The sequence below is a fragment of the Mucilaginibacter sp. P2_D11 genome, from assembly GCF_056404435.1.
The window spans coordinates 402335-446702 of the sequence record NZ_JBFUEA010000002.1 but is presented as its reverse complement, the minus strand read 5'-3'; the positions used below and the strand labels follow the sequence as shown (position 1 = coordinate 446702).

The 44368-nt window shown below is 44.7% G+C and carries 34 protein-coding genes, 2 tRNA genes and 1 pseudogene; 20 read left to right on the top strand and 17 right to left on the bottom strand.

Translation table 11 applies throughout. The annotated features are described in order from the left end of the window. The first annotated feature begins 493 nt into the window (after positions 1-493). The 3 genes from AC1DXC_RS04890 (at position 494) to AC1DXC_RS04880 (ending at position 5376) form a co-directional block, all read left to right on the top strand. Positions 494-853, top strand: coding sequence for a plasmid mobilization protein (locus AC1DXC_RS04890; protein ID WP_477458012.1), 360 nt, complete (start codon positions 494-496; stop codon positions 851-853). Beyond that, entirely contained in the window at positions 828-2027 is a 1200-nt protein-coding gene (locus tag AC1DXC_RS04885) for a relaxase/mobilization nuclease domain-containing protein (protein ID WP_477458011.1), read from the top strand. The genes AC1DXC_RS04890 and AC1DXC_RS04885 overlap by 26 nt, the downstream gene beginning before the upstream one ends. Before the next feature lie 739 nt (positions 2028-2766). Next, positions 2767-5376 (top strand): T9SS type B sorting domain-containing protein, encoded by a 2610-nt coding sequence (locus AC1DXC_RS04880; RefSeq protein WP_477458010.1) that lies wholly within the window; start codon positions 2767-2769, stop codon positions 5374-5376. Between the two features lie 95 nt (positions 5377-5471). Here AC1DXC_RS04880 and AC1DXC_RS04875 read toward each other — a convergent pair. The 6 genes and pseudogenes from AC1DXC_RS04875 to AC1DXC_RS04850 form a co-directional block, all read right to left on the bottom strand. Further along, a pseudogene (locus AC1DXC_RS04875) lies at positions 5472-5696 on the bottom strand (hypothetical protein); the annotation flags it as partial. Positions 5697-5701: 5 nt separating this feature from the next. Next, positions 5702-6067, bottom strand: coding sequence for a hypothetical protein (locus AC1DXC_RS04870; RefSeq protein ID WP_477458009.1), 366 nt, complete (start codon positions 6065-6067; stop codon positions 5702-5704). A 165-nt stretch (positions 6068-6232) separates the two neighbouring features. Then, positions 6233-6616 carry a hypothetical protein gene (locus tag AC1DXC_RS04865; RefSeq protein WP_477458008.1) on the bottom strand — a complete coding sequence of 128 codons (384 nt, stop codon included), beginning with the start codon at positions 6614-6616 and terminating at the stop codon, positions 6233-6235. Then, complete coding sequence (locus tag AC1DXC_RS04860; RefSeq protein ID WP_477458007.1) at positions 6613-11784, bottom strand: DUF6443 domain-containing protein; 5172 nt, start codon at positions 11782-11784, stop codon at positions 6613-6615. Before AC1DXC_RS04860 ends, AC1DXC_RS04865 begins: the two co-directional genes overlap by 4 nt. A gap of 26 nt (positions 11785-11810) precedes the next feature. After that, positions 11811-12272, bottom strand: a complete 462-nt coding sequence (locus AC1DXC_RS04855) for a hypothetical protein (protein WP_477458006.1) — start codon at positions 12270-12272, stop codon at positions 11811-11813. Further along, positions 12272-16174 (bottom strand): RHS repeat domain-containing protein, encoded by a 3903-nt coding sequence (locus AC1DXC_RS04850; RefSeq protein ID WP_477458005.1) that lies wholly within the window; start codon positions 16172-16174, stop codon positions 12272-12274. The genes AC1DXC_RS04855 and AC1DXC_RS04850 overlap by 1 nt, the downstream gene beginning before the upstream one ends. A gap of 482 nt (positions 16175-16656) precedes the next feature. Here AC1DXC_RS04850 and AC1DXC_RS04845 point away from each other — a divergent pair, with 482 nt between their 5' ends. Beyond that, on the top strand, positions 16657-16851 hold the full coding sequence (locus tag AC1DXC_RS04845; RefSeq protein WP_477458004.1) for a hypothetical protein: 195 nt from the start codon (positions 16657-16659) through the stop codon (positions 16849-16851). An 865-nt stretch (positions 16852-17716) separates the two neighbouring features. Here the strand turns inward: AC1DXC_RS04845 and AC1DXC_RS04840 are convergent. Beyond that, positions 17717-18088, bottom strand: a complete 372-nt coding sequence (locus AC1DXC_RS04840) for a helix-turn-helix domain-containing protein (protein WP_477458003.1) — start codon at positions 18086-18088, stop codon at positions 17717-17719. Positions 18089-18227: 139 nt separating this feature from the next. On the opposite strand from AC1DXC_RS04840, the gene AC1DXC_RS04835 reads away from it, so the two are divergent. The 3 genes from AC1DXC_RS04835 to AC1DXC_RS04825 all read left to right on the top strand — a co-directional run bounded on the left by AC1DXC_RS04835 (position 18228) and on the right by AC1DXC_RS04825 (position 21881). Continuing rightward, positions 18228-19697, top strand: coding sequence for a HEPN domain-containing protein (locus AC1DXC_RS04835; protein ID WP_477458002.1), 1470 nt, complete (start codon positions 18228-18230; stop codon positions 19695-19697). A 436-nt stretch (positions 19698-20133) separates the two neighbouring features. Continuing rightward, positions 20134-20316 (top strand): hypothetical protein, encoded by a 183-nt coding sequence (locus tag AC1DXC_RS04830; protein WP_477458001.1) that lies wholly within the window; start codon positions 20134-20136, stop codon positions 20314-20316. Positions 20317-20324: 8 nt separating this feature from the next. Next, positions 20325-21881, top strand: a complete 1557-nt coding sequence (locus tag AC1DXC_RS04825; RefSeq protein WP_477458017.1) for a recombinase family protein — start codon at positions 20325-20327, stop codon at positions 21879-21881. Here the strand turns inward: AC1DXC_RS04825 and AC1DXC_RS04820 are convergent. Next, a tRNA-Met gene (locus AC1DXC_RS04820) sits at positions 21841-21913 on the bottom strand. The two genes, AC1DXC_RS04825 and AC1DXC_RS04820, sit on opposite strands and share 41 nt — an antisense overlap. 137 nt (positions 21914-22050) lie before the next feature. Continuing rightward, positions 22051-22123, bottom strand: a tRNA-Met gene (locus tag AC1DXC_RS04815). A gap of 144 nt (positions 22124-22267) precedes the next feature. Between AC1DXC_RS04815 and era the strand changes: the two genes are divergently transcribed. Together era and der are read left to right on the top strand one after the other, a co-directional pair. Next, entirely contained in the window at positions 22268-23143 is an 876-nt protein-coding gene (gene era / locus AC1DXC_RS04810; protein WP_477458000.1) for a GTPase Era, read from the top strand. Between the two features lie 129 nt (positions 23144-23272). Continuing rightward, positions 23273-24574, top strand: a complete 1302-nt coding sequence (der, locus tag AC1DXC_RS04805; protein ID WP_477457999.1) for a ribosome biogenesis GTPase Der — start codon at positions 23273-23275, stop codon at positions 24572-24574. Between the two features lie 167 nt (positions 24575-24741). On the opposite strand, the gene AC1DXC_RS04800 is transcribed toward der, so the two are convergent. The 4 genes from AC1DXC_RS04800 to AC1DXC_RS04785 form a co-directional block, all read right to left on the bottom strand. Further along, complete coding sequence (locus tag AC1DXC_RS04800) at positions 24742-25677, bottom strand: LysR substrate-binding domain-containing protein (protein WP_477457998.1); 936 nt, start codon at positions 25675-25677, stop codon at positions 24742-24744. 252 nt (positions 25678-25929) lie between these two features. Then, positions 25930-27765: a glutamine--fructose-6-phosphate transaminase (isomerizing) gene (gene glmS, locus AC1DXC_RS04795; protein WP_477457997.1), complete on the bottom strand. Its 1836-nt coding sequence runs from the start codon at positions 27763-27765 to the stop codon at positions 25930-25932. Positions 27766-27870: 105 nt separating this feature from the next. Further along, positions 27871-29211, bottom strand: a complete 1341-nt coding sequence (locus AC1DXC_RS04790) for a DUF4270 family protein (RefSeq protein ID WP_477457996.1) — start codon at positions 29209-29211, stop codon at positions 27871-27873. Between the two features lie 66 nt (positions 29212-29277). Beyond that, positions 29278-30102 carry a glycogen/starch synthase gene (locus tag AC1DXC_RS04785; RefSeq protein ID WP_477457995.1) on the bottom strand — a complete coding sequence of 275 codons (825 nt, stop codon included), beginning with the start codon at positions 30100-30102 and terminating at the stop codon, positions 29278-29280. Positions 30103-30256: 154 nt separating this feature from the next. On the opposite strand from AC1DXC_RS04785, the gene panC reads away from it, so the two are divergent. From panC to AC1DXC_RS04770, 3 genes are all read left to right on the top strand, one after another. Continuing rightward, positions 30257-31087, top strand: a complete 831-nt coding sequence (panC, locus tag AC1DXC_RS04780) for a pantoate--beta-alanine ligase (RefSeq protein WP_477457994.1) — start codon at positions 30257-30259, stop codon at positions 31085-31087. Positions 31088-31279: 192 nt separating this feature from the next. Continuing rightward, the gene (gene panD, locus AC1DXC_RS04775; protein ID WP_477457993.1) at positions 31280-31630 is read left to right on the top strand and encodes an aspartate 1-decarboxylase; all 351 of its coding nucleotides are present in this window, start codon (positions 31280-31282) and stop codon (positions 31628-31630) included. A 30-nt stretch (positions 31631-31660) separates the two neighbouring features. Then, a complete protein-coding gene (locus AC1DXC_RS04770; RefSeq protein WP_477457992.1) occupies positions 31661-32623 on the top strand; it encodes a TonB family protein in 963 nt (320 codons plus the stop codon). A gap of 9 nt (positions 32624-32632) precedes the next feature. Here AC1DXC_RS04770 and AC1DXC_RS04765 read toward each other — a convergent pair whose 3' ends face one another. After that, a complete protein-coding gene (locus AC1DXC_RS04765) occupies positions 32633-33157 on the bottom strand; it encodes a hypothetical protein (protein WP_477457991.1) in 525 nt (174 codons plus the stop codon). A gap of 91 nt (positions 33158-33248) precedes the next feature. On the opposite strand from AC1DXC_RS04765, the gene AC1DXC_RS04760 reads away from it, so the two are divergent. The 4 genes from AC1DXC_RS04760 (at position 33249) to AC1DXC_RS04745 (ending at position 38462) form a co-directional block, all read left to right on the top strand. Further along, positions 33249-33818, top strand: a complete 570-nt coding sequence (locus tag AC1DXC_RS04760) for a Crp/Fnr family transcriptional regulator (protein ID WP_477457990.1) — start codon at positions 33249-33251, stop codon at positions 33816-33818. Positions 33819-33889: 71 nt separating this feature from the next. Then, positions 33890-34609, top strand: a complete 720-nt coding sequence (locus tag AC1DXC_RS04755) for a sterol desaturase family protein (RefSeq protein ID WP_477457989.1) — start codon at positions 33890-33892, stop codon at positions 34607-34609. A gap of 248 nt (positions 34610-34857) precedes the next feature. After that, positions 34858-37674, top strand: a complete 2817-nt coding sequence (gene carB, locus AC1DXC_RS04750; protein ID WP_477457988.1) for a carbamoyl-phosphate synthase large subunit — start codon at positions 34858-34860, stop codon at positions 37672-37674. 89 nt (positions 37675-37763) lie between these two features. Continuing rightward, complete coding sequence (locus AC1DXC_RS04745) at positions 37764-38462, top strand: hypothetical protein (protein ID WP_477457987.1); 699 nt, start codon at positions 37764-37766, stop codon at positions 38460-38462. Positions 38463-38599: 137 nt separating this feature from the next. Here the strand turns inward: AC1DXC_RS04745 and AC1DXC_RS04740 are convergent, their stop codons facing one another. After that, positions 38600-39028 carry a DUF4920 domain-containing protein gene (locus tag AC1DXC_RS04740; RefSeq protein WP_477457986.1) on the bottom strand — a complete coding sequence of 143 codons (429 nt, stop codon included), beginning with the start codon at positions 39026-39028 and terminating at the stop codon, positions 38600-38602. A 129-nt stretch (positions 39029-39157) separates the two neighbouring features. Between AC1DXC_RS04740 and AC1DXC_RS04735 the strand changes: the two genes are divergently transcribed. The 4 genes from AC1DXC_RS04735 to AC1DXC_RS04720 all read left to right on the top strand — a co-directional run bounded on the left by AC1DXC_RS04735 (position 39158) and on the right by AC1DXC_RS04720 (position 42960). Then, entirely contained in the window at positions 39158-39754 is a 597-nt protein-coding gene (locus AC1DXC_RS04735; RefSeq protein WP_477457985.1) for a ribonuclease HII, read from the top strand. Between the two features lie 62 nt (positions 39755-39816). After that, positions 39817-41013, top strand: coding sequence for a glycosyltransferase family 4 protein (locus AC1DXC_RS04730; protein WP_477457984.1), 1197 nt, complete (start codon positions 39817-39819; stop codon positions 41011-41013). Between the two features lie 52 nt (positions 41014-41065). Further along, entirely contained in the window at positions 41066-42145 is a 1080-nt protein-coding gene (gene gcvT / locus AC1DXC_RS04725) for a glycine cleavage system aminomethyltransferase GcvT (protein ID WP_477457983.1), read from the top strand. Between the two features lie 98 nt (positions 42146-42243). Beyond that, the gene (locus tag AC1DXC_RS04720; RefSeq protein ID WP_477457982.1) at positions 42244-42960 is read left to right on the top strand and encodes a 2-phosphosulfolactate phosphatase; all 717 of its coding nucleotides are present in this window, start codon (positions 42244-42246) and stop codon (positions 42958-42960) included. Here AC1DXC_RS04720 and AC1DXC_RS04715 read toward each other — a convergent pair. Further along, positions 42957-43916: a DUF4349 domain-containing protein gene (locus AC1DXC_RS04715; RefSeq protein ID WP_477457981.1), complete on the bottom strand. Its 960-nt coding sequence runs from the start codon at positions 43914-43916 to the stop codon at positions 42957-42959. The two genes, AC1DXC_RS04720 and AC1DXC_RS04715, sit on opposite strands and share 4 nt — an antisense overlap. 120 nt (positions 43917-44036) lie before the next feature. Continuing rightward, the gene (locus AC1DXC_RS04710) at positions 44037-44363 is read right to left on the bottom strand and encodes a nucleotide pyrophosphohydrolase (protein ID WP_477458016.1); all 327 of its coding nucleotides are present in this window, start codon (positions 44361-44363) and stop codon (positions 44037-44039) included. Between the last annotated feature and the right edge of the window lie 5 nt (positions 44364-44368).

Sequence of the window (44368 nt, the reverse complement as noted above, 5' to 3'; positions counted from 1 at the left end):
ATGCTAAACACCTTAAATCTTGCTGTTTTAGATACCATTGCGGTAATGTATTGAATTTTCTTTACATCAGTTGTGAATAGCCGTCAGCATTTTCATCAACTCCATTTGTTCAATGCTCAGCGCTAAATAACACGGGGGCTAACGATCAAATGCATTTGCGCATAGACATGCTGATGCCCGTCGATAACAAAGTTATTTGACGGCTGACACCGTGTACCCGCAGATGCGTACCCGGATTTTGCAACATCCGATGGCCGCATAAATACGATAGAGCTGGATATATAAATCTTTTGAGTTCCGGGTGTTTTAATAGCTCTGATAATGTGAAGCAAGCCATGTTTTCGCATTGCGAAAACGGCTTGCCGGGATACCCGGACCCGATATACTTCACTTCGTTCAGCACATCATTTTAATGTATTTTTGATTTTTTTAGGTTGCCACCCTTGGGGGTACCAACTTGCGTTCGCCCTATTTCTCAACTTTGGTTCTGAATATGGGCAGGCCGAAAGCAGAGAGAGAAAAACTGAGGAATGTTAACTTCACTATCCGCTTAACAGCTAACGAGGTAGGGCAGCTTGATGACGCGGCCTTGCTGTGCGGCAAAGCAACCGGTGAACTTATCAGGCATAAGCTGTTTAAGGGTAAATTCCCGGAAGCAAGGATTGCCCGGCTGGAGTTGAACACTTACCTTGAGTTGAAAAAAATCGGAGTCAACCTCAACCAGCTTACTAAGCTTGCCCATACCGGCAGGATAGATATGAATTTTATCAAAATACTGATGCAGCTGTTAAGGCAGCAGGAAGTTATCATCGCTCAAATACTTTTCCGTGATAGCCAGCCAGGTAATAGGTAGGGATTTTATGGGTGCGCTCGAATATAACTGCAACAAGATCGACCATCCCGATATTAGGCTGCGGGCCGAGATCCTGGATAGTAACTTCGCATCGTTTGACTATGATATGATTCAGGCCGAGGTGGATGCCTTGCGGCTGCTCCGCCCAAACCTAAGCAGGTATGTTTACCATACCAGCCTTAATTTTTCTAAAACAGAAATTGATTCGTTGTCAAACGATAAGCTGTTAGCCATCGCCCACGATTATCTGGACTGCCTTGGCTATAACAATAACCAGTATATTATCTTTCGCCATTATGATGCCGACCATCCGCACCTGCACCTTTTGGTTAACCGGGTAAGTTTCGATGGCGATGTCGTCACCGACAGCAATAATTATAAACGAAGCGAAGTTGTCGTACGGCAGCTTGAGGTTAAATATGGCCTGATACCTTTAGCGCAAAGTATATACAAGGCTACAAAGAGAGGTAACGATATATCAGTAGAGCGGAATAGCCATGTATCTCAGAAGGCGCTTAAAAAGAATGAAATAGAAAAGGCTTTACGTACCGGAAAGCCTTCGGATAAAATGGTTTTACAAGAGAAGCTCAAAAATATCGTCAGACGAGGCGATATCACCTTACAGGAATTGATCACCAGAGGCGAAGAGCAAGGAATCTATTTCCTGTTCAACCAGGCTTCCACAGGGTATATAAGCGGCATTACCTATTTCCATAATGAGTTTAAGGCAAAAGGGCAGGCACTTGGCAACCGGTTCAAATGGGCGGAGTTGATCAAACAGATAAACTATGAGCAAGACAGAGACCGCCAGGCGATTAGCGAGGCAAACGAGCGGACAACAGCAAAATACGGGCAGCTCACAAGCCAACAGCAATCCACAGGGCAAAGCGGACGAGGAGCTTCTGAGTTTTTTACAGGCAATAGGGAAGATACTGGAATCGACGGAAGGCAACAGGCTAATGTTGGAGAAAATGGAAATAAAGCTCAACCAGATGGAGAAAGGTTACTCGGAACAGCTGTGGATGATAATCACGTTTATTCTTATCCCGATGATTATGGCCATGATGGGGTTAGTGGCAGTATTGATATTCAAATAAGCAATGATGTTGACGACGAGGCCATCTATGGTCGAAACAGGCGCAGAAAGAAGATGGCGAGGACAAACAGGCGGTAGTGGCTGAAGCTTAAATGAAAATATGGGTTGAAGGCTGTGACAAATCTTAGCAAATAATCTCCATCAAATAAACATTCTTGTTTGGAGATCTATCAGGGGCCTTACGTCAAATCTTTAATGTAAGATATTGTAAACCAAAGTAGTAGGGTGATTTCACAAATCCCTCTGGCTTCCATCTTCAAACTAAACAGAGTATTCGAGGTCAGACGGACCATCTATTTTAGTTATGCTTTAGATGCTTGTGATTCTGTTTCAATGATAAATAAAGTCGCCGAATAAAATTAGACAAAAAATAATTTAGAGTGCATTAAAATTTATCTCAAACCCTTAACCAACAGCATTGGGGAGATAAATTAATTAGGGCAAAGGTAAGAACTCCGACCTGTGGAGGGGCCACGCTTCATCACTTGAAGCCGGAAGGCTAAATTGCGCAACCAAACACCAATAATCAAGCGCTATATTATGCTCAAAAATCGCTCAATTTCCCCATTGCGACCTGGATCCACTTTTTTGTTTTTCTTGGCGTTGGTGGGGCTTTAGATTATCTTATTGACAGCCGTTTTCAAGGAATAAATATTTCGTCATTTAACTATCCCCGAATAATGTAGGCGTTGATAAAAATAACTGGGCAGTTACTGTAGCAATGTGCTAATTGTTCATATAATTGAATTTTAGTACCTTTCGCTAATGTTAAACAAGCGAACCTAAACTTTTGGCCTTTGTTTATTTAAAATACACTATGCTTTATCGTTTTTTTTTAGTGATATTATTATCTGTTGCATTGCCGTCTTACGCGCAGGTTAATTTTCATCTCACAGATCAGTATCTTACTAACAAAAATATAATTAAAGTTCTACATACTGCTGACCAGTCATTGTGGGTCTTAGGTGAAAACAACTTTGTCGCAAGAATCAATCCAGATAAAACTATAGATGATTTTAGCGCCGTTGCATCCTCTATATCTACTAATAATTTCATAGGCATTGCCTCCATAAACAAAGATCTTCTATTGATAGCTACTGCTAATGACTATGTAGTTAAACTAGATCATGGCATCGGAAGCCATTTAACGGTTAGTTCCGGAATTGGAGAAAAAGATATTACATCAATCACAGTCAATCAACTTGGATTCAAAAAAAACGTTGTTGCATTTGAGCCAACTGTGGAAATTCCCGGCAATTATGTTGTGACGACAGGAAAGACTATTTATTACTCGACTGATGCAATTGTGTTCAAACCCGTCAATCGGCAATATGAAGGGCTTCAATTTGATGAGGCCGCACCCACCATAAGGAATAGTACCTCGAAAGAACTGTATTTCGATTACTATGTACCGTTTAATAACGGAGGGCGTTGTTACGGGTTTTCGAACTTCATCGGCCACATGTATGATTGTGCTGATCTTGGTCTTAGAGAACAGGAATACGATATTAATGCAAAGGACAACAATGATATAAGAACTGCATTAAGCACGGTGCGGACAATAAACAACTATGGATGCGGCGCGTTTGTATTTTGGGCTGCGGATAAAGGCCTTGCCTATGCAAACACAGATGCTTGCAACGTCGAACCTGCTCACCACTTTTTGGCAGATCAACAGGTAAATAAATTAGCGGAATTAAACTTTTTAACTGGTTTCCCACAGTTTATGCTTACATATATTCTCGCAGGGACATCGAATGGCTTATACGTTTCTGCGGAAAACGCGTATGATAAAACGATTACAACGTTTAACCCGCTCCCTAACTTGGCCGGATTACACATCAACGATATTTTCTGTTACAATACAGGGACGGTTCCTGGAAAGCAGGGCGGCTCACCTGATTTTTGTGAGAAGAAGATATATTTAGCGACAACCATTGGTGTGTACGAGCTGAAATATTCATTACCCCCAACGGCGCTGCAGCCCCTTTCCAACAATATTTTCTTCGACAATGCAGTAAGTGACAACTCATCGGACAAGATAATTTTGTGTCCGGGAAGTTCAGTAAAACTTCATACGCTGGCCGGAGCAGGGATAAATGTACAATGGCAGAAAGACGGCGTTGATATTTCGGGGGCTGCGCAAAATGAGTATAACGCAACTGCCCCCGGCAAATACCGGGTTTTGTTTTACTCGGCGTGCGAAAATATTTCATTTTACTCGAAGGAACTGGATGTTTCATTTAGTAACAGTCCAATTGTTCAGTTTGATTATCCTGATAAAATTGTACTGTGCGAAAACGAAAGCATAATGCTTTCCACGCAATCCGTGGCCGGTTACGCATATAAATGGACGGAGAACGGCGTAGAAATACCGGGTCAACACAGTAATGAGCTGACTGTTTCAACGACGGGCGACTATGCGGTATTGGTGAGTAATTGTGCAGGAACATACAAGCCTTCGAAAATCGTGCACGTCGAAATCACCCAATTGGAGGAACCTGTGGTTAGTTCTGCGCAATCAAATTTTTGTAGGGGAGACATTGCCCTGTTATCTGTCAATACGGCGGCCGGTTATTCGGTTAAATGGTTTTTCAATGGGACGCCAATACCGGGTGAGACAAAAAACACGCTCGCTACCGGTATATCAGGGCGGTATGCCGTTGAAGTCTCAAATCAAAACTGCACTAAGAAGTCAAAAGAACTCACGATTACGTTCACGGAACCCTTATCGGTAAAAATTCAGTCCAGTAAAGGTGCGACTATTTGTTATGGCGAAACGGTAACACTAAGCACCCTACCAGCCGCGTCATCTTATCAATGGTCGAATGGTGCAACCACGCCGACTATCGAGGTGAGCCGTACAGGGCACTATGAGGTCATCGTAACGAATTTATCTGGTTGCCCTTCGGCTCCGAACGCTATCGATGTGGTGGTGCAACCGGCAATATCGTTAACAACGATTCCCGACACAGTATTGTGCACCTTAAATCAGGAAGTCAGGAGAATTATAGCAGAGGATGGTTTTGCTTATTATACATGGAATGGCGTAAGATCTAAATTAAATTATATCGATGTAAACCAGGCCGGCACATATAGTTTAACAGTTGAAGATATTTCCGGCTGCACAAAGACAATAACTTTTTTAATAAAGGGTGTATGTAACGAACTAATTATACCAAACACATTTACCCCGAATGGGGATGGCATCAATGACCTATGGACAATCGGAGGGTTAGAAAAAGAAACGAATATTTCCTTAACTATCTTCAACCGATATGGTAGCCGCATCAGCGAATCCGGGATACCATCTTGGGACGGCACTTCAAAAGGGCGCCCAATGCCGGCTGGGGTATATTATTATATACTAAAATATAGTAAAAACCGTCCAAAAAACTTATCCGGTTGGCTTACAATCATCCGTTAGTATCAAAATTCATATACGATCACTGAAACGTCAAAGAAGTTAATTGAGGGCGTTCCGGCAGTAGCTCGGCGGTTAATTGCCTAATTCGTCGAACCTTAAAAAGTGAGTAAGCGATAAGGGGTATGGCTTTTTGTGGTGGCTGGTAGTTCCACAACGACCTGAAGAATTCGGAAAAAAAGCGCCAAAAGGTAGTCTTTCCAAATATTCATCATCCTTTTGAAGTTCATTGCGGCAGCAGCCAGCATCACATTGATCTTATCGCCTTTAATTCCTTTGTAAAAGTTACGGCTTAGGCGGTAATCTGCTTTCAAATAACCTATTTAATTTAAAGCTCGATGACGGCTCTTTTCGTGAAGCCTTCCTTTAACTTCGCTTTTCGATAATTCGTTAGCTTGCTGCTGAAGATTTTTGGAGTATGGACAGCGGTTCCCAGCACTTCTTTCCTTCCGCGGGTAGTCCCCGCCGCCGAAGGCTTTTTTGAGTTTATGGCCGGTGAGCCTTTGCTGGTGTTCCAGCTCGGCATCCAGCGGTTGCCCCTCGCAATCATTCCGGCGATGGTCACGCCACTCGATACTTTACTGCCGAACTCATACTTTTTATGCTCGTTCCTTTTACTGATGCATACCACCTTCGATTCATGAAAGCTATAAACCTTGTTTTTGTCCTGCCATTTTTGACGGAGTAATCCCATTCAAATAATTTAAAGCCTCATTATCTGTGGTGTAAAAGTTATCAATCATCACCCCTGAAAGATGACCATAGTTTACATGCTAAGAACTATTACTAGGCGTCGAATGCGCTTGCGGGTGAAAATGTTAGCCTCCGCCACATACTCACACCGATTGAGGACAAGTAGTTATTTATAACGATGTAAATACTCTCTAATCAGCGATGTAATAGCAAACAAGTCTTCCTGATTTTTTTCCTCATATTGAGCCCAATAATCAAGAAGGTCTGAAACGATTTCTTTGTCCTTATCTAGCAATCCCGCTATATTATTCCAAAGAGCTCGGTCCGCATCTAGGCCATTATTTAAACATTCGTCATAGGAGGCTAAAATCAGTGATAACACGGCATATCGCTCTTCTTCTGATAAATGACGCTGGTCCATAAAATTTATAAAATCCGACACCCTTGTATAATCAGCAAACTCTATCGCCCAATCTTGTTCACGACCGGTAAAATTAAACCCTAATGGCTTACTTAAGCCTAACATGGTTTCGATATTAATACTTTTCATGGTTTAACTTCTGGAAACGCTGTCTTAACACCAGACCCGCTCGGCACGATTCTAATGTGGGTAGGTGTAGAAAAAGTTCCTTCAGGATTAATTACTCTAGCAGGAAATCCTTCGGGCATTGGTATAGAAGCGGCTCCGGTTTTCAACCGGTTTAAATAAACATTTATAAACTCAGCTGCCGCCTGGTTGTCCAAAAACTGTCCTTGTGGCATTCCTGAGCCAAAAGCACGATTAGTTAAAAAATCAGTCATTTCTTCACCATGCGTTGTAAATGTGTGACCAAATGCCTTTTTTGTCAATGGAATTTCTACAATTTTTCCGACCTCAGATAAATCCGCTGCATATCCTCCTTGGGCAAGCGCTCGGAAGTTTTTGACGCTTTGAGAAGCAAATCCAACGCCCTTGCTTACAAGAATGCTTTCTGCGGAGAAATACAAAAGAGAGCCAATAACTTCTCCTTTTTGCCCAGCATTTCCAGTAGCAAGTTTATCCATTCCCGCGCCGAATGCTTTTTCCAAACCCCTAACAGCCCCAAGCGTATTGGTTCCCAACCGGGCATCCAAAGTCATTAGGGATGCGGTACTAACAGCGGCATTCGGATTGAAGGTTCGTGCGACTAAACCGAGCCCGAGGTTTCCGGTATTCTTCCAGGTCTGGGCTTTCCACGCATCATGTTTTACAAATTGAACCGTATGTCCAAAACCAGAGGCTATGCCCCTTCCAGTGCCCTTTAAAAATTCCCAGCATTTAGGGCAATTTCCATCAGGGTCTGTTAAATTTACAGGATTATTCCAAACATATGCATAAGGAGATTTGTCTATTTGCTCATTCTCATCAGCTAAATCATCTACACTTGCCCATCTACCAATTACAGGGTCATAAAATCTTGCACCATAATCGTACTCGTTGATGCCATTTTGGTATTCTTTGCCGTTAAACAAATATTTATTTGCGGCATTCATTTGCACCTGTATGCTTAAACCAAACGGGTAGTAATAATTTTGACCTCTTATTACAGCGTTACCGCTTTGGGTATCGAAGGTTACACGATTATTATCTAAATGGTCCTGCAAAGTATATTCGTAATTAAAATTTGTGCTATTGATAGCTCGTCCTTCTTCTGTTATTACAAAATCTAGCGTATTGTTATAATACTGGATGCCGTTAATATAATCGACAATCTCTCCTCCACTCGTCCTCCTTAGTTTTCTACCTTTCGCATCATAAGTATAAACTGCGTTTGTAGTGCCCGATATAGCTTGTGGTAGGTTTAAAATATTAGGGGTTATCGTTACATTTTTGTTTACGCCATTATTAGTAGTGTTTTCCTGATACTTCGTTCCATTTACATCAAATAAAAAACTTCCGGTAACGAGCCCGGTAGTAGAAACCAAGCGGTTGCTTTTACCAGAGTTAGCGTAAATATATTGCATAGAGACCCCAGCCCTTGTTAAATCTGTAATGTTCCCGTTTTTGTCATAGCGCATGTCTGTTTCGCTGTAGCCAGCCGAAGATACTCCGTTCCTCAATCTACTCAAATCATCATATTGGTAGATAACCCATTTAGATGCTCCATTATTAATCACATCCTCTGCTTCAGCTATATTGCCGTTAAAAAGTGCTGCGGCTCCCTTTGTAGGCAGGTTATAGCGCAACTGTTCATCAAACAGTTGCGAATTTGTTCGCGTCAACCAGCCCCTTTCGTTATAAGTAAAGTTTATATTTTGCAAATACGCGCTGCCATTTGTTGAATGAAGGCGTTTGGTCATTAGATTGCCTAATGCATTATACTCATAACTGCTTAGTATTACCGGAACGCCTGTTTGTCCGGGTTTATCTATTCTTTGCGTATTACCCAGTTTTCTACCCATATGATCATAGGTATACGTATTGCTAATAACGAGCGCGGAAGTGCCAATGGTATAAATGTAATGTGTTTTTAAAGATGTCTTCAACTGATTCGAAAAATCGTAGGTGAAATCAGACCGATCAAAATTCCCGGTATGAAAAACTCCCCCATAGTAATGTTGGCTAATCGATGTTGAAATTTTACCTTTCGGCTCATAATAATTTACATCCCATAACATGTTCGCCACGGTGGACAGGGTTGCAGGTGCATTGAGGACTGATGTCCTCGTGGCCGTCACAACTCCATGAGTTAAATTGCTAGAGCCGCTCACCATATACCCTGAAGGAAGGCCATAAAAGTTATAATTGTCGTAATAATTAATTGCCAACACATTAGTTAGCGTAGTTGGCCATGCATTGAGCGTATAACCACTTCCACTATTTTGTTTGGCTTCCCACAAGTTTGCATTCGCATTTATCTCTGCCTTTAAGGACGCTCTGAGGTCCGTTCCTGAAGCACCGCTGATTTGCCCAATACCCGTCATTACCGTACGACCGGAACGATCATACTTGGTAAAAGTGTATTCCTGCACAGGCTTGTTCCGCTGAACGCCATCCTGATTACCCACCAGCTGATCGATCTTATTGTATAAAATGTACTCCCAGGCTTTCCCAGGCAATTTTTTCCCAATCATCCTTTGCCGGGCATCGTATTGGTATTGGTAGCCAAGTTCATCAAGCGTTGTCTGAGGGATTGCCACCTGGTCGTCGGGTTGAATTTTCGGTGTCAGCACATAGCTAAGGTTGCCAAAATCATCGTAAATATAATAGGTGGATAAGACTTCCTGGGTACTTGTAACTGTATTGTAATTAAACTGCCTGCTCAGGATTAAACGTCCGTTTTTGTCTGTATACTCCTCAATCGTGCCATTTTTCCCGCTCACCCATTGCTCGTTCTTTTTGACAGAAACATATAACTGTCCGGCGGGATACAATGCGGTCCAGTTTGACGGACGCGCAAGAGTACGGTTGCCGTTGACATCCATACTTACATTGTAGAGGGCGACATCAAAATTAGTACCGGAGCTGGCAGTTGCCAAATTGCTTGTGTAATCAGATTTTATCGTATGCCCGGAATTTGGAATGGTACCGGAATATAGTTGCCAGGGATCACCTGCGGCACCTTCCTCCAATGTCCGGTTCAAGGAGGAGTTTTCGATTTTGACCGGGATAACCGGAGAATTGTTACTTGTAATTCCAGGTAAATTCCACATCCCTCCAGACGGGTTTGTGTAGAATGTTTTTTGCTGCGAGATTGCATCGTACTTAAACGATCCATCACTCAAACAAGATGGCGCAACATAGGGCAAATACTTAATAGATTCTTTTCCGGTTTCATCGTAAGCGGTTATAACAACGAGGTCCAGACCACCAGGGGTTCCCTGCTTTTGCACTGACTGGACAGTACGGCCCAATCCATCGTAGTAGATGGTGGCGATGTTTACGTTATCTTTATTCGTACCGAGGTTTTTAAGGCTCTGATAATTGTTAACTTCCGTACGAGGTGTCCAGCTGCTGACAAAGTTCATATCCTGTGGGTTCAATGCGTTGTTAAAACTCAACTGCGTTGTGATATTCCCTGTAGCATTTCCGAACCCTTCTACCACAAAATAATAAACCCCTGCCTGTAGTGTTCTTTTTAGGGAGCCGGCGGTACCTGTGCATAGCACGCCGTTGTCATCATTCTCCGCTATAAGCGCCCCAGTAGCATCCAATAAGTGTACGTATGTATCGAATGGAGAACCACAGGTTGACAACGAAATCTCTGAAGTGTTCTCTACAGTGAATTTGTACCAGATATCATCAGCAGGCTGGCCGCCGCTTTGCCCCGTATTTATGTTTGCATAATTATTTCCAAAGTAATTGCCCGATACATTGCTTTTAACGCTTGAATAACTCGGTTGACAGATATTAAGCGTCCCTACATTTATAGCGTTAGCCATGCCTGCACCTGCCGGCGCCGCGCCCGGCCTGGATATCAGGCTAAATATGGTGCTTCCTGTTCCTGCACCATTCGTAGCAGTGACGGTATAATTTGCTGATCCTCGTATTTCGGTAGCTGTCCCGCTGATGGTGCCGGTCGCCCCGTCAAAAACCAACCCAAGGGGCAAAGAAGGCGTTATCGAATAGCCGGTAACAGCGATTTGCCTAATCAGGTTATTGTTATAGTCCGCTACATACACATTGCCATTATATACTGCAACACCGCATGGATAATAAAAACTCGATGTCGAAAACGCGCCATTAGAGCTTCCTGAAGTTCCCGTACCCGAAAGGGTAATAACATTTCCATCAGGCGAAATACGCCTGATTTTATTGCTATGCTCGTCACCAACGTAAACATTGAAAGCGTTATCTACGGCCATGCCGGCAGGGTGGTCGAAAGTTGCTGCCGCCATATAGCCATTTGCGGAACCTGCGGAGCCAGACCCCGCCAGGGTAGAAACATACCCCGACGCATCGATCATTCTAATAGCATTATTGTTACCATCGGCTACATAAACCCTTCCGTAAATATCCGTAGCGACGCTCAAGGGTAAATTGAAGCGGGCGGTTGTTCCGTTACCATTAACGAAGCCCGCTGTTCCGTTGCCCGCCCATGTAGTCACTACACCTGCTGTAGTTATTTTCCTAACCGTGTGGTTACCCGCTTCGGCAACATATAAGTTTCCGGATCCGTCTATCGCAATCCCAAACGGATTATTGAACCGCGCCGCCGTCCCCGTGGCATTGACATATCCCGCTGTCGTGCTGCCTGCAAATGTGCTTACTACTCCTGCGGTGGTAATTTTTCGAATCATATTATTGAAGCCGTCTGCTACGAAAATATTTCCTGCAGCATCAACAGCCACACTGTTAGGCAACCCAAAACTAGCCGATGTACCTGTCCCATTTGTTGAGCCTTGTACACCGGATCCGGCTATTGTTGTAATAATGCCAGACGGGGTAATTTTCCGGATCCGGTAATTCAACCTGTCGGCTACATATATATTACCGGATTGATCGGTAACCAGGCCTATGGGGTGGTTAAAATCACTCGTGGTTCCATTGCCGGAGAAAGTGGATGTCTGCCCGAAATTGATTGCTGGCACCGCCGAACCTGTATTAGTTGGGACTATAGGAGAGAGGGGAACACCGACGGTTGCTGATTTCGAACCGCCCGGATAGTTAATATTGGGCTGGGCATTTGCATTTAATCCGATTACAAGCATCCCGAAGCTTGCCAGCAGCAGGATTAATTTATAGGCAGGTTTAGTCATATAATTATAAGGGATAGGTCTTGTATTTATTGAAAATTAGCATGCCCCAAGGCTTTCGCCTCAGCATTTGTTAAAGCCCTGTGAGGCACTTTTTCAAATTCTACGGTATTTTTATTCGTGATCTCTTTTATTTTTTTGGCCCTTATAGTATCTGCAAAACTCTTGATTACGGTGTCAAGCCGGGCACTTTCACTTTGGTTAAGAACTTTCCTAACCGCGATTTCACGCTCATTCAATAACTGCAAAAGGCGTTTTTGCCGGTCATACGCTTTAAGGGATTTATTTTTAAAAAGGGTGTCCAGCGAGTACCGGTTAACTTCCATGGCTGCACGAAGTTGCGCAGCTTTCCGATTACTAATGCGCATCGAAATGGCAAGCGCCTTATCGGGCTGGTTATTCAAGCTGTCTTTCAAGCTCTGCGCCGAAACTGTCACGGGCCCAATAGTAATCAGTACGATTAAGGCTATCCAGAATTGATATTTTTTCATTAGTTAACAGTTGGTAAAGCAGTGTAAGTATAGTTGTCCCCGGTTAGCCAAAAGGTTAGAGTTGAGGTATCTGTGATATGCCCGGTTCCGGTCCGCGGGTCAGTGTAAGTGCTCGCCGATGTAATGACCTGGTTCCCTAGAAAGTATTTATTAACACCAGCTAAAACATGATACGCACCATAACCTGTTGTGGAGCCTCCTCCACCGTACCCGTAAGTATAACTATTATTTGATGACACTATAGGGTCAATATTGCTTGTGATAATGTAGGGCTGCGTACACTGATCGTCGGAATAAAAGGCTATATAAATTTCCGCTGCAGTTTGTTCATAATAATTATCTGCGTCAGTATAGGAACTATTATAGGTCTGATTTAGTACTTCGATACGGGCGTATACAGTCGCTGTAGGGCCATTATTTATGCTGAAGCAATTGGTTTGTTGCCCTTTATAGTTGTAACAAAATGCTTTGATAATATTGCCGTTCAGGTCTTTAATGAACGACAATCTGTTGAAATTATCGTATTCATAAGTAATGGTCCTGCCGCTTTGGTCGGTAACACTGGTTAGGCCAACCATTGGTTTGTAAGTAAAAGTCGTCACCATTGCTTCGGCTGGGTGCAGCCGGATGTCATCAAACCAGATACTTCCGCCTCCTGTCGCATTACCGTTGTTGTCGATCCTTAAACTTAGAAGGACCACATCAGCGGGAACCAGAAACTCCTTTTCAACAAACACCCAACTATTAGTCACGGTTGTACTTACCGCATCAACGTAGGAAAAATAACCGGTTTCCCCGGCACGTTTCATGAATAGGAACAGTTCTGCCCCGGATTTATTACTATAAATCCATCCCGAATATTTATAGGTTCTCGGTGCGGTTAAACTTATCGTCAGCCATTTTTTGCTGTGCCTGTACACTTCACAAACACAGGTGTTTGGATTATCGATCCTCGCCGACGCTCTGCCGCTGTGGCTAAATGACTTATCATACACGACATCGAACCAGGTATCTGGCTCTTCGAAGCCATCGTAAAATATTTCATTCACTTTGGCATTATTCGATTTCACCGTCAGGTACTGGTTATTATATCCGTATAAATAAGAGTCACTTTTTACGTTTATCCAATTGGAAGCATTGCCTGGATCTACAATATTATTAACAGATTCTTCCATTAAGTTCCCGCTCAGATTATCGACCTTGATGAAATTCCGTTTTACCTCCATACGGCTGTCTATAACGGGCGTTTCATAACTGGAGTTGTACTGCATCCCGTATTTTATGTAGTCCGTTACTGGGTGGTCTATGGATAAACTGTAGGCGTATTTCGGCTGCACAAATAAATTGTTGTCATTTGGCCTAAAAGTCAACAGGTCCGCTTTCAAAACATTGAACACGCCGTTTATTTTTTTAGAGTACACCGTTTCGATTGGTTTCGAAACAATATTATTAAGTGCCATATACGTGAGCGGCGTTTGCGGAATACCCAGGAAACCAGGCAAGAACACATGGGGTGTTAAATCGTCAACATATGTGTACTCAATCTTTTCTTCCTCGTTTTTGCTGTTTGTAGTAGTCACCAGTTTCGGAAGAAACAGCCTCGGCTCATAAGTATAAGCGGTTATTTTTTCAATCGGATTCAGTCCATTAAGATCATAATCCGTTTCAGTGCTTTTAACTAGTAACAAATTACGCCGCATAAAGCTATAAGATGCAATATTGTAATAATGGATTATTATAGGGTTGGAGTATTTAAATGCTACAATCGCCGCCTTAGTTCCCCGGACGCTATCCAGTTTTGGGCTCAATTCATATTCATTAAAATTTTTTTTTACCAATGCGCCCGTATTATTATAGACTAAGCTGTATTTTACCTGACCGCGGGCGTATGAAAAAGAGGTCTTGGGGCTATAAGGCGGAGCGTTGGGGTTTGATAGAGACGTAGGCTTGTAGTCGCTGCCCATCGTAAAGCTTTTATCGAAGTCAGGATAATCGATGTTATTTGTGAAATAGGTAACATTTTTCGAGTTATCCATATTGATTTGCGTAACCATATCATAACCAACTGAATTGCCACTAAGATCGAAAAGTGAAGTAAATGAGATGTCGGTGAGATTAATAAAAGGGTGGTTAACCGACTGGCTAGGGAAGAACAGATTAACCATTATTTGACCGACAGCCAAATACACGTCCGTATTTAATTTAAAATTTGTAATAGGGATTACGATTGGTGGCAAGCCCCCCGACCCTGGCGCACCGCTTCCGGGCACCTGTGGATAGTTTTCATGCAAGGGCGGAACCACGTTATCCACAATTGTATTCGGATACGACTGTTGAGGAACCTGTGGTAAATAGCTTGAAGGAATATTTGGCAAACCTTGAAACGAACTGGTTTCCGCAACCATCGAAGAATAAATGGGTAAACCAGCTAAATTCCTGCCGGTAGATTTGCCATTCGCATCAACATAGGAATAAGATACCGATTTTGAAGGGAGAGTGCTGGTCCCGTCGAACGAAGACACCTTCTTTATCCTTAATCCACCGCCATTATTGCTAATTACCGATGTGCCAGACATATAAGCATATTGGTTAAGTTCGTACTCAAAGGTACTGTAACCTCCGCCAGGGTTAATTGTTTTGGTAAGGATATTCGCCTGGCATCTTACCGGATCCGGCACTTTTATAGCAGCATCGCGACTCGGGTCATACGGCTCTAGTCCGACGGGTATCTTTATATTTGCCAGAGTTTGATACACGATTAATGACCCCGGTATACTTCTGTCATACGGATTGCTGTTATAGAACCCCCAGTGATCAAACTGGACTGACTTTCGCGATGGTAGATTTTGAAGCGTATTGTATTCAAAACTATAATAATCAATTGACTGCATATTTTTGTTATCCCAAAGCAGTATCTTGTCAAGCTTGAGCCTCTTTTCTTCAATGTCGGATGATGTAGGGGTGCTCAGGAAATAAGAATATACGAACTCGAACTTTGCAATAGGATCACTTAAATTATTACGGATGTTAAAATATTTCAGTCTTTTCCCGCCGACAAGATCCATCCTCCCCTCATAAAAAAAACTTGCTTGTCCACTTTTCGTAACAATAGTGGAAATATACTTGGGTGCGACAATAGTGACATATGTATTTTCCGCACCTTGCCGGGCCGTCGAACCATCAAGCTCAAGGGGGGAGCTATAACTGGACTGAATGTATCGCGCCACCGAGCGGTTTTTATAATATACGTAGGAGTAATTTTCTCCGCCTTCATAGTTGACAGTAACGGTTTCTGTTTTATCCGCCGATACCATTTTATCGAGATGCCAGGTGGAAGGGAAATTTAATACCCGAGAATTATTGTCAAAAGTTTCACTTTTTGATAATGTATTGTCAATCGAGGCCGATGAACTTCCGAAATAGTAGTAGTTGCCATCGGGGTCCGCAAGTACGAATGAAGGCGCCTGTTGCCCAGACCAGGGGTGGTTTATAACCCTCACCCCGTTCTCATTCATTAATACAGCCCCCTTCTCTTTGGAAAAAACGAACTTCCCGGAATAACCCGGAAAAGAATAATAGAACACGTCTGGTTCTTCGTCCCAGTCACCGCTAACGATTTTGTCCAAACGGTACAGATAGGTTGCCGCAGCATGGGCACCTGCATTCTGCCCAAAAAAACCGTCCGGCTGTTCGTCCGGAAGCGAGTTCATTTGCCTGCTAATTTCCCCACATGCGATAAATTCCCAACCCAATCCTGTATTCCCCGCCAGGTCCTGAACTTTAATACCGCCTGATGAAACATAATTAAGCCCAATTGGGATAGCGAATTTGGCCGTCTTCAAACTATAGAGGTCCGCTGTTATCTGAACTTTTCCGCTGTACATATCGACCGGCGTATCCATATCTTTTATTAATGTAGCCGAATTTGGCGAAGGGGGTACCTTCGCATTGTTTTCACTGAATTGAGCAAGAGCGCTGTACCCGGTAAAAAAGAAGAGTAGACAAAAAATTAGACGGGTCGTCAATTTTAGCTTCATGAAATTGTGTTTAAGGTATGGTTGTTAAATGCATGAGGTCCGCAATACCAATTGCATCTAAAAACAAAAAGATTATGCTGTCAAAGTTGCGCGATATTCGATGCGGCGACTACGACTAACATTAAATATTGACAAAATATAATTTGGAATTATCTATTGAATGGCACAGCGTTTCACCAAGGTAAACGAACAGACTAACGCCAAAAACGCGCCTGAGCGAGAATGATAGAACTGGCCAGAAAATAAACGAAATAGATGCATCACGCATTTGCACCAAATAGAGAAATTTTGGTAGACTTTTTTCATACGACTTGTGATATAAGGTTAAGTGAATTTGTGTGTAAGTTATGAAGAAGCGTTTAATTTCAAAAAATATTTTCAAAAAATCTCAAAAAATAGACAACACAGCGGCAACGACGCCAGATGGCACTCGGCATGAAGCTTTAATCAACATGAATCGCAACATCGAAAAATCCCAAGTAATAGTTTTGGAAGCCCAAGTCGTTCGGCTGGAGTCTCAGTTGTATTTAGTAGAGGCATAATTTCACTTAAGGTGAGCTCGGGTAAAATCCTTAGGTATTTAGATAGATAAGAATGTAGTGATTCGACTGCGATAAGTTTAATGCCTTTGTCATTCATGGAATCTGGCTTAGGTTGTTACTAGGGCATCCATTCCTTACAATGAGACACGCTTGTTCTACTTAGAATGTTCTATTTAAAATCCCGTCTAAAACCAAAAAATCCCTTAGCACTTTTGATCTGTCCTATATATACTTATAGAACGGTACCTAGGGTAACGGTTTTCCACCTACTTCCGATAGGGTAATTACCGGTTGCTAGTGACGCTAAAACTGAAGCCACAATTAATTTTGGCTTGATAAAATATGCCTATCCGTATAAGAGCACCGCATATTTTGGCTTCTGATAAAAATCCGACCAAAAATTTGATTTATCAAAGTGAATGAAATTTGATTTTCTGATAATTCCTTCCTAAATTTAAATCATAAGCATTAGCGATAATTGAATTATTTGGTTGGTGACCTATTCGGTGACCTACTATAACCACCGTTTATAAATAGCTGATTTAGAGAATACAAGCGCCCCCCTAAGTTGTATCTCAAACTATTCAAATAACTCCGTAAGAATTTTGCATAAAGAGGTTATGCTTTTAAACCCCATCAAAACGTTTCATAATCTATATTAGATAGGTGGCATTTTCGAGACCTCGAATTTATCTGGGTGATTCAGGCGGCAAAGCAAAGTTAACATGTAGAAGGAATAGTTGAATATCCCTTCTTGCCGATACATGCTTGCAAATCAACCATTCTTTATCCAATAAGATTAAACCAAAAGGCTGTTCATAATTGATGATTCAGCTTTGTACCTAATTACTAATGACTTGCGGATTTAATTCTTTTGTTGTTTTAGCAATTCAATTTTTTCGCGTTCGCTTGCAAGTAGTCGTTCATATAGTTCGACCACTTTTTCTATCGGGTTAAACGTGCAATTGAAATTATTAAACGCACCCGTACTATTATCGTTAAACGTATTAAAATAATTCAAAGCCGCTTCATCGCTAAAGTTTTCTATTGCCTCAATAGAAACACCTAAAACTTTTGCAATCTTCTCTAAAGCCTCGCCATCCACATCCGCACTCTGCTCAATCTTCGACACAGCTTGTTGGCTGATGCCAAGCTCTGCTGCAAGCGTTTCCTGCTTCATGCCCCGCAATTCGCGAATCTTGCTGATCTTCCTTCCGATGTGTATTGCCTCTCCCATATTGTAAATCTATCAATAATTGTAAAAGTACGAAACAACCACGGCTTTGTAAAGTACAAACCGCTATAGTTCGGTACGGCACCTTGCTGCTATTCTTTTGTGTTGCCGGTTAATGCAGGCCGGTATTAATCCAGATGTTATGTATAGCGGTGATTATGCTCCATGGGACCATTACCCTAAAACCCTGCGCCATTATGAGGTGCAAAACCCCTTTCGTGTCCTTGTTGATTTTTTTAATGCAGATACGCCTAAAGGGCATAGGAAAAAACTAAAGCAATGGCGGAAGTATGCTATTGGTGACGAATATTATAACCACGAAAGGTTTGGCCCGGCCAGTTTATTATTTACTTACAAAATCAATTTGAATTTACTGGAGGCAATGTTCCTGCTACTGCTGGAAGATAAATCTGCATGGCCGCCAAAAATGGTAAAAGAAGAGCAATTGGCAAGGGAAAAGGCGGCCTGGAGATGGTTTCCTAAAAATCTCTCGGACAAGGAATTGCTTGAACCATTTAAGGCGGTCAAGAAAATATTCAAGGCGTTTTCTTTGCCCCAGTACGGGGACCATTTGGATGAATGGCTTGAGGAGGCTTTATCATTGCGTACGACTGCAGAACGGATGGACCCTGCAGAAGTAATCGCTATATACGATAACCTGCGCCGCCTGTACTCCGCGGCATGGATAATCTTCCAACGGAACAGCGCGGAACCGGACTTGAAAGATGAGGATGCCGCTCAGCCAATAGTAGTAACCGAAACTGATATCGAGATAAAACCCGTTATAAGTAATGACGAGTCAACCAATGCCCCTTCGCTCAATAAAAGTATTACCTGGGCTGAAGGGCTGGGGTTGGAAGAGGTAAGCAAGCTAATCCTAAAAGAAATGCCCACGGTAAAGCTTATCGTACATTTACATACTTGCCGGGAACCGTTTACTTTTTACCTGATGGTATTGGTCAAATCCAGCGAAGCGTTACAGGAGCATGAGATAGCCAACAAGATAGAGGAAAAATGCAAGCCCTTGGCAAATGTATTTATTTTCGCCCACAAGCTGTCCGGCTTAAAGAAAGCCCTGCAGGCGGAAAGGCGTTTTTTTATTGATGCATTGGCTTCAAATAAAGTGGTTTACCAGGCAGATGATTTTACGATGCCATCGCTGCCAACATTATCGACAGAACAAATAAAAGCTAAGGCGCAACTTGATTTCAACAGATGGAATGTGCAGGCGCAGGATTTCCTGCGCGGCGCGAGGTATTACCAGGAACTGAAAAATTACAACCTTGCTGCCTTCAACTTGCACCAGGCGGTCGAAAGCATTTTCGTAGGTACCATCAAGGCTGTGCTAGGCTATAAAATCAACGTGCATAACCTGTCCAGGTTGCTACGGATATCGCTCATGTTTACAGAGGATTTGAAAGATGCCTTGCAGCTGGATACAGAGAATGGCATCCGGCTTTTCGAAGTATTGAGGTCAGCTTATAGTCATGCCCGTTATATCAGCAATTACCATGTCGATGAAGGGACAGTGGTTGCATTAGATGTATTAGCGGCGGATTTATTGCGGGCAGGGCAAAAAGCCTATGACGGTTATATCATCCGGCTTGGATAGGCTGTTGTTGGAAAGTTCTAGGCTTATGGATTAGCACCTGCGGCAAGCAGCGGCATTCCGCCACACGCTGCCGCTCCGGGCTCCATGCCGCCGCCAGCCTCGGTGCGGGTGCTAATGTTCGCTGCGCTCACAACAGCGGAAGAAGAAGAATATATCTTATCTGAATTACCCACTGCACTGCTGCCACGGAGATAGCATCGCAGCAAGGTCGTCAAGGCTACACAAGCGGGCCGTTTCAATCGCTTTTCAGTGGTGGCCCGGCCTTGACAATCTTGCTGCTTGCTGCTGCCGGTTGTTTACGCATTGCAATGGGTTGGTGTGTGCCGTCTTAGGTTTTCCATTAATTTATTCATTCGTTTAATTGTAGGTCTCAACCCTTCTTGCTACCTATAAGTGTGTGCACCTTATACCATCATTGTAACCTCAATAGGTTACGATGAACGAAGAGGACGCTGGAAAGAGGAAAATTACCGTTGCACAAGCGATAAAGGTGTTGGGAAGTAAAGGGGTTACGATTGATGAAAAAGAAGCTGAAACAATCTTGGATTTCTTGTATTTTTTAGGTAAATTAACTGTAAATCAATATATTAAAGACTCATCAATGAAGAGCGAGGGGTAAACATCTTTATGAAAAAGGCAGATTTATATGTTAGGGTCAGCACGGACGAACAAGCGGACAAGGGTTATTCCATCCGCAGCCAGGAGGAAGTACTCCGTAAATATTGTGGCATTCACAATATCGCAGTGGGTAAGGTAATCTATGAAGATTTTTCAGCCAAAACATTTAACCGCCCGGCCTGGACGGAGATGCTCGGTAAGTACAGGAAAGATAAAGGTAAGAGTGCTGCACTTTTATTATTTACCAAATGGGACCGGTTCAGCCGTAATGCAGGCGATGCCTATCAAATGATCAATGTGCTTCGTAAGCTTGCAATAGAGCCCCAGGCTGTCGAGCAGCCACTCGACCTTTCGATTCCGGAAAATAAAATGATGCTGGCTTTTTACCTGGCAGCGCCCGAGGTTGAAAATGACAGGAGGGCCTTAAACACGTTTTACGGCATGCGCAGAGCAAGAAAAGAAGGCCGATACCTAACCACCGGTCCCTACGGATATATAAACCGTACTAACGAAGCAGGAAAGAAGATGATAGTGCCTGTAGAGCCTCAAGCCGGCCTTGTAAAGTGGGCATTTGAACAAATTGCCAAAGGGCAGCTGTGCATCGACGACGTGCGCCGGGAATTGAACAGGCGGGGAATGATGTGCAGCAAAAGCAATTTTTATACGCTGATAAAGAATCCCGTTTATTGCGGCAAGATTGTCGTCCCCGAATATCGTGATGAACCAAGGCATCTGGTAGTGGGGCAACATGCGGCAATTGTTTCGGAATCCTTATTTTATGATGTTCAGGACATCGTTGATGGTAAGAAAAGGATCCAATTGGTCAAAATGACGACTGACGACAGTCTACCATTAAGGGGCTACCTGCTTTGCCCTAAGTGCGGGAAGCAACTTACCGGAAGCGCATCCAAGGGCAGGCACAGCTATTATTATTACTACCATTGCACGTCTATCTGCGGGACGAGGTATAAGGCTGAGGAAGCTAATAACGGCTTTGTTGACGATCTGAAACGATTCATCCCAAAACCGGGAGTAGCAGAATTATATCGAATGGTCATCCAGGATATCTACAGACAAGAATCAGGGTCTCAATCCAGCGGCAGGAAAGCGTTGCTTCTACAGATAGAAGCGGAGAATGCAAAACTGTCTAAAGCCCGCAAATTACTCCTTGACGACTCGATCGATAGCGGAGATTATAAAACGATCAAAACCGAATGCGAAAAGAAGCTGCTTATTCTTGAAGGCAAATTGACAGCTTTCAGTAAACCAAAGTATGATATCGAAGGGTGCGTTGATAAGGCGTTAAATACACTTTCCCGCTTGAATATTACCTATTTAGAGGCAGATACAGCCACTAAGCGCCACATCATCGGTTCGATATATCCCGAAAAACTATGTTTTGATGGAAGTGGTTATCGAACCGCCAGGGTCAACGAGGCGGCAGAATTGATTTACTTGATAAACAGCAAGTTAACTGCAAAAAAAAATCGGACAAAACTTGATTTTTCAAGCTTGTCCGATTCGGTAGCGGGAACAGGACTCGAACCTATGACCTTCGGGTTATGAGCCCGACGAGCTACCAACTGCTCCATCCCGCACTATTTTTAAAATTCATTGCGGCCATAACTTCCGCAACGTTTGTTCCTTTTTGCAAGGAAACCCGGGGGTTATCTATCCCGCCTTTAGAAATCAAAAGCCTCAAATCGTAAAGACTTGAGGCTTTCTAATTTTCAGGTAGCGGGAGCAGGACTCGAACCTACGACCTTCGGGTTATGAGCCCGACGAGCTACCAACTGCTCCATCCCGCACTGTATTTGGTATATATTGCATTCCGCCATAACCCGGAAAGTTGCTTCCAATTGTCAAAAAGCAATTTTGCTCTCCGTTTTAATTGGACTGCAAAGATATAATTCGTTTCTTTGCAGTCCAAATAATATTTTAATTATTTTTCTATGGCACATAAGGCAGGTTTTGTAAGTATAATTGGTAAGCCCAACGCGGGTAAGTCAACCCTTATGAACGCCCTGGTGGGCGAAAAAATGTCCATCATCACCCCAAAAGCGCAAACCACGCGCCACCGTATTTTAGGCATCGTGAACACGGATGATTACCAAATCGTATTCTCAGATACCCCCGGCATCATTAAGCCGCATTACGCCCTGCACGAAAGCATGATGCACCAGGTAGATGGCTCTATTGTGGATGCTGACCTGATTTTACTGGTTACTGATATCCACGAAGAATTCAACGAGCAGGATGTATTAAAGAAGCTGGAAGGCTCTACAGCGCCACTTATAGTAGTGGTAAACAAGATAGACCAAAGCGACGAAACTGAAGTAAAGGAGAAGGTTGATTACTGGCAGGAAAAGCTTAACCCGAAAGCGGTGTTCGCTATATCTGCCCTGCATGGCCATAACATACAGGCGATAATGGAGCTGATACTGGACGAACTTCCTGAGCACCCGGCCTATTACGAAAAGGACGCGCTGACAGATCGTAACGACCGTTTCTTCGCATCGGAAATGATACGGGCACAAATACTGAAACAATACAAAAAAGAAATCCCATACAGCACGGAGGTTATTGTTACCGCCTTTGTAGAGGGCGAGAAACTGCACCGCATCAGTGCCGAAATCATCGTGGAGCGCGATTCGCAAAAGAATATTGTTATTGGTAATAAAGGCGAAATGCTTAAAATAGTAGGCACTTACGCCCGCCGCGACATGGAAGAGTTTTTCCAGAAGAAGATTTTCCTGGAAATGTTCGTAAAAGTTATCCCTGATTGGCGCAGCAAAAAGAATTACCTGAAAAAATTCGGGTACGAATAACAAAACAGAATCAAGATGTAAGAATCAAGATTCAAGAAGAAAATTTTATAATAATGCAGAATTAGGAGAAGAAATACGATTTTTATATCGTCTTGATTCTTGGCTCTTAATTCTTGATTCTGATACACCATGAGTAATATAGTAGCTATAGTAGGCAGGCCAAACGTTGGCAAATCAACTTTATACAACCGTTTAACCGAGAGCCGTAAAGCTATTGTTGACGATTTTAGCGGCGTAACCCGCGACAGGCATTACGGCGTAAGCGAGTGGACCGACCAAAAGTTCACCGTGATAGACACCGGAGGCTACGTGGCCAACTCCGACGAGCTTTTCGAAGTAGCCATCCGCGAGCAGGTGCTCATCGCCATCGAAGAAGCTTCTGTTATCCTTTTCATGGTGGATGTTACTACCGGCATTACCGATCTGGACGATGAGATAGCCAACATACTACGCAAGGGGAAAAAGCCAACATTTGTGGTGGTAAACAAATTGGATAACAACGCCCAATTGGCAGATGCTACTGAGTTTTATAGCCTTGGCCTCGGCGAGATATACACGATCTCTTCCATGACGGGCAGCGGCACCGGCGAACTGTTGGACGAGGTGGTGAAACATTTCGAAGACGTTCCGTTCGATGAGAACGAACGCCCTAAGTATGCTATTGTTGGCCGCCCTAATGTGGGTAAATCATCTATCATCAACGCTTTAATTGGCCAGGACCGAAATATCGTTACCCCTATCGCCGGCACCACCCGCGATAGTATCCACATCCATTACAACCAGTACGGTCATGATTTTATGCTGATCGACACTGCCGGGATGCGTAAAAAAACAAAGGTGAAAGAGAATATCGAGTTCTACTCGGTAATGCGTACCATCAAGGCTTTGGAAGAAGCCGATGTAGTTATCATTATGATAGATGCTGTTGAAGGCATGGAATCACAGGACGTGAACTTGTTTCATTTGGCCGAAAAGAATAAGAAAGGCATCGTCATCGTGGTAAACAAATGGGATTTGATTGAGAAGAACAACAAAACCATTAAAGTTTTCGAAGACCAAATCAAACAGAAGATAGCACCGTTTACAGATGTGCCTATCGTATTCACATCGGTAACCGAAAAACAGCGTGTATTAAAAGTGATCGACGTGGCCAACCAGGTTTACGCCAATCGCGCCCGCAAAATACCAACCTCCAAACTGAACGAGGTAATGCTGCCGATTATCGAGAACTATCCGCCGCCATCATTAAAAGGCAAGTACGTAAAAATTAAATATATCACCCAGATAGCGGGGCAATCACCTATGTTTGCGTTTTTCTGCAACCTGCCACAGTATGTAAAAGAGCCCTATTACCGCTTCATCGAAAACCAACTGCGTGAGCATTTCGAGTTTTCCGGCGCGCCGGTACAGGTTTGGTTCAGGCAGAAGTAAGATCCTTTGGTTTAACAAAGTGTTCACACGCCGCCGCGTGAACACCGTGAACGCTTTTCAAACGCCTCATTATAAGGCAATTAGAAATTTTACAATGGTGTCAATATCGTGTCACCATTGTTATTATGGCTATGTGCTATATTAGCTTGTAAAGGCCGGCCCCTGGGCTATATATCTATAATCTCTTTCTTCTTTTTGCTACGCAGGCGTTTGGGCACAAAATCCAATATTTCGTTTTTCAGGGCCTCTATCATGCGGCGCTTTAAAAAATTGCGGTGCATAACTATACTTACCTCGCGCGCCGGTTCGGGGCTTTTAAAGTAGCGCACTTTGTCGAGCTGTTTTTCGTTAAGGTCGGCAAGGGCAAGCTCGGGTAAAATAGTGGCGCCGTTGTTCATATCAACCATGCGTTTCAGGGTCTCCACGCTGCCGGTGTTGTACTCAAAATGCTGGTACCCTTTGGTAGATTTTCGCCGCTGGCAAATGTTCAGCACCTGCTCGCGCATGCAATGCCCCTCGTTAAGTACCCATATCTCTTCCATATCAATATCATCGGGCACAATGTTCTTCTTTTTAGAGAGATTGCTGTTTTTTGATACATAAGCCACAAAGTTTTCATAAAAAACGGGCACCTCTACCAATGTGCTTTCGTGCAGCGGGGTAGAAAGGATGCCGCAATCCAATGTGCCCAGTTTCAATTGCTGTATAATTTGCTCTGTGGTTTGCTCCCATACAATAAGTTTTACCGCCGGGTGCTTTTCAATAAAGCCCTGGATAATTTTGGGCAGGATATAAGGCGCAACCGTGGGGATAATGCCCACCTTTAGCTCGCCTGCCAGCTCCTTTTGCCTGTCGCTGATGATTTCCTTTATCTTCTCGCTTTCGGCCAGCAGCACGCGCGCCTGGGCAATTATTTCCGACCCTATCTCGGTAGGCACAACGGGCTGCTTGCTGCGATCGAAGAGTTTTACGCCGAGGGTATCTTCCAATTTTTGCACCTGCATGCTTAGCGTAGGCTGGGTAACAAAGCATTTTTCGGCAGCACCCACAAAGCTTCGGTAGGTGTCAACGGCTATGATGTATTCTAATTGAGTGATAGTCATTTTTGCAACATAGATATAAACTATGCAAAAATAAGATAAATATTGATTTTGGCTATCGCCATGAATTTAGATTTGAGATGTTAGATATGAGATTTGAGACAAAGCCAATGCCAATGCTCAAAGGCGGGGTTGGATAGGACAGCCAAAACAAAGAAGCCGCTTTCGGATCACCCAAAGCGGCTTTTTTATCTAGAAGCCATGAAACCTTCGGTCTCATATCTCAGATCTAGTATCTCATATCTAATCTAAACCCTACTCCACCGTTACCGATTTTGCCAGGTTGCGGGGCTGATCAACGTTGCAGCCGCGCAAAACGGCTATATGGTATGCCAAAAGCTGCAAGGGTATGGTTGCCAGCAGGGGCACGAATGTTTCACCGGTTAGCGGGATCTCAATTACGTATTCGGCCATTTCCTTAACGTCGGTGTCGCCTTCAGATACGATGGCGATCACATGGCCGCCGCGGGCCTTCACCTCTTGTATGTTGCTCACTACTTTTTCATACGATGAGTTTTTGGTGGCAATGAATATCACCGGCATATCCGCATCGATCAGCGCGATAGGGCCGTGTTTCATTTCCGCCGCCGGGTAGCCCTCGGCGTGTATGTATGATATTTCTTTAAGCTTCAGGGCGCCTTCCAGCGCCACCGGGAATGAACTGCCACGGCCCAGGAACAGGCAATTGGGCGAATCTTTGAAACGTTCGGCAATTACTTTTACCTGGTCGTTGGTTTTTAACGTGCGGGCAACAAGGTCAGGGATTTCGTCTAGCTCGGTAAGGTATTCTATAAATTTGCTTTGTGTTATGGTACCCCTTTGCTGCGCAATATAAAAGGCAATCAGCGTAAGCACGGTTACCTGGGCAGTAAAAGCTTTGGTAGATGCCACGCCGATTTCCGGGCCGGCGTGGGTATAAACCCCCGCATGCGTAAGCCGGGGTATAGAAGCGCCCACCACGTTGCATATACCGAATATGGTTGCTCCCCGCTCTTTGGCCAATTCAATAGCAGCCATAGTATCGGCCGTTTCGCCGGATTGGGATATGGCTATCACCAAATCCTTGGAAGATATGATGGGGTTGCGGTACCTGAACTCTGAAGCGTATTCAACTTCTACCGGCACGCGTGCGTATTCTTCTATCAGGTACTCCCCTACCAGCCCCGCATGCCACGATGTACCGCAGGCTACGATGATGATGCGATCGATATTCTTCAGCTTTTCTACATACTCCTTTATGCCGCCCAGTTGCACTAAGCCCTTACTGGGGTAAATACGGCCACGCAGGCAATCGCGGATAGAGCGCGGCTGCTCGTATATCTCTTTCATCATAAAGTGGTCGTAGCCGCCTTTTTCCAGCATCTCCAGCTTTAACGAAAGTTCTTGTATATAGGGGGTTTGGATAGTATTGTCGATATTTTTGATAAGCAGGCCATCGCGTTTAATGTAAGCAATCTCGTTATCGTTAAGATATATTACGTTTTTGGTGTACTCTACTATGGGCGTAGCATCAGATGCAATAAAGTACTCGCCTTTACCAACGCCAATTACCATGGGGCTTCCCTTGCGTGCAGCAATCAGTTCGTCGGGATTATCAGCGCTCATAATTACGATAGCATATGCCCCCACAACCCGGTTCAGGGCCAGGCGAACCGATTCCTGCAAATCGAGCCCCGTAGTTTTTTGGATATCCTCTACCAGGTGTATCAGCACCTCGGTATCGGTATCGCTTTTAAAGGTGTGCCCCTTTGCAGATAGGGCTTCCTTCAGTACCGAATAATTTTCGATGATGCCGTTATGGATGATGGTGAGCTTGCGGTCGCCCGAAGAGTGGGGATGCGAGTTGCGGTCGCTTGGTGCGCCGTGGGTTGCCCAGCGGGTGTGGCCCATGCCAGCCGTTCCGGCAAGGTTTACGTCCTTCACGAAGTTCTCCAGGTCGCTTACTTTGCCGGCTTTTTTATAAACTTTAAGGCCTTTATCTGCCAACGCAATACCAGCACTATCGTAACCGCGGTACTCTAACCTGTGTAAACCCTTAATAACGATGGGATATGCATCCCGGAAACCAATGTAGCCAACAATACCGCACATATATAATTAAGATTTAGAAGTTTTGGCTGCAAAAATAGTCTTAAAGCAGCAAAACCGATGCTTATTATTAATAAACATCGGTTTTGCCAATTATGTTGCGTTATACTATTGATTTATCTTGGTATAGATAATATTCAGTTTGATGCGGTACGGAGAATTTTTGCCCGAAACTATAGAACGCTCTGCATAGGTAGCGTTTGGCGAAATGTTGATAAGGGTAGATGCGCTGGGGTCTACTGGTGCTATGTAAGTGCCGTAATCAACAGTTTTGCCGTTGATCAAATCCTGCACATACGCCGTAACCAGGAAGTGGTATTCGGCTGTTGCTTTATTATAATAGCCGCCAAAGAATGCTGCGCCGTTAACGCCGCGCGGGTCGCTTGTTGCGGCATCCTGCAGGCGTATCCTTTGCTTTGCAATATCAAGCTGGTACATAGTAAGCCTGGGGGTAGCTGCATAGGGCACTGTAGTGCCAGGGGCTACTTTAACAACCACTTCGGCGCGGTTGATGACCACATTGTTTCCCAATGATGCAAAAGTGCTCTTTATATTCGGGAAGCTAACCTTAGCCCTTAAGCCCGCAAGGCCCTGCAGGTAAACCAATCCATCTGTAGAAGTGTTGGTTAACGCTGCCTGCACTTTGGTGCTGTAAGTATGCTTTATTGACGCCATGTGCGTGCTTGCAGGCACGGGCAGCGATATCATAGTGGTATCGATAGTGAGGCTGGTACTGGCCTGGGTAGTCATGTAAATGTCTATCCGGGTAGAGTCCATGGCAAACATCAGGTTGCCGCCCGGCCCTGTTGTGCCGGCTTTATCCAAAGTGATGTATAAGCCTTTGATGCCATTCTGAAAAGCCAGGGTAGATGCGCGGTTGGCAGATGGGGCTCCGAAGAAATACGTCCTCAGGAAAGTCTCGCTGATAGGGATACGTATCTGCGGGCGCACTTTTTTTATTGTATCGGCAGCACCGGTAACTATATCTTTAATTCTTAGCGTATCGTGCGAGCGGGCCGTGAACGTTTTACTTCCCAGCAAAGCGGGCTTATAATCCCACTGCTTATTGTTATAGTAAGTGGTGGGTACGTACCTTTCGTTCAGCTGATGGATATCTATCTTGAATTTGGAGGTAAGCGAGTCGCCATAAAAACCGCTTGCCGAATATGGCAATACCAGTACGGCAGAATCGATATTTATCACGCCATCGGGCAGGGTATAAGCTGCGCCGCCCGGCAGGGTAAGCCCTGCGGCGATGTTTGATTCTGTTATCCCGAATTCGGGATCTTTAAAATAAGAGAGGGGCGTTCTGCCCAGGCCCGAGGTAACCACGGTATCTTCGACAACGGTGGTGGCTACAATATTGGTATCGGCAAATATAGTACCGTTAAGCTGGTTAGCACCATCAACCCCTAAACCTATCCCGTCCTGGTGTTTACAACTGTTCAAAATAAAAAGACTTATTAACAGGGTTAATAAGCCTAATTTGGAAAATTTCATATATAGTTTCAAAGCTTATGCAACATGCACCAATTCATCGTTGGTGATTTCGTCGTAAAAATTGTAATAATTTTCGTAATCTGCAGTGGAAACGTAATCCATTACCGATTTATTGCTGTTTTTAACATTATTTAACACATCCCCGTCAATGTTCTCGCTGGCTAGTACAATGCCATCGCTGTATTGTATAGCACCTGTGTACATGGCGGTGTTAGTGCCTTCTTTGTAAACTTCTGTATGCTCTTCTGTCATATCGCCCATTACCGCTTTGCGCGCAAAATCGGCACTCATTTTCTCAGTAAACTCGTTTTCGTAAATAGAGTAAACTATTTTAGAGTGCTTGAAGGTTGGGTCGTCTTTATACGTGGTTTTGAGGTAAGCAGGCACCAGGGCGCTCATCCAGCCATGGCAATGGATAACATCAGGTGCCCAGCCCAGTTTCTTTACGGTTTCTAATGCACCCTTGCAAAAGAAAATCATGCGCTCGTCGTTATCGGCGTAAAATTTGCCGTCTTTATCGGCGAACACATGCTTGCGCTGAAAGTACTCCTCGTTATCTAAAAAATACACCTGCATGCGTGCCGCAGGGATAGATGCTACTTTGATAATAAGCGGGTTGTCATTATCGTCGATAATGATATTCATGCCTGATAGCCTGATAACTTCATGCAAGCGGTTCCTGCGCTCATTGATATTCCCGAAACGCGGCATCAGGATACGAATTTCGTAACCTTTCTCCTGCATAGCTTGTGGCAGCTGGCGTGTTATTTCGGCAATTTTTGTGAGTTCGAGGAAGGGAGACATTTCATGAGTTATGAACAAAAGCTTAGATTTACCCATCACTAATTCAGAATTTAAAATGTAAAGCGGTCAAAAAATTTGAGTCTGCAAATATAAGCATTATAATATCAACTGGCAACCAATAATGCAAGCCTATTTGGTAATTTTTAATCAATTGTACACCTTTGCCAAATTTTCCCAATAAAACCCGGCATTGAAGATATTCACCACCCGAAGCGAAATTCAGCAGTATATTACTGCATCAGGCAACAAAACCATTGGGTTTGTGCCCACTATGGGTGCGCTGCACCAGGGCCATCTATCGCTTATAGCGCAGGCAAAAGCCGGCAATGATGTGGTTGTTTGCAGCATTTTTGTAAACCCCACCCAGTTTACCAATGCTAAGGATCTGGAAGATTACCCACGCCCGATAGCTGCCGATATTGAAAAACTAGAGGCCGCAGGCTGCGACATTTTGTTTAACCCGCCCGTAACAGAAATGTATGATGGTAATGAGCATTGGCATTTAAACATAGGGCAACTGGAGTTTTTGCTGGAGGGGGAGTTTCGCCCGGGGCACTACCAGGGGGTAACGCAAGTAGTGTATAAACTGCTGGATATTGTAAAACCAACCACGCTGTATCTGGGGCAAAAAGATTACCAACAGTTTATGGTGGTAAGCAAAATGGTGGAGCTATTGGGTATCCCTGTACAATTGGTAATGTGCGCCATAGAGCGCGAAGCGGACGGCCTGGCCATGAGCTCGCGCAATATACACCTAAGCCCGGCCGACAGGCAGCATGCACTCATCCTTTCCAAAACACTAAACTGGCTCAAGGCCAACTTCGATATAAAAAACGTTTTCCGGTTGGAGCAGGATGCCATGGCCATGCTGCAGAGCGAACCCGGCGTTGAGCCCGAGTACATAGAGATTGCCGATGGCAAAACCCTGCTCCCTGCCGACGAAAACTCCACGAGCATCGTAGCCCTAACCGCGGCCCGTGTTGGCAAAACCCGGCTGATAGACAATGTGGTGATAAGGTAAGCCGGTAGTTTATAGAAAATAGACGGGCGTTGTGGTTTTGGCATAAAAGCCCACCGCCAAGCTTTTACAATCCATGGACCATTGGCTATTGACCATCGACTAAAATTACTCGTATCTTTGCACCGTCATTTTAAACGCCATTAAGCTTTTACAAAATTAAGTGGTAGGATTATTGAGAGATGACCATCAATTATGATTATCGAGATTTTAAAATCGAAACTTCACCGCGTTAAGGTAACCCAAGCCGAACTGAACTACGTAGGCAGCATTACCATTGATGAGGACCTTATAGAGGCCGCCAATATTATACCGAACGAAAAGGTGCAGATTGTTAACAATAACAACGGCGCCCGCTTTGAAACCTACGTAATAAAAGGCGAACGCGGCAGCGGCACCGTATGTCTTAACGGCGCAACTGCCCGGCTGGCACAAGTCGGCGATATTATCATCGTGATGAGCTACGCTTATATGGAAGCCGAAGAGGCGCGCAAATACGAACCCATCCTCATTTTCCCCGACGCGAATAACAAATTAATTAAATAAATTAGCTGGCCTAAACCCCGGGCCCAATTGATGAAGTTAATTTTTACACTTTCCCTCTTTTTTGCGGTATTGGCGTGCTATGCGCAGGAAAATGTTTACTTCCTTAAAAACAATGGCAAGTACGTAGATAAGGTTGACAGCGCCGACTACATACGCATCGTAAAGCCGCCCGACTCGGGATCCACTCTTTTTAATGTCACCGAATATTATAAAGCAGGCAAAGTTAAATCTATAGGAAAATCAGCCAAAATAAATCCGCCACGATACATTGGGCAATATATTAGCTTTTACCCCAGCGGCAAGCGCGAAAGCAATTACCGGTACCAGGATGGGGCACCCGTAGGCAACGCTTACGATTATTACCCCAACGGTAAAATATACCGCATCATTAAATACCCCGATAGCCTTGTACGTGGCGATAACCATTTCGTAAATAACTATTTGATAACCGCCAACCTCGATTCTACAGGCAATGCACAGGTAACCGACGGGCAGGGGTATTACAAAGGCTTTAACTCCAAGTTTGCTTATGTAGATGAAGAAGGCCCCGTGAAAGATGGCAAGCGCGATGGTACCTGGAAAGGGCTGGACAAAAACCTTAAACTTACCTTCACCGAAACGTATCAAGATAACCAGCTGTTATCGGGCACGGCTACGGATAGCACCGGCACCATCACCACCTACACCGGCAGCCGGATGACTTCACCCAAGTTCAATGGCGGTGATGTAGCTTTCGGCAGATACCTTGGCAGCCATATTATTTATCCGGATGATGCGCGGAAGAATGACATCGAAGGAATTGTGGTGCTGCAATTCGTGATAGAAAAAGACGGCAAGATAACCAATGTACAAGTGCAAAAATCGGTTAGCAAGAGCCTCGACGTGGAAGCCGAAAGGGTAATCAGGAATTCGCCCAAATGGATACCCGGCACCCGTTTTGGCAAGCCTGTGCGGGTGACCTATGCCGTGCCTATCAATTTCGCCTTGCGGTAAAAGAGGGTTTTATTTCGCCGGGTCGGCACTTATGCCCAATACCACCCGCAGGCTGGCATCTATAGCGTTTTTGTTGCGCAACTGGTAAACCATCCTTATGCGCACGTTTTTCTCGCGCACCAATTCATCCAAAAAATGGGTATTGTCTATGTCCAGAACGATGCTGGGACCGCTGTTGGGCCCAATATCCGTGCGCGATGCCACCAATACTTCGGCCTCGCCGTTTGCCTTAGCCATGTAAATTTTGGCGAATACCAGGTTACCGATATTAAAATCAGAGGGTATAGTGGCCGTCATTTTAGCCGATACGATATGCACATCGCTTACGCGGCTGCCATTATTGCCCTTAATGGCAAAATTCTGGTCGAAACTATTGCCCTGGCTTACGGCCGTCAATGTTGTGCCCGTGGCCGATGATGCCGGTATAACCAGGGTAGCCGTATAGGGGAAACTGGATTTAATGATGGATTGCATCGTGCCGCAGCCGGCACAAATTAATGCAAGCAAGGTAAAAACAAGTATGCTTTTTTTCATAGCGAGGGGAATTGGAATATTATGTATTATTACGTTATAGACTTAAATAGGTTTTACCAAACTTTAGCCTGTAAATAATCACATTAGCGCCATGGAAGCCAACGGCCTTATAAAAACGCTTAACAATATTACGATATTATCTCCTGCATTACAGGATGAAATAAAATTACACTTAGTAGAGGAGCGATTCGGCAGGCGATCTGTCATCCTAAAAGCCGGCCAGGTTTCACAACGCATTTATTTTATAAAAGAGGGTTTTGTAAGGGCATATTACAGCAAGGTCGGCAGCGATTATACCAGCTGGTTTATGGGCCCGGGTGATATTATTGTATCGGTATATAGCTTCTTTTCCAGAAAGCCTTCATTTGAGAATATACAAGTCTTAGAAAACAGTGTGCTGCAATCCATCAATTGGGATCAACTGCAACGGCTGTATAAAACCTACCCAGAGTTTAACCTCACCGGCAGGCTCATTACCGAACAGTATTATATTAAAAGCGAAGAGCGCGCTATAGCCTTGCAAACCTTAACTGCCAAACAACGGTACGAGGCCCTGTTATTGGCGTACCCCGGAATTTTACAGAAAGCAACTTTGGGCCAAATTGCAAGCTATCTGAGTATTAAGCAGGAAACACTCAGCAGGATTCGGGCGAAAGTCTGATCTTTCTTTTTTGACTTTAGTCAAAACTTATCGGTAGCACTTGTATCGAGATTTGTTAAAAAACAAATCTTATGCTTATCATTATCTTAATCTCGTTCGCCATTTGTTTCCTGGTAGAGAAAACTATCCCCGGCTGGAAACTGCCGGCCGTACCCACATGGACCATCAGGGTGCTGGCGGTTAATTTTGTCCAATTGCTTATTGTGGTAGCCGCGGGCTTCAGCTGGGAAAAATGGCTGTCGGCTTACTCTTTTTTCCATTTGTCGCGGCACATACCCACCTGGCTCGGCGGTATTGTTGCCTATTTTATAGCCACCTTTATATTTTACTGGTGGCACCGCTGGCGCCACGAAAGCGACTTTTTGTGGACCCGCTTTCACCAAATCCACCATAGCGCCCAGCGGATAGAAGTAATAACTTCCTTTTATAAACACCCGCTGGAGATGTTTGTAAACTCTGTTATAGGTAGCCTGTTGGTTTACACGCTCCTCGGTCTGAGTCCCGAGGCAGGAGCAGTTTACACGCTTTGCACGGCGTTGGGCGAATTCTTTTATCACACAAACATTAAAACGCCTAAGTGGGTCGGCTATATATTTCAGCGGCCCGAAATGCACCGTATCCACCACGAGTACGAAAAGCACACCAGCAACTACGGGGATATAGTTTGGTGGGATATGCTGTTTGGCACGTATGCCAACCCCAAAGAATTTACTACCTCCTGCGGGTTCGATACCGAAAAAGAACTGAGGCTTGCCGATATGCTGCAATTTAAGGATGTACATAAAGACTAAACATGCCCGGTGATCTCCGTTTGTTTTGTTGCAAACAGCCGGCTGTTTAACACCAATTTAACCTGTGGTGAAGCCGGCTGTATGCGCAAATCATTAATTCTAAAAAAAAGCTACAAATGTTTCAACAAAGCGTATCTTTGCACCCCGACACTGAAGTCGGGATTTTCGCCTTCAGTGCATAGGAAAACTCGTTATCATTTTGATATACTTTGACTTCTTACTTAGAACTTTTTAATTAAAAAAGCCCTATGCCCAAAGATACCTCCATCAAATCCATCCTGATCATCGGCTCCGGTCCTATTATTATTGGCCAGGCATGCGAATTTGATTACGCCGGCTCCCAAGCTGCCCTTTCGCTTAAAGACGAAGGCATCACCGTAACCATCATCAACAGCAACCCCGCCACCATCATGACGGATAAGGTTATTGGCGATAACGTTTACCTGCTGCCCCTCACCTGCGAAAGCATCGAGAAAATACTTAACGAGCAAAAAATTGATGCTGTACTGCCCACCATGGGTGGCCAAACCGCACTTAACCTTTGTATTGAGGCAGATGAGCGCGGGATTTGGAAAAAATACGGGGTGAAAATAGTAGGCGTTGATATTGCCGCTATAGAGAAAACCGAGAACCGCGAAGCCTTCCGCCAGTTAATGGTGGATATCGGCGTGGGCGTAGCTACTTCTAAAATTGCCAACTCCTTCCTCGAAGGCAAAGAAGCCGCGCAAAGCATCGGTTTCCCGTTGGTAATACGCCCAAGCTATACGCTGGGTGGTAAAGGCGCAGGTTTCGTTCACAAAAAAGAAGACTTTGATGCAGCACTGAGCCGTGGCTTGCAGGCATCGCCAACCCACGAGGTATTGGTAGAGCAAGCTGTTTTGGGCTGGAAGGAATACGAACTGGAGTTGCTGCGCGATAGTAACGACAACGTAATTATCATCTGCTCTATTGAGAACTTCGACCCGATGGGTATCCACACCGGCGACTCGATAACCGTGGCCCCGGCTATGACGTTGAGCGACCGCTGCTACCAGGAAATGCGCAACCAGGCCATCAAAATGATGCGCGCCATCGGCAATTTCGCCGGCGGCTGTAACGTGCAGTTCTCGGTAAATCCGGCCAACGAAGAGATTATCGCTATAGAGATAAACCCACGCGTATCGCGCTCATCGGCGCTGGCATCAAAAGCAACCGGTTACCCAATTGCCAAAATTGCTGCAAAGCTGGCCATTGGTTACAACCTGGATGAGATAGAGAACCAGATAACCAAAACAACATCGGCATACTTTGAGCCGACGCTGGATTACGTTATCGTAAAAATCCCTCGCTGGAACTTCGACAAATTCAAAGGCGCTAACCGCGAGCTTGGACTTACCATGAAATCGGTAGGCGAAGTGATGGGTATAGGCCGCAGCTTTATAGAGGCCCTGCAGAAAGCCTGCCAAAGCCTGGAAATTGGCCGCGCCGGCTTAGGTGCCGATGGTCGCCAAAGCCGCAATCTGGAAGAGATTATGCACAGCCTGGAAAAACCAAGCTGGGACAGGCTCTTCCACATTTACGATGCCATGAGCCTGGGCGTACCGGTGGAGTCTATCCGCAAGGCTACTAAAATAGACCGTTGGTTCCTGAACCAGATACAGGAAGTGGTGAATATGGAGAACGAGCTTCGCCGCTATTCACTAAACAACATCCCCGAAGATTTCTTCTTCACCTTAAAACAAAAAGGCTTCTCGGATACGCAGATAGCCTACATATTGGGCAACGTTACCGAAGAGGACGTTTACCAACGCCGCCAGGCATTGAACATCCGCCGCGTTTATAAAATGGTAGATACCTGCGCTGCAGAATTTGCCGCCAAAACGCCTTACTACTACTCAACTTACGAGGGAGAGAACGAATCCATCGTATCAGATAAAAAGAAAGTCATCGTATTGGGTTCGGGCCCTAACCGTATTGGCCAGGGCATCGAATTCGATTACAGCTGTGTGCACGGCTTGCTCGCTGCCAAAGAAACCGGTTTTGAAGCCATCATGATCAATTGCAACCCCGAAACGGTTTCTACCGACTTTAACATGGCCGATAAGCTATACTTTGAGCCGGTTTACTGGGAACACGTACGCGAGATTATCGAACTGGAGAAACCCGTGGGCGTTATTGTACAGCTTGGCGGACAAACCGCATTGAAGATGGCCGAAAAACTGCATCAGCATGGCATCAAAATTATCGGTACATCTTTCGATAATATGGATATTGCCGAAGATCGCGGCCGTTTCTCCGACCTGTTGAAAGAACTTGAAATCCCTTACCCTAAATACGGTGTAGCAGAAAGTGCCCAAGAGGCATTGGTTGTAGCACACGAAGTTGGTTACCCGGTATTGGTTCGCCCAAGTTATGTATTAGGCGGGCAGGGCATGAGCATCGTGATAAATGATGAGGACCTGGAGAAAGCAGTCGTAAATCTGCTGAAAAACCTACCCGGCAACCGCGTGCTAATCGATCACTTCCTTGATCGCGCATCGGAGACCGAATCAGATTCGATACACGATGGCGAAGATGTGCACATCATAGGTATGATGGAACATATCGAGCCTGCAGGCATCCACTCGGGCGACTCTTTCGCTGTATTGCCTCCGTTCGACTTGAGCGACAGCGTGATCAGCCAAATGGAAGAATACACTGCTAAAATAGCACGTGCACTAAATGTACGAGGCTTGCTTAACATACAATTTGCGGTTAAGAATGATAAAGTTTACGTGATAGAAGCCAACCCGCGTGCATCCCGTACGGTACCTTTCATTGCCAAAGCATATGATGTGCCGTACATCAACATAGCTGCTAAAGTGATGCTGGGCGTAAACAAACTGAAGGATTTCACTATAGAGCGTAAGCTTTGGGGTTATGCCATTAAAGAGCCTATATTCTCTTTTGATAAATTCCCGGAGGTAAATAAGGAGCTTGGCCCCGAGATGAAATCCACCGGCGAAGCTATCAGGTTTATTCCTAACCTTCAGGACCCATATTTCAGGCACCTGTACAAAGAAAAATCAATGTACTTAAGTAAATAATTTTGCTGCCGCTTTGCGAATATGAAAATTATTGGTTTAATTGCGTACAATTAACGCAACAGAAAAAGGTTTAATTTAGTTATATCGTATTGAAACTGAACATAAAAACCGCCACCCCTTCGGCGTACAATTTAAACAATGTTGATCCTGAGGACATCAGTGACGTATTGGTTAAGATAGAAAAGTCGTTTAATATTACCTTGGGTAATGAGGACTTGAAAGACACAAAAAACTTCGGTGCATTGTGCGATGTTGTGGTGGCAAAAGTTAAACATGCGCAGGCCGATAGCTGCACCACGCAGCAGGCATTTTACAAACTAAGGAATGCCATTAACGCCAGAAACCCAACCGAAAAATACCTGGTGAAACCTCAAACCAAGCTTTGTGAACTTTTCCCACGGGACAACCGCATCGAAGTGGTTGCGGATATTGAGGCCGAAATGGGCTTCCATATGAACCTGCTGCACCCAAAGCCATGGATCACCTGGAGTTTTGGGCTCCTGTTGGTTGCATCGCTGGGCTTATTCTTCTTTAACTCTACCGTAGCGTTTATTGGCCTGGTAATTTCTATAGCAGGCTTAAGGCTTGCCGGCCGTTTTGGTAAAGAATTAAAAGTAAAAACAATCGGTGATCTGGCCGAGAAAATCGCCCGCGAACATTATTTAAAATGCCGCCGCGATGCTTCTACCGTAAACCGCACGGAGATTGTTCAAAAAATAAAAGACCTTTTCGCTCATGATTTGGCTCTTGAGCCTTCGGCTTTAACCAAGGAAGCGAAGTTTGCGTAAACAATTGATTTAAATACTACTAAAATAGCGATGGGTTTGAACCCATTGCTATTTTAGTTTTCTATCAAAAAGTAAAATAACCTGTGTCCTTATTTTAGTTTTTCGTGAAAAACTAAAATAGCCTCTGCTAACGGCCTCTACTCATCTATCATCAACCCCCTCACTTCAAATATTAAGGGCTTCTTTGGCGCTGGCCTTTTCTTGGCTGTTTTTTTATCGTTAGGGCTAATTTGCTTTTGGGCTACGCCATCAATAATAACTACGCGACCAGCAAGGGCCTTAGGTAAATTGATACCATAATTCTTGAAATGCGCCGCTATTATTTGCCCCTGGCCCGCATCAATCTCAAACCAGCCGCCTTTTGATTTGGTTACGCGGATAACGCGGCCCCTTACCGCAGTGGTTATGCGGGTTTGCCTCTCCATGCGTATTTCCAACTGTGCGGCGCTTACCGGGCCTATGGTATTCGGCTTTAGTCCGTAAACCATGCCGTGTGGCAAAGGCGGCCTTTTTTGCGAAAAGGCTAAGTCACCAACGCATACCGTCCAAAGAAAGAATATCATCATAACAGCCCGCATATCATAGCAACATTGCTTTGCGCGAACGGTTTTGTTTAAAAAGGATGATGTTTTAATTGTGCTTGCATGTTGCAGCCCAATGCAGTATTTTGGATATTTGCAGCAGGGAAACAAAAAATGTTATTAGCACGATACCAGCACGATTTATTGGAAGCGGGATGCGACGAAGCGGGCCGCGGATGCCTTGCCGGCCCTGTGTTTGCGGCTGCGGTCATCCTGCCCGATGATTTCGACCATCATTTGCTTAACGATTCTAAACAGCTCAGCGAAGAGGTGCGCTACCAGCTTCGTATCGAAATAGAACAAAAAGCGGTGGCCCATGCGGTGGCCTGGTGCGATAACCTGGAGATAGACCAGATCAATATCCTTAATGCGTCGTTCCTGGCTATGCACCGTGCTATTGAAAAATTGCATTTGGTGCCGCAGTTTTTAATAATAGATGGCAACCGCTTTAATAAATACGGTACCACGCCTCATGCCTGCATAGTAGAAGGCGACGGCAAGTACTTCAGTATAGCCGCGGCATCCATCCTCGCCAAAACGTACCGCGACGATTATATGAAGCAAATTGCCGCAGAGCACCCCGAATACAATTGGCACAGCAACAAAGGTTACCCCACCACCAGCCACCGCAAAACGGTGATGGAACTGGGCCATACGCCATATCATCGTAAAACTTTCCGCGTTACCGACCCGCAACTGAGTATTTTTTAGGCCCCGCGTTGCCAAAGCGTGCCGCGTTTGATACCTTTGGCCAAACCAGTTATTTACACGCCTTGAGGATACTTATTTTAACGCACCGTGTGCCGTTTCCGCAAAACGGAGGCTACCCTATTGTGGTGGGTAACACCATAAAGGGTTTAGTTTCGCACGGGCACCAGGTATCGCTCATTTCAATTAACGTAAAAAAACATACCGATAAAATTTCTGAACGCGACGAACTGCTCAACAAAATAGCCTATACCGAGTATGATATAGATACGCATGTATCGGCAGTAGAATTCGTAAGCAACCTGTTCACCAAAAACCCTTATAATATCGATAAGTATTATAACGTGGGGTTCGAAAAGCTTTTGGCGCAGAACCTGAAGGATAATGCCTACGACATTATCCAGCTGGAAGGGCTCTTCGTAGCGCCGTACCTCAGCGCCATCCGCAAAGCATCTAAGGCGAAGGTGATATACCGTGCGCACAATATAGAGCACCAGGTATGGCGCAGGCTGGCCCAGCAAAAAGGCGACCCCTTTAAAAAATGGTACCTTAACCTGCTTGCCCGCCGCGTAAAAACCTACGAACTCGAACTGCTTAACAAATTCGATGGCATTGCCGTGTTTACCGGTCAGGATAAAACCTCCATGCTATCCTTCGGCACCAAAATACCGCTGCAGGTGTTGCCTATAGGGGTCGATTTAAGCAAGTACCGGCCCGAGCCGGAGAAAACGGAATGCCCAAGCCTGTTTTTCCTGGGCTCGCTGGACTGGTTGCCCAATCGCGAGGGGATAGAATGGTTCCTGGATAATTTTCATAAGGATATCGTAGACGGCGAACTGAAAGTTAAATTTTACGTAGCCGGCAACGCCATCCCCGAGGAATTCGACGAATACGAAGTGCCCGGAAAGGTATTTATACAGGGCGAGGTAGATGATGCACTGGAATTTGTAAACAGCAAATCTATTATGATCGTCCCCTTATTAAGCGGTGGCGGCATGCGGGTAAAAATCGTTGAAGGCATGGCCATGCAAAAATGCATCATCTCTACCACCATCGGTGCCGAGGGCATTAACTTTGTAGATGGCGAGAGTATATTGATTGCGAACAATGCCGGCGAATTCTACGACGCTATGGCCAAATGCATCCGCGATGAAGAATATTGCCGAATAGTTGGCGAAAATGCCCGCAGGTTGATAGAACAGCAGCACGACGTAAATAAGATTACAGACGGGCTGGTTCAGTTTTACCAGTCGGTTATCTAAACAGTGGGCATTTAAAGCTATTTTACTACTTTTGCCCCGATAAATAACAACCATGAAAAATACTGCATTAACCGGGGTACATACCCAGCTCGGCGCTAAAATGGTACCCTTTGCGGGCTACAATATGCCGGTTCAATATACTGGCATCAACGCCGAACACGAAACCGTACGCAAAGCCGTTGGCGTATTCGACGTAAGCCACATGGGCGAATTTATTCTAAAGGGCGAAGGCGCATTGGCGCTTATACAAAAAGTAACCAGCAACGATGCCTCAAAATTATACGATGGCAAAGTGCAATACTCCTGCCTGCCAAACGAAGACGGCGGCATTGTAGATGACCTGCTGGTTTACCGTATTGATGAAAAGACCTACATGCTGGTGGTAAACGCCTCCAACATCGAAAAAGACTGGGATTGGATTTCCAAATACAATACCGATGGGGTGGAGATGAAAAACATCAGCGATCGCACATCGCTGCTGGCGGTGCAGGGCCCCAAAGCTGCCGATGCCTTGCAAAGCCTGACGGATATCGACCTGGCGTCAATGGAATACTATACCTTTAAAAAAGGCACGTTTGCGGGTATAGATAATGTAGTAGTATCTGCCACGGGCTATACCGGTGCTGGTGGTTTTGAGATATATTTCGATAACGAGCATGCTGAATTTATTTGGGATGCCGTTTTTAAAGCAGGCGAACCCTACGGCATAAAACCTATTGGCTTGGCCGCACGCGATACACTGCGTTTAGAAATGGGTTTTTGCCTTTATGGCAATGATATTGATGATACTACATCTCCATTGGAAGCCGGCCTGGGTTGGGTCACCAAATTCAGCAAGGAGTTTACCAATTCCGAAGCATTGCAGGCGCAAAAACAAGCAGGCGTGAGCCAAAAGCTGGTTGGTTTTGAAATGATAGACCGCGGCATCCCCCGCCACGATTACGCCATTGTAGATGCCGAAGGTAATAACATCGGCCGCGTAACCTCGGGCACGCAGTCGCCATCTTTGCAAAAAGCAATCGGGTTAGGTTATGTGAAGAATGAGTTCGCCAAAGAAGGCTCAGAAATATTCATCAGCATCCGCGATAACAAAGTGAAAGCAAAGGTGGTAAAGCCGCCGTTTTATAAATAGGGGCTTCGCCCGTCATTGAATCATTGGGTCATTGAGTCATTATTTGCAGATGGCTTATTTCTACCGATGGTTCAATGACCTAATGACTCAATGACCCAATGACGCGTAGTTTAGACGTTTGCCTTACCCCGGCGCTTATCCCCCTGTATAACGTATCCGATTATATCGTAGTGGTTATAGATATTTTCCGTGCCACATCCTCTATTTGCTACGGCATCGAAAACGGCGCAGAGGCCATCATACCGGTATCTGAAGTTGAAGAGTGCGCAGCATACCGCGAAAAAGGATTGGATTACCTATTGGCTGCCGAGCGCGATGGAAAAGTAGTGGACGGTTTTGATTTTGGAAACTCTCCGTTCTCGTACACGCCGGAGAAGGTATCGGGCAAAACCGTAGTGCTTACTACTACCAACGGCACCCACGCATTGCATTTATCGCGCAGCGCAAAGCGCATCGTTATCGGCTCGTTCCTAAACCTTACCGCGCTTTGCAACTGGCTGATGACCCAAGACGAAAACATCCTCTTGGTTTGCGCGGGCTGGAAGAATAACTTCAACCTGGAGGATACTCTTTTTGCCGGTGCGGTAATCGAACAGTTGAAAGGCGATGGCTACGTACTGGACGACCCATCCATCGCGGCTAACGACCTGTTCCAGTTGGGCAAAAACGATATCCCGCAATACCTCAGCAAAACATCGCACGGCGAACGCCTGAAAAAACTGGGTATAGAAAAAGACATTGCCTTTTGCCTGCAGGTGGACATTGCTACCGCCATCCCGGTTTTAGATGGCGATAAGCTGGTGAAATTGGTTTAAACCGCTTTTGCTGTTTTGCGGCGTTTGCTCCACCGTTTAATAAGCATATAAAACCCAAACAGCACAAACCAATAAGGCCATAAGGACAATACGCCGAAGAACAGGCTTTGCAACAACGCATACCCATCGCTAAACGACTCCTTTAACCGGTACCAAAAGCCCACGCTGGTTTCTACTTGTGCAGGTTGCGTGGTATAAAAGGTAATGGATAGTGAACTGTAGGCTACTTGCTTGTTAAGGTAATTGAACTGCCCTTGCGTAGATTCTATATCCGAGCGAATATCTGCAAGCTTATTCTCAATCTCCAGCATTTCAGATATTTTGGTAGCCCGTTTCAGCAGTTCCAGGTATCGCGCCTCCAGCAGTTTTTTGTTTTCCAGACGCGTTTTGGTATCGATGAATTCTGTAGTAACATCTTTTATGCTGATATTCTTGCTGTCTATTTTGGTTGCGGTAGAGGATACCGAACCCAGGAAAGCATCGAAATTTGCGGCAGGGATTTTAACGTTCAGCACGAATTCCTTCCGGTTATCGTCGCCATTATCGGTTTGGTTGTCTTCCTCCACATAGCCGCCATTTTTTTTGAGCGAGGCTAATATCTGTTTGCGCGTAGCTGCTACGTCGCCGGTTTCGAAGCTGATATCGCCCTCTTTAATGATCTTTTTTTCAATGCTTGCCGCAGGTTTATCCGCTGTAACCTGATGTACGTCGGCATTACCAACTGGTTCATCAATGGCGATGGCGGCGGAACCCGCACCCTCCTCGGCATCAGGCACAACCACCGGCGGGGGAAATCTAGCTGCATCCACTTTAGGCATAGGCGGCATATCCACATTAAAGGCTTTCGAGCTCCCGACATTAGCGGCAGTATCTAAGGCAAGTGCATCTGACCGGCGAGGGTTATTACATGCCGCGAGGCATATTAAGGCGGGTAATAAGATAAGATAGGTTTTCATAATATTGCGGTTTATTTAAACTTCAAACGCAAGATGCATTATTATATTGTTAAATATCGAAATAAAACAGAATATAATTTTGTTAAAACTAAAATAAAGAAATATTATATCTAAACATGGCTACTTCAGCTTCTCATTATTCCGATGCCTGTCCGCATCGCGAATACTTTTTTTGATCATGTTTTTCTCCAGGGCTTCCGTAAGATTAATACCCGTTTGATTAGCCAGGCATATCAGCACGAAAAGCACATCGGCCATCTCATCGGCCAGGTTAACTTCTGTATCCGATTTTTTAAAGGATTGCTCGCCGTATTGCCTTGCCATAATACGGGCCACCTCGCCAACCTCCTCCATTAAAATGGCGGTATTGGTGAGTTCGTTAAAATAGCGGATGCCGGTGGTTTTTATCCATTGGTCAACGGCTTGCTGCGCTTCCTCTATCGTAATTGCCA

Coding starts and splice junctions, on each gene's coding strand:
- AC1DXC_RS04770 (WP_477457992.1), top strand. CDS start 31,661: ATGAAGTTAATTTTTACACTTTCCCTCTTTTTTGCGGTATTGGCGTGC.
- gcvT (WP_477457983.1), top strand. CDS start 41,066: ATGAAAAATACTGCATTAACCGGGGTACATACCCAGCTCGGCGCTAAA.
- AC1DXC_RS04830 (WP_477458001.1), top strand. CDS start 20,134: ATGAACGAAGAGGACGCTGGAAAGAGGAAAATTACCGTTGCACAAGCG.
- AC1DXC_RS04845 (WP_477458004.1), top strand. CDS start 16,657: ATGAAGAAGCGTTTAATTTCAAAAAATATTTTCAAAAAATCTCAAAAA.
- AC1DXC_RS04720 (WP_477457982.1), top strand. CDS start 42,244: ATGACGCGTAGTTTAGACGTTTGCCTTACCCCGGCGCTTATCCCCCTG.
- AC1DXC_RS04870 (WP_477458009.1), bottom strand. CDS start 6,067: ATGGGATTACTCCGTCAAAAATGGCAGGACAAAAACAAGGTTTATAGC.
- AC1DXC_RS04865 (WP_477458008.1), bottom strand. CDS start 6,616: ATGAAAAGTATTAATATCGAAACCATGTTAGGCTTAAGTAAGCCATTA.
- era (WP_477458000.1), top strand. CDS start 22,268: ATGGCACATAAGGCAGGTTTTGTAAGTATAATTGGTAAGCCCAACGCG.
- AC1DXC_RS04825 (WP_477458017.1), top strand. CDS start 20,325: ATGAAAAAGGCAGATTTATATGTTAGGGTCAGCACGGACGAACAAGCG.
- AC1DXC_RS04765 (WP_477457991.1), bottom strand. CDS start 33,157: ATGAAAAAAAGCATACTTGTTTTTACCTTGCTTGCATTAATTTGTGCC.
- panD (WP_477457993.1), top strand. CDS start 31,280: ATGATTATCGAGATTTTAAAATCGAAACTTCACCGCGTTAAGGTAACC.
- AC1DXC_RS04740 (WP_477457986.1), bottom strand. CDS start 39,028: ATGATGATATTCTTTCTTTGGACGGTATGCGTTGGTGACTTAGCCTTT.
- AC1DXC_RS04735 (WP_477457985.1), top strand. CDS start 39,158: ATGTTATTAGCACGATACCAGCACGATTTATTGGAAGCGGGATGCGAC.
- AC1DXC_RS04850 (WP_477458005.1), bottom strand. CDS start 16,174: ATGGATACGCCGGTCGATATGTACAGCGGAAAAGTTCAGATAACAGCG.
- AC1DXC_RS04855 (WP_477458006.1), bottom strand. CDS start 12,272: ATGAAAAAATATCAATTCTGGATAGCCTTAATCGTACTGATTACTATT.
- glmS (WP_477457997.1), bottom strand. CDS start 27,765: ATGTGCGGTATTGTTGGCTACATTGGTTTCCGGGATGCATATCCCATC.
- AC1DXC_RS04835 (WP_477458002.1), top strand. CDS start 18,228: ATGTATAGCGGTGATTATGCTCCATGGGACCATTACCCTAAAACCCTG.
- carB (WP_477457988.1), top strand. CDS start 34,858: ATGCCCAAAGATACCTCCATCAAATCCATCCTGATCATCGGCTCCGGT.
- AC1DXC_RS04840 (WP_477458003.1), bottom strand. CDS start 18,088: ATGGGAGAGGCAATACACATCGGAAGGAAGATCAGCAAGATTCGCGAA.
- der (WP_477457999.1), top strand. CDS start 23,273: ATGAGTAATATAGTAGCTATAGTAGGCAGGCCAAACGTTGGCAAATCA.
- AC1DXC_RS04715 (WP_477457981.1), bottom strand. CDS start 43,916: ATGAAAACCTATCTTATCTTATTACCCGCCTTAATATGCCTCGCGGCA.
- AC1DXC_RS04760 (WP_477457990.1), top strand. CDS start 33,249: ATGGAAGCCAACGGCCTTATAAAAACGCTTAACAATATTACGATATTA.
- AC1DXC_RS04785 (WP_477457995.1), bottom strand. CDS start 30,102: ATGGGTAAATCTAAGCTTTTGTTCATAACTCATGAAATGTCTCCCTTC.
- AC1DXC_RS04880 (WP_477458010.1), top strand. CDS start 2,767: ATGCTTTATCGTTTTTTTTTAGTGATATTATTATCTGTTGCATTGCCG.
- AC1DXC_RS04800 (WP_477457998.1), bottom strand. CDS start 25,677: ATGACTATCACTCAATTAGAATACATCATAGCCGTTGACACCTACCGA.
- AC1DXC_RS04890 (WP_477458012.1), top strand. CDS start 494: ATGGGCAGGCCGAAAGCAGAGAGAGAAAAACTGAGGAATGTTAACTTC.
- AC1DXC_RS04755 (WP_477457989.1), top strand. CDS start 33,890: ATGCTTATCATTATCTTAATCTCGTTCGCCATTTGTTTCCTGGTAGAG.
- AC1DXC_RS04860 (WP_477458007.1), bottom strand. CDS start 11,784: ATGACTAAACCTGCCTATAAATTAATCCTGCTGCTGGCAAGCTTCGGG.